This window comes from Sphingobium sp. B11D3D (assembly GCF_025961755.1).
GTDB lineage: Bacteria > Pseudomonadota > Alphaproteobacteria > Sphingomonadales > Sphingomonadaceae > Sphingobium.
Genome location: NZ_JAOQOG010000001.1, coordinates 452,501 through 510,171 on the forward strand (window position 1 = coordinate 452,501; position 57,671 = coordinate 510,171).

At 61.8% G+C, this 57,671-nt stretch carries 48 protein-coding genes and 1 tRNA gene (2 of these 49 running past the window's edge); 22 read left to right on the plus strand and 27 right to left on the minus strand.

Features of this window, described 5'->3' with window-relative positions:
- Positions 1 to 225: the end of a tetratricopeptide repeat protein gene (locus tag M2334_RS02235; protein WP_264577225.1), read on the plus strand. The gene continues 687 nt to the left of window position 1, outside the view; only the last 225 of its 912 coding nucleotides appear in the window; the start codon falls outside the window, past its left edge; its stop codon occupies positions 223 to 225.
- A 7-nt stretch (positions 226 to 232) separates the two neighbouring features.
- Positions 233 to 847 carry an LON peptidase substrate-binding domain-containing protein gene (locus tag M2334_RS02240; RefSeq protein ID WP_413714875.1) on the plus strand — a complete coding sequence of 205 codons (615 nt, stop codon included), beginning with the start codon at positions 233 to 235 and terminating at the stop codon, positions 845 to 847.
- A gap of 30 nt (positions 848 to 877) precedes the next feature.
- Here M2334_RS02240 and M2334_RS02245 read toward each other — a convergent pair whose 3' ends face one another.
- From M2334_RS02245 to ftsE, 10 genes are all read right to left on the minus strand, one after another.
- Positions 878 to 1,201, minus strand: coding sequence for a PspC domain-containing protein (locus M2334_RS02245; protein ID WP_264604680.1), 324 nt, complete (start codon positions 1,199 to 1,201; stop codon positions 878 to 880).
- A gap of 208 nt (positions 1,202 to 1,409) precedes the next feature.
- Entirely contained in the window at positions 1,410 to 3,233 is a 1,824-nt protein-coding gene (locus tag M2334_RS02250; protein WP_264604681.1) for a response regulator, read from the minus strand.
- Positions 3,223 to 4,089: a CheR family methyltransferase gene (locus M2334_RS02255; protein WP_264571847.1), complete on the minus strand. Its 867-nt coding sequence runs from the start codon at positions 4,087 to 4,089 to the stop codon at positions 3,223 to 3,225. The genes M2334_RS02250 and M2334_RS02255 overlap by 11 nt, the downstream gene beginning before the upstream one ends.
- A complete protein-coding gene (locus tag M2334_RS02260; protein ID WP_264604682.1) occupies positions 4,086 to 7,172 on the minus strand; it encodes a response regulator in 3,087 nt (1,028 codons plus the stop codon). Before M2334_RS02260 ends, M2334_RS02255 begins: the two co-directional genes overlap by 4 nt.
- Positions 7,173 to 7,391: 219 nt before the next feature.
- Positions 7,392 to 8,282, minus strand: a complete 891-nt coding sequence (gene yghU / locus M2334_RS02265; protein WP_264593690.1) for a glutathione-dependent disulfide-bond oxidoreductase — start codon at positions 8,280 to 8,282, stop codon at positions 7,392 to 7,394.
- Positions 8,283 to 8,423: 141 nt separating this feature from the next.
- The gene (locus M2334_RS02270; protein ID WP_264604683.1) at positions 8,424 to 9,227 is read right to left on the minus strand and encodes a DUF1134 domain-containing protein; all 804 of its coding nucleotides are present in this window, start codon (positions 9,225 to 9,227) and stop codon (positions 8,424 to 8,426) included.
- Positions 9,228 to 9,368: 141 nt separating this feature from the next.
- Positions 9,369 to 10,115: a lysophospholipid acyltransferase family protein gene (locus M2334_RS02275; RefSeq protein ID WP_264571851.1), complete on the minus strand. Its 747-nt coding sequence runs from the start codon at positions 10,113 to 10,115 to the stop codon at positions 9,369 to 9,371.
- A 17-nt stretch (positions 10,116 to 10,132) separates the two neighbouring features.
- Entirely contained in the window at positions 10,133 to 10,663 is a 531-nt protein-coding gene (locus M2334_RS02280) for a YdcF family protein (protein WP_264604684.1), read from the minus strand.
- Positions 10,660 to 11,574 (minus strand): cell division protein FtsX, encoded by a 915-nt coding sequence (locus M2334_RS02285; RefSeq protein WP_264604685.1) that lies wholly within the window; start codon positions 11,572 to 11,574, stop codon positions 10,660 to 10,662. Before M2334_RS02285 ends, M2334_RS02280 begins: the two co-directional genes overlap by 4 nt.
- A 3-nt stretch (positions 11,575 to 11,577) precedes the next feature.
- Positions 11,578 to 12,315: a cell division ATP-binding protein FtsE gene (gene ftsE / locus M2334_RS02290; RefSeq protein WP_264604686.1), complete on the minus strand. Its 738-nt coding sequence runs from the start codon at positions 12,313 to 12,315 to the stop codon at positions 11,578 to 11,580.
- 220 nt (positions 12,316 to 12,535) lie between these two features.
- On the opposite strand from ftsE, the gene M2334_RS02295 reads away from it, so the two are divergent.
- The gene (locus M2334_RS02295; RefSeq protein WP_264604687.1) at positions 12,536 to 13,351 is read left to right on the plus strand and encodes a zinc-ribbon domain-containing protein; all 816 of its coding nucleotides are present in this window, start codon (positions 12,536 to 12,538) and stop codon (positions 13,349 to 13,351) included.
- Here M2334_RS02295 and M2334_RS02300 read toward each other — a convergent pair.
- The gene (locus M2334_RS02300; protein WP_264604688.1) at positions 13,326 to 14,705 is read right to left on the minus strand and encodes an MATE family efflux transporter; all 1,380 of its coding nucleotides are present in this window, start codon (positions 14,703 to 14,705) and stop codon (positions 13,326 to 13,328) included. The genes M2334_RS02295 and M2334_RS02300 overlap by 26 nt on opposite strands.
- 419 nt (positions 14,706 to 15,124) lie before the next feature.
- Between M2334_RS02300 and M2334_RS02305 the strand changes: the two genes are divergently transcribed.
- Positions 15,125 to 15,211, plus strand: a tRNA-Leu gene (locus tag M2334_RS02305).
- A gap of 190 nt (positions 15,212 to 15,401) precedes the next feature.
- On the opposite strand, the gene M2334_RS02310 is transcribed toward M2334_RS02305, so the two are convergent.
- The 3 genes from M2334_RS02310 to M2334_RS02320 are packed head-to-tail and all read right to left on the minus strand — an operon-like array spanning position 15,402 to position 17,732.
- A complete protein-coding gene (locus M2334_RS02310; protein WP_264604689.1) occupies positions 15,402 to 17,072 on the minus strand; it encodes a recombinase family protein in 1,671 nt (556 codons plus the stop codon).
- Positions 17,065 to 17,490: a DUF2924 domain-containing protein gene (locus tag M2334_RS02315; protein WP_181558453.1), complete on the minus strand. Its 426-nt coding sequence runs from the start codon at positions 17,488 to 17,490 to the stop codon at positions 17,065 to 17,067. The genes M2334_RS02310 and M2334_RS02315 overlap by 8 nt, the downstream gene beginning before the upstream one ends.
- On the minus strand, positions 17,487 to 17,732 hold the full coding sequence (locus M2334_RS02320) for a DUF3489 domain-containing protein (protein WP_181558454.1): 246 nt from the start codon (positions 17,730 to 17,732) through the stop codon (positions 17,487 to 17,489). The genes M2334_RS02315 and M2334_RS02320 overlap by 4 nt, the downstream gene beginning before the upstream one ends.
- Positions 17,733 to 18,335: 603 nt before the next feature.
- On the opposite strand from M2334_RS02320, the gene M2334_RS02325 reads away from it, so the two are divergent.
- The 7 genes from M2334_RS02325 (at position 18,336) to M2334_RS02355 (ending at position 22,905) form a co-directional block, all read left to right on the plus strand.
- The gene (locus M2334_RS02325; protein WP_264604690.1) at positions 18,336 to 18,620 is read left to right on the plus strand and encodes a hypothetical protein; all 285 of its coding nucleotides are present in this window, start codon (positions 18,336 to 18,338) and stop codon (positions 18,618 to 18,620) included.
- A 467-nt stretch (positions 18,621 to 19,087) separates the two neighbouring features.
- Positions 19,088 to 19,603, plus strand: a complete 516-nt coding sequence (locus M2334_RS02330) for a hypothetical protein (protein WP_264593702.1) — start codon at positions 19,088 to 19,090, stop codon at positions 19,601 to 19,603.
- A 14-nt stretch (positions 19,604 to 19,617) separates the two neighbouring features.
- Positions 19,618 to 19,812 carry a helix-turn-helix transcriptional regulator gene (locus M2334_RS02335; RefSeq protein WP_264595346.1) on the plus strand — a complete coding sequence of 65 codons (195 nt, stop codon included), beginning with the start codon at positions 19,618 to 19,620 and terminating at the stop codon, positions 19,810 to 19,812.
- 506 nt (positions 19,813 to 20,318) lie between these two features.
- On the plus strand, positions 20,319 to 20,852 hold the full coding sequence (locus M2334_RS02340; RefSeq protein ID WP_264593703.1) for a PEPxxWA-CTERM sorting domain-containing protein: 534 nt from the start codon (positions 20,319 to 20,321) through the stop codon (positions 20,850 to 20,852).
- Between the two features lie 121 nt (positions 20,853 to 20,973).
- Positions 20,974 to 21,534: a sigma-70 family RNA polymerase sigma factor gene (locus tag M2334_RS02345; RefSeq protein WP_264593704.1), complete on the plus strand. Its 561-nt coding sequence runs from the start codon at positions 20,974 to 20,976 to the stop codon at positions 21,532 to 21,534.
- Complete coding sequence (locus M2334_RS02350) at positions 21,527 to 22,258, plus strand: anti-sigma factor domain-containing protein (RefSeq protein WP_264604691.1); 732 nt, start codon at positions 21,527 to 21,529, stop codon at positions 22,256 to 22,258. The genes M2334_RS02345 and M2334_RS02350 overlap by 8 nt, the downstream gene beginning before the upstream one ends.
- Before the next feature lie 86 nt (positions 22,259 to 22,344).
- Positions 22,345 to 22,905, plus strand: coding sequence for a fasciclin domain-containing protein (locus tag M2334_RS02355; RefSeq protein WP_264593706.1), 561 nt, complete (start codon positions 22,345 to 22,347; stop codon positions 22,903 to 22,905).
- Between the two features lie 396 nt (positions 22,906 to 23,301).
- Here M2334_RS02355 and M2334_RS02360 read toward each other — a convergent pair whose 3' ends face one another.
- Together M2334_RS02360 and M2334_RS02365 are read right to left on the minus strand one after the other, a co-directional pair.
- Positions 23,302 to 24,642, minus strand: coding sequence for a spinster family MFS transporter (locus M2334_RS02360; protein WP_264604692.1), 1,341 nt, complete (start codon positions 24,640 to 24,642; stop codon positions 23,302 to 23,304).
- A gap of 36 nt (positions 24,643 to 24,678) precedes the next feature.
- Entirely contained in the window at positions 24,679 to 25,191 is a 513-nt protein-coding gene (locus tag M2334_RS02365; protein WP_264584161.1) for a nuclear transport factor 2 family protein, read from the minus strand.
- A gap of 261 nt (positions 25,192 to 25,452) precedes the next feature.
- On the opposite strand from M2334_RS02365, the gene M2334_RS02370 reads away from it, so the two are divergent.
- The 5 genes from M2334_RS02370 (at position 25,453) to M2334_RS02390 (ending at position 31,603) form a co-directional block, all read left to right on the plus strand.
- On the plus strand, positions 25,453 to 27,765 hold the full coding sequence (locus M2334_RS02370; RefSeq protein WP_264604693.1) for a TonB-dependent receptor: 2,313 nt from the start codon (positions 25,453 to 25,455) through the stop codon (positions 27,763 to 27,765).
- A gap of 207 nt (positions 27,766 to 27,972) precedes the next feature.
- On the plus strand, positions 27,973 to 29,586 hold the full coding sequence (locus M2334_RS02375) for an FAD-binding oxidoreductase (RefSeq protein ID WP_264604694.1): 1,614 nt from the start codon (positions 27,973 to 27,975) through the stop codon (positions 29,584 to 29,586).
- Entirely contained in the window at positions 29,583 to 29,981 is a 399-nt protein-coding gene (locus tag M2334_RS02380; protein WP_264593711.1) for a c-type cytochrome, read from the plus strand. The genes M2334_RS02375 and M2334_RS02380 overlap by 4 nt, the downstream gene beginning before the upstream one ends.
- 89 nt (positions 29,982 to 30,070) lie before the next feature.
- The gene (locus tag M2334_RS02385) at positions 30,071 to 30,511 is read left to right on the plus strand and encodes a hypothetical protein (protein ID WP_264593712.1); all 441 of its coding nucleotides are present in this window, start codon (positions 30,071 to 30,073) and stop codon (positions 30,509 to 30,511) included.
- A gap of 60 nt (positions 30,512 to 30,571) precedes the next feature.
- Positions 30,572 to 31,603, plus strand: coding sequence for a LacI family DNA-binding transcriptional regulator (locus tag M2334_RS02390; RefSeq protein WP_264593713.1), 1,032 nt, complete (start codon positions 30,572 to 30,574; stop codon positions 31,601 to 31,603).
- 539 nt (positions 31,604 to 32,142) lie between these two features.
- Here the strand turns inward: M2334_RS02390 and M2334_RS02395 are convergent.
- From M2334_RS02395 to M2334_RS02430, 8 genes are all read right to left on the minus strand, one after another.
- Positions 32,143 to 33,093 carry a TauD/TfdA dioxygenase family protein gene (locus tag M2334_RS02395; RefSeq protein WP_264604695.1) on the minus strand — a complete coding sequence of 317 codons (951 nt, stop codon included), beginning with the start codon at positions 33,091 to 33,093 and terminating at the stop codon, positions 32,143 to 32,145.
- A gap of 40 nt (positions 33,094 to 33,133) precedes the next feature.
- Positions 33,134 to 34,012, minus strand: coding sequence for a TauD/TfdA dioxygenase family protein (locus M2334_RS02400; RefSeq protein ID WP_264593715.1), 879 nt, complete (start codon positions 34,010 to 34,012; stop codon positions 33,134 to 33,136).
- Between the two features lie 38 nt (positions 34,013 to 34,050).
- Positions 34,051 to 35,451, minus strand: a complete 1,401-nt coding sequence (locus M2334_RS02405) for an MFS transporter (RefSeq protein ID WP_264593716.1) — start codon at positions 35,449 to 35,451, stop codon at positions 34,051 to 34,053.
- A gap of 8 nt (positions 35,452 to 35,459) precedes the next feature.
- Entirely contained in the window at positions 35,460 to 37,889 is a 2,430-nt protein-coding gene (locus M2334_RS02410; RefSeq protein ID WP_264604696.1) for a TonB-dependent receptor, read from the minus strand.
- 1,047 nt (positions 37,890 to 38,936) lie between these two features.
- Positions 38,937 to 40,694 (minus strand): GGDEF domain-containing phosphodiesterase, encoded by a 1,758-nt coding sequence (locus tag M2334_RS02415; RefSeq protein WP_264604697.1) that lies wholly within the window; start codon positions 40,692 to 40,694, stop codon positions 38,937 to 38,939.
- A 223-nt stretch (positions 40,695 to 40,917) separates the two neighbouring features.
- A complete protein-coding gene (locus M2334_RS16685; RefSeq protein WP_181558473.1) occupies positions 40,918 to 41,238 on the minus strand; it encodes a histidine kinase dimerization/phospho-acceptor domain-containing protein in 321 nt (106 codons plus the stop codon).
- A 147-nt stretch (positions 41,239 to 41,385) separates the two neighbouring features.
- On the minus strand, positions 41,386 to 42,384 hold the full coding sequence (locus M2334_RS02425; RefSeq protein WP_264593720.1) for a GlxA family transcriptional regulator: 999 nt from the start codon (positions 42,382 to 42,384) through the stop codon (positions 41,386 to 41,388).
- 322 nt (positions 42,385 to 42,706) lie between these two features.
- Complete coding sequence (locus M2334_RS02430; protein ID WP_264593721.1) at positions 42,707 to 45,142, minus strand: TonB-dependent receptor plug domain-containing protein; 2,436 nt, start codon at positions 45,140 to 45,142, stop codon at positions 42,707 to 42,709.
- A gap of 144 nt (positions 45,143 to 45,286) precedes the next feature.
- Here M2334_RS02430 and M2334_RS02435 point away from each other — a divergent pair, with 144 nt between their 5' ends.
- Together M2334_RS02435 and M2334_RS02440 are read left to right on the plus strand one after the other, a co-directional pair.
- Positions 45,287 to 45,481, plus strand: coding sequence for an energy transducer TonB (locus M2334_RS02435; protein WP_264595347.1), 195 nt, complete (start codon positions 45,287 to 45,289; stop codon positions 45,479 to 45,481).
- A 371-nt stretch (positions 45,482 to 45,852) separates the two neighbouring features.
- A complete protein-coding gene (locus M2334_RS02440) occupies positions 45,853 to 47,904 on the plus strand; it encodes a TonB-dependent siderophore receptor (protein WP_413716455.1) in 2,052 nt (683 codons plus the stop codon).
- Between the two features lie 433 nt (positions 47,905 to 48,337).
- On the opposite strand, the gene M2334_RS02445 is transcribed toward M2334_RS02440, so the two are convergent.
- From M2334_RS02445 to M2334_RS02455, 3 genes are read right to left on the minus strand one after another with little or no spacing between them, the layout of a single operon-like run.
- Positions 48,338 to 48,634 carry a DUF3325 domain-containing protein gene (locus M2334_RS02445; protein ID WP_264604699.1) on the minus strand — a complete coding sequence of 99 codons (297 nt, stop codon included), beginning with the start codon at positions 48,632 to 48,634 and terminating at the stop codon, positions 48,338 to 48,340.
- A complete protein-coding gene (locus M2334_RS02450) occupies positions 48,627 to 50,315 on the minus strand; it encodes a PepSY-associated TM helix domain-containing protein (protein ID WP_264604700.1) in 1,689 nt (562 codons plus the stop codon). Before M2334_RS02450 ends, M2334_RS02445 begins: the two co-directional genes overlap by 8 nt.
- A gap of 17 nt (positions 50,316 to 50,332) precedes the next feature.
- The gene (locus tag M2334_RS02455) at positions 50,333 to 50,668 is read right to left on the minus strand and encodes a hypothetical protein (RefSeq protein WP_220128483.1); all 336 of its coding nucleotides are present in this window, start codon (positions 50,666 to 50,668) and stop codon (positions 50,333 to 50,335) included.
- Positions 50,669 to 51,047: 379 nt separating this feature from the next.
- Between M2334_RS02455 and M2334_RS02460 the strand changes: the two genes are divergently transcribed.
- From M2334_RS02460 to M2334_RS02475, 4 genes are all read left to right on the plus strand, one after another.
- Complete coding sequence (locus M2334_RS02460; RefSeq protein WP_264604701.1) at positions 51,048 to 53,177, plus strand: TonB-dependent siderophore receptor; 2,130 nt, start codon at positions 51,048 to 51,050, stop codon at positions 53,175 to 53,177.
- 21 nt (positions 53,178 to 53,198) lie between these two features.
- Positions 53,199 to 53,612: a hypothetical protein gene (locus M2334_RS02465; protein ID WP_264604702.1), complete on the plus strand. Its 414-nt coding sequence runs from the start codon at positions 53,199 to 53,201 to the stop codon at positions 53,610 to 53,612.
- Positions 53,609 to 53,848: a hypothetical protein gene (locus M2334_RS02470; RefSeq protein WP_264593727.1), complete on the plus strand. Its 240-nt coding sequence runs from the start codon at positions 53,609 to 53,611 to the stop codon at positions 53,846 to 53,848. The genes M2334_RS02465 and M2334_RS02470 overlap by 4 nt, the downstream gene beginning before the upstream one ends.
- A gap of 888 nt (positions 53,849 to 54,736) precedes the next feature.
- On the plus strand, positions 54,737 to 57,671 hold the 5' portion of the coding sequence (locus tag M2334_RS02475; RefSeq protein ID WP_264604703.1) for a TonB-dependent receptor domain-containing protein. It continues 14 nt past the right edge of the window; only the first 2,935 of its 2,949 coding nucleotides appear in the window; it begins with the start codon at positions 54,737 to 54,739; the stop codon falls past the right edge of the window.

A 57,671-nucleotide genomic window follows, 5' to 3' on the forward strand; every position in this document is an offset into this window, starting at 1 on the left:
AATCCGGACGATCATGACGCGCTGTTCGAGCTGTCGGCCGCTCATATGGCCAATGGCGACCGGGATGCCGCCGCCGAGGCGCTGCTGACCAGCATCGCGCGCGACCGCAGCTGGGAGGATGGCAAGGCGCGGACGCAGCTGCTCCAGCTCTTCGAGGTGGTCGGGCTGGAAGATCCCTGGGTTGCCGGCCAGCGCCGTCGCCTCTCGCAAATTCTCTTCGCCTGAAGCTGTGATGCAGCGCAGGCTGGCCATCTTCCCGCTGGGCGGGGCGCTGCTGTTCCCGCGCATGCACCTGCCGCTGCACATCTTCGAGCCGCGCTATCGGGCGATGGTCTCGGAGGCGATGGCCAAGGACCAGCGCATCGGGATGATCCAGCCGAGCGGACCGGGCGAGCCGGCCCCGCTCTTCTCCATCGGCTGCATGGGGCGGATCACCGAGATCGAGGCGCTGGATGACGGGCGCTTCAACATCATCTTGGCCGGCGAGGCGCGCTTTCGCGTGCAGCGGGAGCTGGATGTGCCGACCGCCTTCCGTCAGGTTGAAGTCGAGATGATCGAAGGCGTCGAGGATGAACCCGGCGTGCTGGCGCCCAGCGAGCGGGCCGCGCTGGAGGATGAGGCCCGGGCATTCGCGGCGTCGCTTGGCTATGAGGTCGAGTGGGATGCGGTCGAGACGCTGGACGACGAGATGCTGGTCAATGCCATCGCGCAGATCGCGCCCTTCGATCCGGCGGCCAAACAGGCCCTGCTCGAAGCCGATGCGCTGCGCGACCGCAACGACCTGATCATCCAGCTCATGCAGTTCGCGCGGCGGGGCGACGGGCAGGGCAGCCAGCGCCTGCACTGATCGTCAGGCAGGTGCGGGAGCCGAATAGGCTCAGGCGGCCAGCGGCAGGGGCTGTGGCGCTTGGGTGTCCTGATCGACGGTCTCTGCAGCCGGCTCGGTCTGCGCGGCGTCTGCGTCGACCGCCACAACATCAGCGACTGGGCGCGATGGCGCAGGGAACAGCCAGCGGCTGACGGCCACGACAAGCCCGAGGCCGAGATAGATGGCCACTGTCGCAGCGAGATTGAAGAAGACCCCACAGGCAAGCGCCGCCCGGACCCAGGTCGGGTTGATGCCGAGATCCTCGCCAATGGCCTGGCAGATTCCCAGCAGCGTATCGGGGCGTGCGAGCATCGAGGGGTGTGAGGCGGACATCGGTAGGCTCCTTGAAGGCGGGCCGATCCGTTCGACCCGCTGTCCTCTCCAAAGCATGTGTCGTGCCAATTTGTGGCTGGGGCTGCTTTTACGCCATTTCGCTGAACGTCAGCGGAACGGACATGGCAGAAAGGTGTGAAAATTTTCCCGACGTGTGGGAGATTTCACTAACCTTGCCCAGTCCCGAGGCATTCCTTTGATCGCGGCGCTAGACCGCGATATCCATGGCGGGGCTGGGCGCGAGCAGGGATCGTGCAGCCCGGAGCAATTCCTCCGCACTGAACGGCTTGGTCACGATCGGTTGGCGCGCGAGCAGGTCCGGCAATTGCGCCGCACCATAGCCGCTGACCATCAGGAACGGGATGGCGCGGGCCTGCAGCAGCGCTGCGATGTCCTCGACCGTCTCGCCCTGCAGATTGCCATCCAGCAGCACAAGGTCGAACTGGCCGGTCCGGGCCTGCTCCAGTGCCTGGTCATGCGTGGTGACCGGCCCGATGACCTGCGCGCCGCTCTCGCCCAGCACCGTCAGGATATCCAGCGCGACCAGAGGCTCGTCCTCCACGACCAGCACGGACTTGCCGTCCAGCGAGCCTTCGATGGTAACCTGGAGGACGGGCTGGGGCGCCGTCCGTGGGATCGCGGCGGGGGCGGACTTCCTCACGACGGCGCAGGGCAGGGTCAGGGTCCAGCGCAGCCCCTCCGGCTCGTAAGTGGCGGTGGAAGCCCCGCCCTCGCTGCGCAGGCTGCGCTCGATCAACATGCTGCCGAAACCGGTGCGCGATGGGGGCGAGACCGGCGGCCCGCCGCGCTCTACCCATTCCAGATGCAGTTGCCTATCCTCCAGCGTCCAGTTCAGCGCGACGTGGCCTTCTGCGGTGGATAGCGCGCCATATTTGAGGGCGTTGGTCACCAACTCGTGCAGGACCATGGAGAGATGCAGGGACGGCTCGGGTTCCAGGTCCACGTCCGGCCCGGTCGCGGAGAGGCGGTCGGGACCGACCACGCCCATATCGAACTGACCATGGATCAGCTCCCGCAGGCTCGCGGCCTTCCATGTCGCTTCGCTCAGCAGCGAATGCGCCTTGCTCAGCGCATGGATGCGGCCGATGAAGGTCGGCGCGAAATCGGCTGGATCGGCCGAGTGGCGGAGCGTCTGCGAGGCGATGGCCTGCACGGAGGCCATGGTGTTCTTCACCCGGTGGTTGAGCTCGCCCACCAGAAGCCGCTGGGTCTTTTCGGCCCGGCGCCGCTCGGTCACGTCAAGAATCTGCACTTCCACCGAGAGCAGCCGGCCGCCGGCGCCATGAACTGCGGAACAATAGCATTCCGTGTCGATGTCCGTCCCCTGGCGGCTGTGCAGCACGAGGCTCAGCATGTCGCGCTGTTTCACGCCGGCGCGGAAGTCCGCGAACAGGCTGTGCAGGGGGGCAGTGCCATCGGCATCGCTCCAGGCTGTCGTGGCGAGGTCGCCGCCCAGCATCTCCCGCTCGCTCCAGCCGAACATGCGCTCGGCGCCCTTCGACCAGCCGACGATCCGCTCGCTGTCATCGAACTCCACGATGGCAAGCGGGCTGTTGTCCCGGTGCGCCTGGAGCCGACCGAGAGCGCGGCTCAATTCATCGCCATGGCGCGCCAGGGCCTGCCGATGCCGGTGAAGCTCGACGAACACCTCCACCTTGCTGCGCAGCACGAGCGAATCGATCGGCTTGAGCAGATAGTCGACGGCGCCGGCTTCATAGCCGCGGAACCGCCGGGTCTCGTCGGTGGCCACGGCGGTGAGGAAAATGATCGGGATCCGGCGGGTCCGCTCGGTGCCGCGCATCAGCTCGGCCAGTTCGAACCCGTCCATCCCCGGCATCTGCACATCGAGCAGGGCAAGGGCGAACTCGTTCACCAGCAACAGCTCCAGCGCCTCGGCGCCCGAACCGGCGCGGGCCGTTTCCACGCCGTCATGAGCCAGCAGCGCTTCGAGCGCTTCGAGATTTTCCACCACGTCATCGACGATGAGGATGCGGACCGGATCAGGCGACATGGCCGGGCTCCTGTGACGGGACGAGGTTGCGGCGATAGATTTTTTCCTGAGGCACGAAGTCATCAAAGCAGCCGGACGTCCGCGAGAAGCGCAGCGTCTCACGCGAGCCTAGGCCGAGATAGCCGCCGCGCACCAGCGAATTGGCGAAGAGGTCGATCGCGCGATCCTGCAGATCGCGGTCGAAATAGATGAGCACGTTGCGGCTGGAAATCAGATGCGCCTCGGCAAACACCTGATCCGTCGCGAGGCTGTGCTCGGCGAACACCGCGCGCGACCGCAGCGACTTGTCGAACACCACGCCGCCATAGGCTGCGGTATAATAATCGGAGAGGGATGTGTGTCCGCCGGACAGCCGGTGGTTCTCGGTGAACTTCGCGATGCGGCTCTGCTCGTAGACGCCGCTCTGCGCGTTGTTGAGCGCGCCGGGGCTGATGTCCGTGCAGTAGAAGATCGTGCGCTCCTCCAGCCCTTCTTCCCGAAACAGGATGGCCATGGAGTAAAATTCCTCGCCATTGGCGCAGCCGGCGATCCAGACCTTGATCGAGGGGTAGGTCCGCAAATGCGGGATCACCTGCTCGCGCAGGGCCCGAAAATAATCGGGGTCGCGGAACATCTCGCTCACCTGGATGGTCAGGTAGCGCATCAGCTCGCCAAAGGCGGCGGGACTGCGCAGCACAATGTGCTGCATCTGGGAGAAGCTCTCGCAGCCAAGGTGCGGCTGGGCGCGCAGCAAGCGGCGGTGGAGCGAATTGCGCGAGTAGCCGCGGAAGTCATAATGATAATGCCGCCAGATCGCCTCGATCAGCAGATCGGCTTCCAGCACGTCCAGCGGGGCAAGCTCGGCTTCGGGGGTCATCGCGGCATCCACACGCGCACCAGCGACAATAGCTTGTCCACGTCGAGCGGCTTGGAGAGATAATCATTGGCGCCGGCTGCCAGACATTCCTGCTGGTCGCGGTCCATGGCCTTGGCGGTCAGGGCGATGATCGGCAGGTTGCGCCACTGGCTCTGCCCGCGGATGTGGCGGGTGGCGGTCAGGCCATCCATCTCCGGCATCATCACGTCCATCAGCACCAGATCGACCATCGGCGCCTCGCCCTTTGCGGACTGGTCCAGCGCGTCGAGCGCTTCCCGGCCGTTGCGGGCGATGCGGATGGTGGTGCCATGCGGCTCGAAAATGCTGGTCAGTGCATAGACATTGCGAATGTCGTCCTCGACCACGAGGATGGTTTTGCCGTCCAGCGCGACATCCCGGTTGAGCGAGCGGACGACCATCTCCTTCTGCGCCTCGGGCAGTTCGGAAACGACTTGGTGCAGGAATAAGGTCACCTCATCGAGCAGCCGCTCGGGTGACTTTGCGCCCTTGACGATGATCGACTTGGAGTAGCGGCGCAGGCGCAGCTCTTCCTCGGGGGAGATGTCGCGGCCCGTATAGACGATCACCGGCGGGAAGCCGATCGTCTCATCCTCGCTCAGCCGTTCGAGCAGATCGAGGCCCGGCGTATCGGGGAGATTGAGGTCCAGCACCATGCAGTCGAAGCTGGTCGTGCCCAGCTGGTCGAGGCATTCGGCCGCGCTGTGTGCGGCCACCGTCTCGACATCGCGCGAGCCCAAGAGCAGGCCGATGCTCTCGGCCTGGCGGGCATCGTCCTCCACCACCAGCACCCGGCGCACGCGCTGCGAAATGCGCGTCTCCAGCGCTTCGAGCATGTCGACCAGTTGCTCGCGCCGCACCGGCTTGAGCAGATAGCCCACGGCGCCATTGGCCAGCGCCGCCTGTGCATCCTCGCTCACCGAAACGATATGCACCGGGATGTGCCGCGTGCGCACGTCGCGCTTCAACCGGTCGAGCACGGAGAGGCCAGTGTGGTCGGGCAGGTTCATGTCGAGGATGATGGCGTGGGGCAGATATTGCCGGGCCAGCAAGACGCCTTCGTCCGCCGTTCCCGCGACGAGGCACTGGAAACCGAGTTCGTGCGAGAGGTCGGCGAGGATTTCCGCAAAACGCGCATCATCCTCAACCACCAGGATCAAGCGGGAATCGCCGGAAAGCACCTCGCGATCATCCGCCACCGGCGACTGGCGCGGCAAGGCTGGCATCGCCGGCCCACGCGCGGGTTCCGGCAGGGCAGGGCGGGATTGCGAGCGGCCCTGATCGAGCGCGGATGGCTCCAGCTCGAGCGGCAGCGTCAGCGTGAACACGCTGCCTTCGCCGGCGGCGCTCTCGACGCCGACCGAGCCGCCGAGCAGCCCGGCCAGTTCGCGAGAAATCGACAGGCCAAGGCCGGTGCCGCCATATTTGCGGCTGACCGTCCCGTCCGCCTGACGGAAGGCATCGAAAATGATGCCGAGCTTCTCTGCCGGGATGCCGATGCCGGTATCCCGCACGCTCAGCGCGACCCCGCCGCCCGGCGCGGCCGATGCCCGCAGCGTGATCTCACCGGCGGCGGTGAACTTGATCGCGTTGGAGAGGAAGTTCTTAAGCACCTGCTCGACGCGCTGGGCGTCGGTGCGGATGTCGGCTGGCAGGCCGGGGTCGATTTCTGTCCGCAGCGCAAGCCCCTTCGAGGTCGCGCCTGCGGAAAAGGTCGCGCTCAGGCGCTCGAACATGGTCGAGAGCTTGGCCGGGCGGATGTCCAGCTCCACCTTGCCCGCCTCGATCTTCGAGATGTCGAGAATGTCGTTGATCAGCGCCAGCAGATCATTGCCGGAGGATTCGATCGTGCGGGCGTGCTTGACCTGATCGGCCGAGAGATTGCCGGCGCGGTTCTCCCCGAGCAGCCGCGCCATGATGAGCAGCGAATTGAGCGGCGTGCGCAGCTCGTGAGACATGTTGGCGAGGAATTCGGACTTGTAGCGGCTGGCCTTCTCAAGCTCGGCGGTCTGCTCCTCAAGCGAGGCCTGGGCCTGTTCCAGCTCGTCGCGCTGGGCCTCAAGCTCATGGGCCTGATTTTCCAGCGAGGCGTTGCTCTCCTCCAGCTCGGCCTGCTGCGCTTCCAGCCGCGCCTGGGATTCCAGCAGCCGCTGGCTCTGCGCTTCCAGCTCCTCATTATTGGCTTGCAGCTCTTCGCCCTGCGCCTGCAGTTCCTCGGCCTGATGCTGGGTTTCCTCCAACAGCGCCTGAAGCTGCGACCGATAGGCTGCTGAGCGGATCGAGACGCCAAGCTGCGCGGCGATCCGCGTCATGAAAGCTTCGGCATCTTGCGTGGTCTTGCCGGTCAATCCCAGTTCGATCACGGCGTTGACTTCGCCATCGGCGCGCGCGGGCGCGACCAGAATCTGCTGCGGGACCGCCCGGCCGAACGCCGAGCCGTAATAGAGATAATTTTCCGGCACCTCGGTCAGCAGAAAGCTGCGCTTGTCGCGTACGGCCTGACCGAGCAACCCATCGTCTGGCGTGATCTCTTGCGGAATGGGGGCGTCCTGCGGAACGCCATAGACGGCACGGCGCTGAAAGCTCGCTTGCTCGCGCACGAACAGGGCAGCCGCTTGCGCGCCGAGATATTCGGCCAGGTAGCGCAAGGCCCGCTGGGAGACCTCTTCGATCGACAGGTCGCCAGCAACGGCATTTCCAAGCCCGACCTGCCCGGCCTGCAGCCAATCCTGCCGGGCGATTTCCAGCTTGCTGCGGATGAACATGACGCCAACGGCAGCCAGCAGCCAGTTCACGGAGGCGCCGATGACGCGGTTGACGATGGCGATGTTCGGATCGACCCCATCGCGCGCGAAGAAGAAGCCCATGATCGTCAACAGCGTCGCCAGCGACGCGGTGACGAGCGGCGCGAGGGGAGCAGACGCCAGGAAGGCGAGAACGGTAGGGAGGAGGTAGATGACCCAGACAGCGGTACCGAGGGGAAAGATCAGGTCTCCGGCGAACGGGATCGCCAGAAGAAAGGCGATGGCGGCATAGAGAAACACTTCGCGATTATTATGAAGCACTTAATGCCCGCCCTTTCAGATGCCAAAAGGGCAGATAGCTCAGACCCCCGAGGGGAACGCCAATCAGGCATTTTGGTTCCCGCACCGTTTAAATGCGTGAAGAAATTTCTCGGCGGGGCTGTTCGGCGCCTTGATAACCGGGGAATCCGGACAGGCAGGATGATGCGCATGGCCGGGCCTGGCTGACCCGGCCATGCGCGTTGTGCGTTTAAAGCCGCCTCATGCGGGCGCGCTTTCCGCCGCTGCGGCGATGGCGTCGTCGAGATCCTTGGCGCTGTGTCGCTCGGCAATGCCGCCGCCCGGGCGTCCTGCAGCATTGACGAGCAGGCCGCGGCTCACACCCTTGCGGGCATGGAGCTGCGTCACCCAGCGGTCGACATTGCGATACTCATGGACCGAGAGGAACTCCTGCGCATCATAGGCACTGCGCATCATCGATCCATACCAGGGCAGGATCGCGAAATCGGCGATGGTGATCTCGTCGCCGATGATGAATTCATTGTCGGCCAATTGCTTGTCGAGCACGTCGAGCTGACGCTTGGTTTCCATGGCGTAGCGGTCGATGGCATATTCGATCTTGATCGGCGCATAGGCATAGAAGTGCCCGAAGCCGCCGCCGACGAACGGCGCGGAGCCCATCTGCCACATCAGCCAGTTGAACGTCTCGGTGCGCTTGCGCAGGTCGGTCGGCAGGAAGGCGCCGAACTTCTCGGCCAGATAGACCAGCATCGATCCGCTCTCGAACAGGCGCAGCGGCGGGTTCTGACTGTAATCCATCATCGCCGGAATCTTGCTGTTCGGGTTGATCTTCACGAAATCGCTGCCGAACTGCTCGCCGGTGTAGATCTTGATCAGCCAGGCATCATATTCCGCGTCATAGCCCGCGGCCAGCAGCTCCTCCAGCATCACCGTGACCTTCTGGCCATTGGGTGTGCCCAGCGAATAGAGTTGGAGCGGATGTTCGCCGATGGGCAGGGTGATGTCCTGCCGCGCGCCCGCCGTCGGCGCATTGATGCTGGCGAACTGCCCGCCATTCTCCGTCTCGTTGCGCCACACCTTGGGCGGAACATATCCGGCGGGCAGATTGTTGGCGGGGTCGCTGTCGGCCATGGTCTTGTCTCCTGTGCGCGGTGTTATGCCGCCAATCTAGCGCCTGCGCGCGCACAGACCAGCGCTGCGTGGGATGAGTTTGTCTCTGCCCGCGCAAAGCGGCGCTTTACCCGATCGGTCGAGCGCCGCTCGCGTGGATGCTCAGAAGGGCAGCCAGTTGCGCTTTTCGCTGAACTTCATGTAGCCGGCGTTGACGCCCAACCGATAGCCGACGCCCAGCCGGATGGGGATGAGCACGATATCACCCCAGCGCATGTAGCTCGCGTTGAAACCGCCGACGAGATAGGCGGCGCCCTCGCCGGCCGGGAAGCGCTTGTAGAGCTCCTGGCTGTCATAGAGATTGTAGACGAGCACGAAGGTCTTCGCGGCATTGCCGCCGAGGTCGAAGCCGATGGACGGGCCTGTCCAGTAGACGTCGCGTTGGCCCTCGATCTTGTGGAACAGCGTACCCGATCCGTAGCGCAGGCCGATGCCAATGGCACCCGAGGCCTCGCGCCCGGCGATGTAGGCGATCGGCTCGCCCTGATCCTTGAGGATGTTCTCGATGATGCCGGCGAGCCCTTCGGCGCCCTTGCCGAAGACGCCCTCGGCCGCGCCGATCAGATCGTCCTTCTTGTAGGTGTTCGCGGCGGCGTTCTCCGGCACGCCGGCGGCCTCGGTCGCTGTGGTTGCGGTCTGAGCCGTGGTGCTCGCCGGGGGCGCGGGCGGCGGGCTGGTTGCCGGATCGTTATAGACCGGATTGGCTGGCGGGTAAGAAGGCGCAGGCTCGGATGGCAGCGGCGTCTGGTTCGCCGGTGCGCCGGGCGCGAGATCCGCGTCGATCTGCGTGTTGGGATCGACCGTGTTGATCTGGGCCGCGGCAGGCGCCGCTACCAGTGCCGCGCTGGCCACCAGCCCGATCGCCCAAGTGATGAGAGGCTGGATCGGTGCTCTCGTCCGGTTCATTCAAATGTCTCCCGCAATCGCAGATCGGCCAGCGGTCGTGCCGCAATATCGCTGGCACGATCAGACCCCCGCTCGAGCTTAGCTATCCGTTCGCCCGGATGAAACGACAATGAACGAACGGTGAGTCGAATCGATTTCGCGTCAAACCGAATCGATTTCCCGCTCGGCCGCTGGTCCATTGAGGCTGTTGATCGCCTCGAACACTTGGCGTTCCGCTTCTGCACGAGGCAGGCCGGGCGGAATGAGCGGCGCCAGTCGATAGGTGATGACGCCGGAGCGCTTCAGGAAACTGTTGCGGGGCGATAGCCGGCCCGTATCCAGCGCCACCGGCAGCACGGGCACGCCGAGCATGGAATACAGTCCGGCAAAGCCAGCCTTGAGCGGGGCACGCTCGCCATGCGGCACGCGCGTCCCTTCCGGGTAGAGCAGCACGGGGCGCCCTTCTGCGAACGCGGCGCGCGCTTCGGCACGGATGCCGCGCAGCGCGCTGGCACCGCCTGCCCGGTCGACGATCATCAGCCCATAAGCCCGCGCCACCGCGCCCCAGACCGGGATGTCCCCCAGCTCGCGCTTGGCGGCGATCACCGGGCGATGGAAGAGGATCACGGCGTCCAGCGTCTCGAACATCGATTCATGCTTGGAGACGATGAACACCGGTTCGTCAGGGAAGGCGCCCTCCACGACGATCTTCTGGCCCAGCACCCAGCGCGCCAGAAACCGGTGAATGCGCGACCACACCGCCGCGAGCGGCACGACCTTGCGCGCGCCGAACGGCATCACGCTCAGGCAGGCGAGCAGCAGGAAGACGGTCATGCCGTAGAACAGCACCGAAAACAGCGCCGAGCGCAGCGCCGTGACCAGCGTGCCGAGCGGGGACAGGGGCGGCATGGGCTGTCCGTTCCCGCTCAAATGCCGAGCAGACCGGCAATCCGCCGCAGGGCGAACTTGTGATATTCGCGGAACAGCACGGTCAGGCTGGGGTGAGACCGCACCGCGTCCGGCACGATGCGGACCGAAGGATCGATCTGGCGCGAGAGTTCATACTGCGCGCGACGCATGTGCCAGTCGGTGGTGATGATCCGCACGGAGGCGTAGCGGTTGCGGCGCAGCCATCGCGCGGTCTCGATGGCATTGGAGCGCGTGTCGATCGCCTCGCGGCCCAAGGTGATGCAGCAGCTCATCAGTGGCGGCGAAACCCTGTAGAGCGCGGCAAATTCGCCGCGCCGCACGTCCCGGTCGACGCCGGAGACCAGCAGATGACGGCTCTGGTCGCGGCGGAGGAGGGCCAGCCCGCGCTCGATGCGGCCTGCCGAACCGGTCAGCACGACGATGGCGTCGGTCTTCTCATCGTCGTGCGGCTGGGGCAGCAGCAGCGCGAACCAGGCAAAGCCGAACGCCCAGATCAGTAGGATGATCGAGAGAAACCGCCGGATCACAAGGAGCGCTCCAGTGCCCGCCGCAAGGTGAGGCGCGCCGACAGCGACGCGACGCCCACACCCGCCACCGGCAGCAGCGGGAAGATGATCCACGCGATGCCGGGCAGCGAGGCGCTGCTCATGAGATCGGACGCCACCGCCGCCATCGAGCGACCGACAAGGATGATGACGAGCGTCGCCGCCGCATAGCCCACCACGCCCCCGAACAGCGCATCAAGCATCATCCGCCGCTGGAATAGGCGCACCACCTGCGCATCGGTGGCGCCCAGCATGTGCATGATGTCGATGGTGCCGCGATGGGTGGCGTGCGCGCCTCGCGCGGCCAGCACGACCACGGCGCCGGTCGCAAAGGCCATCAGCGCGACGACGGCGAAGGCGACGAGGCCGATGGACCAGACAAGCTGGGCGAGGGGCGAGAGATAATCGCCATGCGGCTCGACGCGGGCATGGGCGTTGATCTCTTTCACTGCCTTGTCGAGCACAGCGAGGCGCTCGGTCCGCGCGCTCTCCGGGGTCAGCAGCTCGGCATCGATCAGCGCCGGCAGAGGCACGTCAGCCAGCTTGAGGTCGTTGCCGAGCCAGGGCGCGAGTTGCGCCGCCAGTTCACTCTCCGGCACGACATGCACGGTGCCGACATCCTCGGCCCGATCGAGCAGGCCCACGATGCGGCGCACCGCCTCGCCGCGCGCCTGCGGATCGGCCTCGGCCACCTGCACGGTCACGCGGCCGGAGACCTCATCCACCAGCGCCCGCGCGCCCTGATTGAGGGCGAGGCCGGCGGCGGTTGCCAGCACGGTCAGGAACATCATGATCGCGATCACCCACGGCATCGGCCCGGTCAGCCGGCCCTGCGGCAGCAGCGGGCCAGGGCGATAAGGGCGGCTCATGCCTTCGAGCGGATTGCGCGCCATGGCTCAGACTTGTCCCGGCTGGTGGGGCGCGGGGCGATGGGGTGAGGAGAGCGCGCTGACGCCGTCCTGCCCCTCGATCGGTGCCATGCGTCCGCCCTCCAGCCGCATGGTCCGCGCGCCGGAGACCTTGCCCAGCAGGGCAGTGTCGTGCGTGGCGACGACGATAGTGGTACCGAGCTTGTTCAGCGCCTCGAACAGGGTGATGAGCCGGGTCGCCATGTCCCGGTCCACATTGCCGGTCGGCTCGTCGGCCACCAGCAGTTCAGGCCGGCCGATCACGGCACGCGCGATGGCGACGCGCTGCTGCTCCCCGCCCGAGAGCGTGGCAGGCAAGGCATGGGCGCGGTCGGACAGGCCGACCCAGTGCAGCATTTCCTCCACCGGCGGACGGATCTGGTCTTCGTTCACGCCGGCGATGCGCAGCGGCAGCGCGACATTATCGAAGGCCGAGAGGTGCGAGACCAGCCGGAAATCCTGAAACACCACGCCGATGCGGCGGCGGAAACTCGGCAGACGGGCGCGGGGCAGGGTGACGATATCGGCATCGAAAAGCCGGATCGCGCCACGGCTGGGGCGCTGGGCGAGATAGAGCAGCTTGAGCAGCGAGGTCTTGCCCGCGCCGGACGCGCCGGTGAGGAAATAGAAGGCCCCTTCGTCGAGCGAAAAGCTGAGGTCGGACAGCGTCTCCGGGCCGGGCCCGTACCGCAGCCCGACATTCTCGAACTGGACTATTCTAGCCATCGCCGCGATTGCATGTCCCCATTAATGGCGCGCGGCCACGCCCGCCGATGATCTGCCGCGCCGTGCATGGCACAGGCCCCCATTGCGGGCAAGGTGGCGGATGGTGCGCCGGCCTCGCGCGCGTCCCGCGGGCCCTGTCGTCCGTCGCTGTGGGGATATCCCCCGGCCACGTTCAAACGCCCGCTTGCCCTCTGCGGGAAACCGGTGTTTATGGAGCGCGATGATCCTCGTCTGCCCTCAATGCGCCACACGCTATGTTGTGCCCGATAGCGCGATTGGTGCTGCGGGCCGTCAGGTCCGGTGCGCGTCTTGCCGCCACAGCTGGTTTCAGGAGGGCGCGCCAGTGGAGCGCCCCGAGCCGGCGATGGCCGATGCTACGGCGGACGCCGGCCTTGCGCCGCATGAGGCCCCTGCATCCGCACCCGTCGAGAGTGCCGAAGCGCAGGTTCCTGTGGCGCCGGTCGCGGTCGGCACTGAGGAAACCGCCGCCGCAGCGCCCCCGGCTGAACCGCGTCACGACCCGATCGATCCGCCGCCTGCTGCCGCGCCGGCGCAGGAGTTCGTCCATTATCCCGACGAGCCAGGCGAGGCGCCCACCCGTCCGCGTCGCAATCCCGCCAGGCTCTGGACGGCGGCGGCGCTCGCTTTCTTCGTCGCCGTGAGCCTTGCCGGTGGCGCGCTCGCCTATTTCGGCCCGCCCAATTGGGCCGTCGCGCTCGGCTTTGGCGGAGCGCCTGCGACCTCCGGCCTCAATTTCTACCTGCCCAAGCCGCCCGAGCGCCGCAACCTGCCAACCGGCGAGGAATATTTCGCGTTCAGCGCCCGCATCCTCAACGATAGCGACCAGGAACAGACCGTTCCGCCGGTGGTGGTCGAACTGCGGGACGATCAGGGCCGGCTGGTGTTCAGCTGGATGACCAAGGCGGACAAGTCCACGCTCAAGCCCAATGAGGAAGCGCGCGTGTCCGAGAGCCGGCTGGACATCCCCAAGAACGCGCGCAACCTTGAGCTCAGGTTCGCCGATAACGCAGGCTGACCTGCCAGAAGCGCGCTGCCTGCAGCACCATCGCCGCCGCCATGCCGAGCGCGGCGGCGAACGCCAGCCCGGCCGATCCCCAGCCCTGCGCATGGCCGTACCAGCCCATGACGCCCATCACGCCGAAGAAGGCGATGATGCCATTGACGCTGGCCACCACCTGATCCCCCAGTGAGCGCAGCGCGGCGACGAAGATCGCCTGGATGCCGTCGCACAGGATGAAGGGGGCCAGAATGAGCAGCATGATCAGCGCTTCCCGGGCCACGGCCGGTTGCGCGGTCAGCCCGGCGACAATCGGTCGGCCGAAGAGCAGATAGGCGAGCACCACCGCGCCCATGAACAAAATGGAAAGGCCGCATGCGATCATGGTCCGGCTGCGCGCCTCCCATGGCTCGCCCGCGCCCACCGCGTTGCCGACCCGCACGCCCGCAGCAGAACCGAGCCCGAGCGCCAGCGCAAAGCCGAGATTATGCAGCGAGAGCATCACCTGAAAACCGCCGGCCACGATCTCGCCCATCTGCGTGGAGAGGATCATGAGATAGGAGAAGCCGAGCACTTCCATGGCGGCGCCAATGCCGGGCATGGCGCCGAAGCGGACGATGGCGCCGATGCCGCTCAGCGCGCTGCGCCAGGCCGCGACATCGAGCCGGCGCAATCCGCGCTCGCGCGCGCTTGGCAGCGTCCACGCCATATAGGCCATGGCTAGGCCGCCGCCCAGCGAGGTCAGTGATGTCGCCAGCGCGGCGCCGAACGCGCCCATCGCCGGAAAACCGAGATGCCCGAGCGCCATGGCCCAGGTCAGCACGGCATTGACCGGCAGGGTGGCGAGGTTGACGATCAGCACCCGGCGCGGCGCGCTCACCCCTTCCAGAAAATAAGCGCAGCCGATCGAGAGCATCTGCCCGGGCAGGCCCAGCATCATCGCGGCGAGCACATGCGCGCCGGGATCGACCAGCGCATCGGCGACGCCGGTCAGCGCCAGCAGGGGCCGGGCGAACAGCGCGATGACGATCGCGCTGGGCACGCCGAGCAGCAGGCCGGTCAGCACCGCTTCCCGCCATAGCGCCCCGGTGCGGAGCAGGTCTCCGCCGCCATCGGCGCGGCTGGCGAAGACGATCACGCCGGACATGCCGGCCAGCAGCAGCATCAGGATGACGAACATCACCACCCGGCCGGCTGCCAATGCCCCGAGTTCGCTCGTGCCCGCATAGCCCACCACCGTCACATCGACGAGGTGCATGATCGTCCAGTTGAGATTGGTGAGGACGATCGGCCAGGCCAGCCACGCGATGCGGCGGGCCTCGCTCAGCAGGCCGGTGTGGCGGGGTGGCAGGATGGTGTCAGTGTCGGACATGAGGCTGCTTGGTCAGGAGAGGAGGGGAGAGAGTAAACGAGACCGGAAGAGGTTATGCATTCCGCGCACGCGTCGGACATACTGATTCGCGCGGCGCAGGCTGCGGAGTATCGAAGTGACGAAACGCATAGTCAGCACAGCCGCGTGGCATCGGATCGGTCCTTCCGGCGCAGCCATGGTCGGGCTTTTAGCGCCCGCGACACAAGGACTGCAAAAATCGTGATAAAAGCGCGTGCATTGGGCACGTCAGCGCCCTGCTGGATCGCCTGCAGGGCCGCGCAAGTCAAGCCAACAGCCCGATCCCGCGGCGCGTTTCACGCTATATCACGATGAAGTGCGAAGGATGGTTGCATGCCCCGAATCCCTTTGCTAAAGGCCGCCGCCTACCCGGGGGCCATCGGCTCCCACCTCCCTGATGTGCGGTCGTGGCGGAACTGGTAGACGCGCAACGTTGAGGTCGTTGTGGGCGAAAGCCCGTGGAAGTTCGAGTCTTCTCGACCGCACCATACAGTCCATGAAAAACCAGTAGAATCGGGCAGGCTAGCAGCCTGGCCCCATTTGTCGCGCAGTTCTGCGACTCTGAGTGCGATGATCACGCAAAGGTGCGGTCAGAGACGCGCAAACTCTGCATTTTCCGGGTGCAACAAATCAGGGCCGTCTCTGGCCCTGACTTTCTGACTGCAGTGGGGTGTGGGTTCAGGTGAACCCGAGCGCGCGGCGCTGATCAGCCCAGTCGAGTGGAAGATCGGTGCTGGTGAGCGAACGCACGGTGAAGTTGGCCGGCTGCCGACCTTCGAGAACAGCCGTGACGATATTAGGTGCTAGGCAGGAGAGGGCGACCAGCTTTCCGAGCCGCGTGCGACAGCGTCCCTGCTCGGACGCGATGGCAGCGATGGATCGATCCGGACTACCGAGGATGAGCTGGCGTGCCCAATGTGCTTCAGCCAGCAGCGTGACCAGCTTCTCGTCTCGATTGGCTTTGGTGGGGCGGAGCATTTCCGGGCCTGGAATAATGAGACGCAGCTGATGTCCTCGCCGCACCTTCAGCACCGGGAGGATCAGCTCTAATGCTTCTCGTTCGCTCGACTGATCGAGGCCGAGCAGCGCCGCGAAGCGGTTTTGATGGATCAACAGCTCGATGCGGTCTTCGCGCATCATGATCCGATCGATCGCGGCGAGGATCGGTAGCTTGTCGGCGTTGGATCCACTGGTGATCGCGCTCGCTTTAAGCGCTGCGGTCTTTAGCGCGCGATCAAGCACGTCCGCTGAGACCTCGCCAGCCAACGCCATGACCGCGTGACGGTCCATGAGATGCGTCGATAGCTGACCCAGGATCAACTTCTCAAGATCGTGGGCGCCGACCCGCCAGGCCGGTGTCCCGTCGATCAGGTCCGGCCGGGTAACATAATAGCGATAACGCTTGCCCGGCTTGGTCGCGTGGCTGCTGGTCATAGCGCGACCTTCACCATCGAATAGGAGGCCAATGAGCAGGCTCGGCTGGATCGCCCTGATTCGTCGCGAGCTGCCCGAAGCGTTGGCCTTCAGCTTCTCCTGAACGGCTTCCCAGAGCGAGGTCGGGACAATCGCCTCATGCTCACCATCGAACCATGCTCCCTTGTGCGAGAGCTCTCCTATATAAATGCGGTTGGAGAGCATGTGGAACAAGGTGCCACGGCGGAAGATGCAGCCGCCGCGATGAGGACCGCTAGTGCGGCGCTGGACCTTGGTGCGATATCCTTGCGCATTCAACTCTTCTGCAAGTTGGACAACCGAGCTCAGCTCGAGATAGCGTTGCATGATATGCCGGACTAACTCTGCCTCCCCCAGGTGAGGAACGAGCTTGCGATCATCGACCGCATATCCCATCGGTACTGGGCCACCCATCCAAAGCCCTTTGCGCTTCGACGCTGCGATCTTGTCACGAATGCGTTCGCCGGTGACCTCGCGCTCAAACTGCGCGAACGAGAGCAGCATGTTGAGCGTAAGCCGCCCCATGCTGGTCGTGGTGTTGAACGACTGGGTGATCGAGACAAAGCTGGCCTTTGCGGTATCGAGCACATCCACGATCTTGGCAAAGTCGGCAAGGCTGCGGGTCAAACGATCGATCTTGTACACCAGGATGATGTCGACCTTACCAGCCGCGATGTCGGCCAGCAGCCGCTTGAGGCCGGGGCGCTGCATATTGCCACCCGAGAACCCGCCATCGTCATACCGGTCCGGAACCAGCGTCCAGCCTTCGTGACGCTGACTCAGCGCATAGGCAGCGCATGCTTCATATTGCGCGTCGAGGCTGTTGAACTCCTGATCGAGCCCGTCCTCGGTCGACTTGCGGGTATAGACCGCGCAGCGCAGGCGCTTCTCAGCCACCCCGCTTCAATCCGAAGAAGCGTGGGCCGGACCAGTGTGCACCGGTCACCAATTTGGCGATCTCGCTGAGCGAGCGATAGGGGCGCTCCTGCCAGACGAATGCCTTCTCTTGGACCTCGACCACGATGGTCTGGCCGTTCCACTCACGGATCAAGCGTGTACCCGGCGCCAGCACAGGGGCAGGGGGCTTTGAACGGGTAGCAGCACCGGAAGAGGCCGCTGCTCTCGTCAGCTCCCGTGCAACCAACACTGGCAAACCACCCAGGCGTCGTTCCTGGGCGACCTGTGCCACCAGCCGCCTGAGCAGAGCGACTGGCACGTTAGGCGGGTCCATCTTGGACAGCTGTTGCCATCGTTCGCGCAGTTGAGCGGCGTCGAGCGAGGGCAGGGCAGCAAGCTCCTTGTCGAGCTTGCTCATTGCTCCTCGGGCTCCGAGCGACCGATGATTGTGTAACGAGTGATACCATCGACCGACGTGCGAGCGATTTCATATCGTTTCTTACGCAGGCCGGTCAGCGCAGCCCGGGTGGTGTTGGGCTGCCAGCTCGTCAGCTGGATCATCTCTTCGAGGCTGGCGCCTTGAGTGCGCTGCAGAATCGAAATGACCTGCGCTATCTTAGAGGCGAGCGGAATAAGCTTATCAGTATTAGCCTCGGTCATGGGTGGTCTCCTGGTTGTGAGCAGCGACGTGCTGCTCCCACCACCCAAGGCCCCGGGAATCACATCCTCCAGGGCTAGGCCGCAGGCTTTTCCGGCTCTGCGAATAGCAATGCTCGGTTCGTGGGCGAAGTCGACTGGAAAGTGCACGCCTGGCAAAGCTGGATATCGAGGGGGTTAAGGTCAGACAGTTTCGACACGCGTCTTCTACGTAGGAAAACCGGGAAGCGGCCGTTCATTTATAGCTCCGCGAACACGGCTGGCGATTTCCGTATTGGGGACGGTCTGGAAAGGCAGATGCAGGGCGCCAGTGGCCGCAAGCTGCCCTTCCTTCACGCGCGCTGCTGAACGTCGGCTAATGGGGACGGTCCGAACTGTCCGCTTTTAAACCTGTCCAGGCTGCAAGTCGACGTTCGTTCAGCCCGCCAATCCAATGTCCGTTTAATCGGACTTTGCTGCCGTTCGCGTGCGGCGTGTCGAACGGCGCCTCTTGTTAAGAAGCCAACGTTCAACGTTCGCCCGACCGGCATCTGGGAACGTCAGAAGCTGGCCGGTTGCGGACTGACAGCTTTGCGACACGCAACGCGGAGAGCAGTCGTTGGCGCGGTGTTAACACTGCCCCGATGTTCGCCGATAGGGCCGCAACCGAGAGCCGCCACTGTCCATGGTGGTGGCAATTCCGAGGATGCGCCTCACCTCATCACGAATCAGAGCGAACTCGTACTTTTCACCGAGAATGACGCAGATTCCGTTGTCGGGATCGACCAGCTTGAAAATATTGCCCAACGCGTCATCGGCCAGCTCATGGTGAACGACGATTGGCGAAGGGAAAAAATGCCCGACGCGACGTTGAAGCAAAAACTCGTCCAGATACTCGTCGTAATGCTCTAGCGCATTGCGGAGCTTGCGCTGACCAAGCGGGCTGGATTCATCGACGGCGAAAGCGCTTCGCAGATTTTCACCACGGGCGAGGCAGAGCGTTGAATGTCCTGAGCTGGGCGGCTGTAGACCGGCGTCAATTTCTTCCGGACTAGCGACGCCCCACCAACATACGCCGTTCCTGATAGAGCTCGCGGGCGACCGCTCCCAACGAAAGCAGCCGTCGCTGAGGCAAACTGGACGTTCGTCTGCCGGAAAGTTGAATCAACCGTCACGCCCATTGTTGCAACATAGATTTCGAGGTGGGTTTTCGGATGCCCATTCGGCAAGCCCAGCGTTCCGGGCTCCCGCGCAAGGTCTGTCTCGAGGGGCAGCGCTTGCGCGAGAGGTATACGGTGGTTTCTAAACAGCCTTCCGGCAACGTGACCGTAGTTCTTACCGCCTCAGTCAACATCACGGCTTGACGCCACTGATACAGTATGACAGGTTTCCTTGTCATTACGAAAAGGATGCTTGTCATGGCTGGAAACGCGCCGATGACCACTAACCGCATAAAAGTGTGGCTTGCTCTTGCCGCCCTCCCACTGGCCATCGCACCGATCGTTCTGTTGGCCACCGGGCTTTGGCTCAGAACGCACGACGCCAAAACTCTTGGTTTGATAGCCGTAGCTGGCCCCGGATACGCCTTGGCCTATGCCACATTCATAACGCATCATTGGCAGCGCAAGGCTGATGAGGTGGAGCGGGCGAGTATCGGTTTCTCCGTGAAGTGGGGCATGTGGGTTGGTACGGTCGCGTTCATACTGCTTTTGATGGTGCCCATCTTCCAGAACATGGCGGCTTCCTTCGTCTGGAACTTCATGAGCGTTCCGCGCCCGGCTGTTGGCGAAAAGATTGTCGTGCTCGCAATGACTTTGGGATTGTGTGGGGTCGTGTTGCTACAATCCATCGGAACATTGATTATGAGCGCGGTCTGGTGGTCGAGGAAGCGGTAATCCAGGGTCGTTTGATGAGGAATCGGATTCGCGTTCTCCGGGCAGAAAAGGGCTGGAGCCAGGCCGAGCTTGCAGAAAAGGTCGGCGTTTCCCGCAACTCGATAAATGCGATTGAAAACGGAAAATTCGATCCGTCGTTGCCGCTCGCCTTTCGTATCGGAGACGCCTTCGCGCTAAAAGTCGAAGATGTATTCCTGCGAGATGACTAGCCCCCAAAGGCCAGTCCGTCAGGTTCTGCTGTCCACCAAACGTCCAATTTCAAGATCGTTGAGCCAAGTAGCAGGGTGAGTGCCGGCGTGCTCTCGAAATCCTTTCAACAACAGCCCCCACCATTTAACTGTCAGAGATCCCGGCGATGCCACGCGGATCAGCCGGTGCACTCCACATGGAAGTGGCATCCTGGCCAGTTAAATATTGAGTTTTGACGAGAGCTGTCGCTCCTTGCAGTCTTCTGGAACGGCCGCAAAGTCCCAGTGCTGGTCGGGTCGTTGTACCCCAGCAGCCGGATGAACGAGCGGCGGCTTTCAACGAGAAGCTTCGGGCCGTCTAATGTCCCATTTTAGGGCGATTTGCGAAGCTCGGAAGCAGGTGCCAGGGGAACGAGCGTCATTAACACTTATTTTACCACGCCTGCGTCCACTTGAGCTCCCCGCCCGTATCTCGCGCGCGGGCACATTTCTGTCGCCTGCATGAAGAGAAATGTGGGAGACGATTAATGTTCAAAAAGGCAAGCGGGCTCATCGCGATTGCGGCGCTTTCATTTAGCCTGCCGGCTCACGCCGCGCAGTATATGTTCAACTTCACGACAAGCACTCCCCTATTCGGTGGTTCGGTGACCGGCAGCGGAGTTTTCACAACGTCTGACACCCCGATGATCGTCGGGGGGCAGACGGCCTACGCCGTCACCAGCATCACCGGCCAGGTGAACGGCTTCGACATCATCGCTCCGACCGGCAGCTACGGCAATTACTTCACAACCGGCCCAAGTTTTCTTGATGGCACCGGCGTCACATTCAGGACCACCGGCAGCAACAACCAGAATACGGTCACTTTCTTCAACCAGAGCAGCAACGGCATCTACCGGGTGAACACCTTCTCGCCTGGTAGCTCGTCTTTCGTGACCGCCAGTTCCAGCGCAGTGGCACCAGTCCCCGAACCGGTCAGCTGGGCACTGTTCATTGTCGGCTTTGCACTTGTAGGTACAGCATTACGCACGCGCCGGCCATATCTCGTGGCACTCACGGCCTGAACATGCCGCGGTTGGTCGGACGCTGCCTCACCGGTGCGTCCGGCCGGCTGCAATATGAATTCCCTATGCATAACCTGACAGGCCGCTATGCTCCCGCGCTCTGGGAAAACCGCCGAACGATATGACCGAGGCCGCCGATCGTAACCGCGAGAAGCTGGTGGCAGCACTGGCTCAAGTGGCGCGTGCCGATCCAGCTGCGCTGCGGCAGGTTTATGAAATGACCAGTGCGAAACTATTCGGCGTCTGCCTCCGTATCTGCCAGGATCGAGACATTGCTGCGGATATCGTGCAGGAAACCTACCTCAAGATATGGCAGCGCGCCGGACGTTTCGATCCGGCCAAGGCAAGCCCGATCACATGGCTGTGCGCCATTGCGCGCAATGGGGCGATAGACTGGTGTCGTGCGAATCGTCGGATGATCATCGTCATCGATGACGCCGGCACGATTGCCGATACGCGCGCCAGCGCCCCGCAACAGATCGAAGAGGCGCAGAGCCAGGCCCGCATCGTCCATTGTCTGGAGGAACTCGGCGGTAATCCAGCCGAAGCGATCCGCGCGGCCTTCTTCGGCGGTCTCACCTATGTGCAGCTCTCTCATCGCATGAATGTCCCACTCGGCACGATGAAGAGCTGGATCCGCCGCGGGCTCGCGCAGCTCAAGGAGTGCATCGGCGATGGCTGACGCAGCGCTCACTCCGGAAGAGCGCGACATGCTCGCCGCAGAACTGGCGCTCGGCATCCTCGACGGGGACGAACGCGCCATCGCGCTTCGACTGCAGGTGTCCGATCCGGCGTTCCGGTCCGATGTGCTCGCTTGGCAGGCGCGCTTCGAGCCGCTGCTCGACGACTATGAAGACACCGAAGCGCCAAATCTCTGGCACGCGATCGAGAAGCGGCTGCAGACCGGCGGAGCGGCAAGATCAAGCCAGCCCGAAGCAATCCGGCGCAAATTGGCGGCTTGGCGCTTCGGTACATTCTCAATGGGCGCCATCGCCGCTTGCCTAGCAATATTCCCGCTGGTCCGTCCTGCGCCACCCCCCGTACGGACCCAAACTCAGGTCGCCCGTGTTGGCCAGCCCGCCATCGCACAGCTGGGCACGGGTGAGGACGCGCACCAATTCGCCGTCAATTACGACACGAGCAGCGGCGAGCTCAGCATTCGAACGCTCAAGATGCCGTCAAGCCCGCTCTCGCCCGAGCTTTGGATTATCCCGACCGACAATGTACCACGCTCGCTCGGCCTCGTCTCAGCGACGGGTTCAAAGCGCATCATCGTCGCACCGCAGTTGCGTCCCTTGTTGAAAGACGGCGCCACACTCGCCATCACGCTCGAAAAGAGTGAGGGCGTCCCGCACAAGGCGCCAAGCTCTGCCCCTGTGGCCACCGGCTCGATCAACATAATCTGAGCCCGACTGCATCCGTGGCCGCCATCCTCTCGTAAATGTCCCGTCTCCACCATCGGGGACGGGAGTTTGAGAGAGGACATGTCTTCATGCGTAAATCCAGCACAGCCCTGCGGATCGCTAGCATCCTTGCCTTGACGTCGATAGGTACGCTTGCCGTCGCAGCAACCAATCCAATAGTCGGCGGGGCGGCAATGTATCCGACCAAGACCATCGTCGACAACGCGGTCAACTCGAAGGATCACACGACCCTCGTCGCCGCCGTCAAGGCCGCGGGCCTCGTTGACACACTCAACGGCAAAGGCCCGTTCACGGTGTTCGCACCCACGAATGCCGCCTTCGCCAAGCTCCCTGCCGGCACCGTCGACAATCTACTAAAGCCCGAGAACAAGGCGACACTGACCAAGGTGCTGACCTATCATGTTGTGCCAGGCAGGCATAACGCCAAGGAAATCGCGTCCATGGCGAAGAGGCACGGCGGAAAAGCGGTGTTTAAAACCGTCGAGGGGGAGAACATCACCCTCTCTCAGGACCCTAAGGGTGCCTGGTGGGTGACAGATACGAAAGGCGGCAAGGCCCGCATCACCATTGCAGACGTCAACCAGTCCAATGGCGTCATCCATGTCGTCGACAAAGTTCTGATGCCGTGAGGCCTATCAGCGCCGATTGGCCTTCTGGTGGCCCTTCTGTGGGCAGTCACCTTCCGCGAAGACCTACGCCAGCTGTTGCGTGATCATCGTGCGCATCTGATGCCCGAGCCGGATTTAGGGCGCGCTAAAAGCGATTGCTGGAGTGGTCGAAATGCCACCTCAACCACGCAGAATGCGGCGGGACTGGTGCCACATCTGTCCCGCAAACATCTGATGGCGGCGGACATACCCTGGCCTCGGTGCGGGCTCGGTAATTAACCGAGCCCGCATCAAAATTGTCCAGGCTCCAGCACATGAACGAATGTCGGCTTTCAGACAGACTAGAAGGGGAGCCGAATGACCTCTTTGGCGGCGCATGTCGCCGTCCTTCTTTGAACCTAGGCAGCACAACAAGCGTCAGATAACGTCGTTTTTGAGCGTGCGCGATGCTCTCCAGTAATGAAAGCCAGCCCAAATGGCGAAGGACGCACAGATGATCATCCCATAGCGGATGCCGACGGTTCCGGCCGCCGCGCAATCGATAGCGGCCTGCCCTACTGCGCCGTGGCATTCTGCCGCATAATTGCCAGCATAAGCCCGGGCGGCAAAGGTGTCGCTGAGAAATCCCACGAATAGGGGGCCAATCCCCATTCCGACCAGATTCTGGAAGAATATGATGATCGCCGACGCGGTCCCGCGCATACGCGGCTCCACCATGTTCTGGATCGCGCCGAAGGTGGGCGCGTAATAGGTGAAGGCGAGCGTCGCGCCGATCACCACCAGGGGCATGGCAGTCTGCCAGTTCGGCATCGACAGCCCGATCATGTAGAGCGGCGCTGCGCACAGAAGGCAGAGCGCGGGCAACCAGGCGTACCAGCGCTCGTCCCGCTTGCCTGCCCAGTCGGCTCCCATGCCACCCAGCAACGTGCCGGTGCCATTTGAAATGGCGGTGACGATGCCGAACAGCAGGCCGGCCTGCGTCATGCTCATCTCATAGGCTCGGCCGAAATACATCGGCAGGAACAACAGAATTCCGAAGTTCACAAAGCTGTTGAGACCGCAGGCCATACCGAGATGCAGGAATGTGCGCTTTGCCCCCAAAATACCCAGCATCGCCACAAAGCTGGGCATTTCCCGAGTCATGCTGGCAGGATCGTCAAAACGGCCACGGATGGGCTCTTTGACGGTGAGGATGAGGAGTGCGAGGAGCAGGCCGGGAGCACCGACGATCAGGAAGGTGTGCCGCCACCCCACGGTCTCGCCAAGCCAGCCCCCGCCGAAACCGCCGATGAGCGAACCGAACGAAGCCCCGAGCGCCACCACGGCAAGCGCAGTCGCCCGCTTGTTGCGGGGGAATTTGTCCGACACCATGGACACCGTGCAGGGACTGGCGGCCGCCTCACCGATGCCGACGCCCAGCCGTAGCAGCAGGAGTTGCCAGTAACTGGCCGCGTAAGCACTCAGCATCGTCATGAGCGACCAGATGGTCGTCGCGATGGCAAGCAGCGGTATCCGCCTGCCCTTGTCCGCCAGGCGAGCCACCGGGATACCTGCAGTCGTGTAAAGCAAAGCAAAGGCCAGACCTGTCAACAGGCCGAACTGCGCATCGCTGATGCCGAGGTCGGCTTTAATGGCCGGGCCGAGCGCGGCGACGATCACCCGGTCGATGAAACAAGACAGCGCAACCAGCAGAAGGATGAACATCATCCAGTATGGATAGGGCGAATGGTCTGTCGCCTGCGTTTCTTCATCGTCCATCTTGCCTCTCCCCTCCCAGTCCGTCTCTTTTCTCTGTCAGTCCTTCGTGCCCGGCATCCCCGGTCCACGCTCCACCAATGCAGTGCCGGCCCCAAGTGCGGTATCCGTCCACATCCGCACATCCAGGTCCGCGATCCTCCACCCATCGTCGGCAAACCGAAACAGGGCATGCCATGTGCCCATCCTCCAGGAGGCACCGCGAGGCCAGTATTGCCGGTGGAACTCATGCCGGAAGATCATGCAATACGCCGCCACGCGGATGTCATCCCCTTCCCTGCTGAGTTGGGGGGCATTGAACTGATGTTGATGACCATAGGTTTGGGTGGCGCGCTGACTGATGCTGCCACCGATGAAGGCCTCAATCCCCTCTCGGCCCGTAAACACGCCCGGGCTACCATCCCGCAGCGGATGGCGAAGCACGCCATCGCGCGTAAAACAATCCAGATAGGCAGGCAGATCGCCCGAGTCGATCGCCCATGAATAGCGCGCCATGCGGTCTGAAATCATGAGCCGGTCGCGAATGGAAATACCATCAAACTGGCCGCTCATGCCGCAGTGACCCCATGGTAGGACCACTGAGATATTTTCATTTTTGTCGGCATTCGCCCTCCAGCGTCGCTATGTGATCACCATTGTATTTTGACGATTTTCGTCTCCAGAGCTCTTTCAAGCAGAATCAACGCAATATGTAAAGTTTGCATTATATATTGCATTTGTCGGCATCCGAGATGTATCAGCGCGCATCAGGCCGGAGTGAATCCGGCGCCTCCTCGCCGGAGGAGGCCATCATCAACAGGGAGAGGAGACGACATGATCTTTCGTGAAATGCTGAAGAGAAGCGCGCTGAGCGGGGCATCGCTGCTCGCTTTAGGTGCGCTTGCGACCGCAGCCCATGCGCAGGACGAAGACGCGCAGGACATCGTCGTGACCGCGCAGTTCCGATCAACCAATCTGCAGGACACGCCGATCGCGATCACCGCGATGACGGGCGAACAGCTCAGCGAGCGCAGCTTCGGCAACATCGCCGATGTCGGAAAAGCCGCACCCAGCGTCACTTTGCGCCTTGGGAGTTCGGGCTACGGCAAGTCCACGCAGGCTTATATTCGCGGCATTGGCCAGTCCGATTTCAACTTTGCGCTGGAGCCTGCCGTGGGCTTCTATGTCGATGACGTGTATCATGCGTCGCTGTTCGGAACCTCCTTCGACCTGCTGGACCTAGAGCGGGTCGAGATCCTGCGCGGCCCGCAAGGGACTCTGTTCGGCAAGAACTCCATCGGCGGCGCTGTTCGCCTGATTTCCCAGAAGCCGCAGGACTCGTTCGGCGCCTCCGTCGAAGGCACCTATGGCAGCTATGATCGCATCGATCTGCGGGGCATGTTGAACGTGCCGCTTGTCGCGGACAAGCTGGCCTTGCGCGTCTCCTTCGCGTCAAAGGAACGGAACGGCTATGTGGACCGGGTGGATTTTGCCTGCGCCTATCCGGCCCTGGCCGGCAATCTCAAGCCGACAGTTTCTACTCACGGCAATAGTTGCAAGCTCGGGACTTTGGGCGGCGAAAGCGTGCGCGCAGGACGCGCCGCATTGCGCTGGACGCCTTCGCCCGACATCGAGGTCAATGTCGCTGCAGAAATCATCCGCGATAATTCGGAGGGTGCGGCTGACTCGCTCATTTATGTCAACACGGCAGCGGCGGCGCTGGTCAATCATAACAATAATCGCCTGATCCCGACGTTCGGCATCCCCTTTGATCAGCGGTTCATTGTCGACCCCTATGTCACCTTCGCGAGCTACGACAGCAAGTTCCTCGGGCGCGCCGTGCCGGCCGTGAACACCGTTCACTCGGAAAGTTACTCGGGCGATATCAGCTGGACACTTGCCGAGGGCGTGCAATTCAAATCGACGACGGCCTACCAGACGTTCAGCGGCCGCTTCACCCAGAACGCCAACAATGCGCCACTGCCGGTCGCTCTGACCGACAATCTGGCGGGGTTTGATCAGTTTACCCAGGAATTCCGCCTGGTGGGCACCTCGTTCAATGACATGCTGGATTGGGCGACGGGCGTCTTCTATTTCGAGGGCGACAGTTCCTTGGGCGGTGGCGCCTATCTTGCGGCCTCCAACATCGCCTTTGACCAGAATGACAGCACCCACGCCACCAACCGCTCGGCTTTCGCGCATGGCACCCTACATCTCACTGAGCAGTTCTCCGTGACAGCGGGCCTGCGGTACACCAAGGAATCAAAGACCTATCGCTTTGACCGGGTCAATGTGCCGTCGGGCACGTCCTTCTTTGCAGGCGGCCCCTTCACATCTCCCAAGTCGGAGATGGAACGCGTCGACTACAAGCTCGGGATGGATTACCAGCTGACCGGCAATGTCATGGTCTACGGGCAGTTTTCGACCGGTTTCAAGGGAGGCGGCATCAATCCTCGCCCGTTCACACCCGCCACGGCAGTGCCGTTTGGGCCTGAAACGCTGAATGCTTACGAGATCGGCCTCAAGAGTGACCTGTTCGATCGACTGGTTCGGCTCAACCTGGCCGCCTATCACAGCGACTATTCCAACCTGCAGTTGAGCGCGAATGGGTATGATATCAATGGCGTCCCCAGCATCGTCGTTGCCAATGCTGGCAGCGCGCGCATTAACGGCTTGGAAGCTGAGCTGGAGATCCGGCCGGCGCGGGGGCTGCAAATCGATATGTCCGGCAGCTACACGGACTTCAAGATCAAGAATCTCGGTGCCGCGGCAGGCGTTTCAGGCGGCCCGTCCCTTGCCAGCAAAGCGCCCGGTTCGCCGGAATGGAAGTACAATGCGGGCATCCAGTACCGCGCCGATCTGGGCAATGGCGGCACGCTGACGCCGCGTTTCGACGTCTACTACCAGTCCAAGGTTTTCAACGAGTGGACCAACAATCCCCGTGCGGTGCAGGAAGGCTATGCAGTGGCCAACGCCCGCCTTGGCTATAATGCCCCGGATGACGAATGGTACGCGGCCGTCTCGGTCACGAACCTGTTCGATCAGTTCTATTATGTGAACAAGTTCATCCAATCGGGAAGCTACATCTTTACCGGCCAACCCAGTCGCCCGCGTGAATGGGCAGTGACGGTGGGCCGCCGCTTCTGAACGCTTCCTTCGCTCAAGGGGATGTCGCCCAAGCGGCATCCCCTCCTTTTCGAAGCCGCTTCGAACGATCGGCCCAGCCAAGGGAAGGAGAACCGTAAGGCACATGCCGTCTGAAGCTTTCTGCAGAACGCCTAGCGCGGACATCGACTGAATGAAATTATTTCATATTAGTCCTGATATGATCGTCATCATGATGTAATTCTTGCATTGAATTTCAGCCCGGGCTATTCTCTCATCAAGGAGAGAATGATGTCCATCAAAGCCCCCCCAAATCTTGGCAATGCCGCTTTTTCCAAGGCCTTGCGCGCGTTCGAGGCAGTCGTGGGATCGCAGTGGGTCCTTTCCAGCGATGAGGACCGCGCAACCTATATAGACCCCTATGCGCTCGGCGATGGGCTGAACCATGAAGCTTCCGCCGCCGTTGCGCCAGCCAGCGCGGAAGAAGTGCGCGCCCTTGTCCGGCTCGCCAATGAACATCGCGTCCCGCTGTGGCCCACCGCCCGTGGGAAAAATCTGGGCTATGGCTGGGCAGCGCCGGCCATGCCGGGATCGGTCGTTCTGGACCTCGGCCGCATGAACCGCATCCTGGATGTGGATGTGAAATATGGCCACTGCCTTCTCGAGCCGGGCGTAGGCTTCTACGATCTCTACAACTACCTCCGGCAGAACAATATTCCGCTCTGGATGTCGACGCCAGGCAATGCCTGGGGCAGCGTGATGGGCAACGCCCTGGAGCGAGGCTTGGGCTACACCCCCTATGGCGATCACGCGGCGAAAATCTGCGGTATGGAGGTAGTTACGCCCACAGGCGATCTGCTCCGGACCGGTATGGGCGCGATGGCCGGGAGTAAAACCTGGCAGGCCTATCAGCACGGCTTCGGCCCCTCCTGGGATCAGGCCTTCGTTCAGTCGAACTTCGGGGTGGTCACCAAGATGGGCCTGTGGCTGATGCCCGAACCGGAAATGACCTTGCGAGCGAAAGTCGAGCTACCTCAGGCCGACGACATCGAATGGGCCATTCGCGAACTCCACCAACTACGCGTAAACAACGTCGTCGACCACAATTTCGTGTTCGGCAATTATCTTCACGACGCGGCCGTGCTGTCCCAGCGCAGCGAGTGGTACGACGGCAAGGGCGCCCTCACCGATGCCATCGCCGAGAAGATGATGAAACATTATGACATCGGATGGTGGCGCTTCAATCTCGGCGTCTATGGCCACGAAGGCATTGTCCGCGCCAAGGAGCAACTGATCCGCAAAGCTCTTGAGCCCCATCTCGGTAAGGCCATCGAGTTCGAGGTATGGCGGCGGGGCGATCCTCTCGACAAGGCGGCCGCGCGGGCGCCGAGCGCGACGTCTCTCCAGATCGTCAATTGGTGGGGTGGCCGCGGCGGCCATATGGGCTTCTCCCCGGTCATGCCGCCCGATGGCGCCCTGGCCCGCAAGACCTTCCGCGCGATGAAAGCGCGCTTCGAGGAACATGGTCTGGACTATTACACCTCCTTCACCATGGGCCATCGCCACATCAACAATGTGAACATCCTGCTTTATGACCGTGACGACGCCGACATGGTGGCTCGGGCCAACAGGCTGTTCCACGTGCTGATCGCCGACGCCAAAGCGGCCGGCTTCGGCGAATACCGCACCCATCTCGATTTCATGGATCCGGTCGCGAAGAGCTTCGATTTCAACGGCGGCGCCTTGGCGCGGTTCAACGAGACCGTGAAGAATGCGATCGATCCCAATGGCATCATTGCACCCGGTAAAAACGGCATTTGGCCAACAGCCTACAAAGCCCACGGTCAGGGAGAGGAAGCGTGAATGCCATCCACTGGAGTGCCGTTGCGGCGCTGATTATTGCGAGCACGGCTGCTGCCTTTGCATCGTCTGATGCGGCCGCGCCTGTGTCGGCATCAACCACGGCATCGGCTACGGCTTCGACCGTGAAAGACGGGAGAGCGCTGTTCCTCCAGCATTGTGGCTACTGTCATTTGCCTGGAGGCACGGGCACCATCCAGCTCGAACGGCGCTGGGGCAAGGAGCGCGCGCTTCTTGCTGAACGGACCGATCTTCCGGCGGACTATGTGAAGGCGGTCGCACGCCACGGCTTGTTCAGCATGCCACCGATCACACGAGTGGAAGTGACGGACGATGAGCTTGAGAAGCTCGCGGCATTTCTGGCCATGCCCAATAAGGACAAGGCGCAGGCGCGATGATAAGGCGAGACCTTCTGAAGCTCGGCGGCCTGGCCACCGCTAGCCTTATCCTCCCGCCGCCTCTTCGGGCTGCGCAGGTCAGAGCGCAGATGCGACATGTGATCGTGGACCCCCGTTTCGCTGCCACGAGCGCTTTTGCTGCGGCGGCAATCGGTGCCAAGGCTCAGATTTTGCACAGCCACGGCGATCTTGCGACGCTCTGGTATGGAGCGTTGCGCGAGACATGGTCTGGTAGCCTGATGGGTTTGACAGGCTATGCCGATATGGTCGTCGCCCGTGGCATCGCGGCAGAGATGCGCGGCACGCTGCGATTGTGCATGTCGCATCAAACAGTGGATGAGCGTGCTGCACATCGCGTATCCATCGGTCCGGCCGCGCAAGCGGATGTGCTGGAGGCTGCAGGCAAGCAATGGCCCCATGCGCTCTGGACGATGATGAGCAACCGTGCCGACGCTCCAATTGACAGCCGCCTGCCGGAGCGAGACAGAGAAAAGCGCAAGGGAGTCCTGTGGTCCTGGGCCATTGCCTAAGCGGCGCGGATCGCTCAAGCTCCTCGCCTATCAGAGCCGGTTCAAGGAGTGACGGAATAAATGGTAACGGTGTCGAGTGAAGGAACGGTCCGCCGCCGTGCGGGCGCAACCCTCGCCGACGTTGCCAAGGCAGCGCAGGTCTCGACGGCCACCGTCTCAAGGGCGTTGAATACCCCCGATCTTCTCACCAAGGAAACGCTCGGGCGTGTTCATGCCGCCATTGCGGAAACGGGCTATATCCCGTCGCTGACGACCGGGACGGTGATCACCAACCGCAGCCGGCTCATCGCGATCATGGCGCCGCCGACCCCGCTCGAACTGTTCGACACGACGGTGCGGGCTGCGGTCGCGGCGCTCGATGATGGCGGCTATCAGACGTTGCTCGGGATTTACGAGAGAGATGCGACCCGAGAGAAGATCGTGACCCAAATTCTGAGCCGCCGCCCTGGCGGTCTCATTCTCATCGGCCTCCCCATTTCGCCAGACGTGCGCGCTTTGCTGGTCGAATCCAACCTGCCGATCGTCGAGACGTGGGAAACCCCGATCAGTCCCATCGATATGGTGGCGGGAATTTCTCACCATGATATCGGCATCGCAGTGGGCAACTTCCTGATGCGCAAGGGCTATCAGCGCCCGATGATCTTCTCAACGGACAGCAGCAGAGGGCACATCCGTCGCTATGGAATTTCGAGGGTGTTGATGGAAGCAGGGCGGCCGGAGCCTCGCAGTATCGACCACAGCCTGCCCGGCACCATCGGCGAAGGCCGGCGCAGCTTCGGCCGTATATGGGAGGCGGGCGAGAGACCGGATGTGATTGTCTGCTCTTCTGATTGGCTGGCGCAAGGCGTGCTGATCGAGGCAGCCGTCCGCGGCGTCCGCGTTCCCGATGATCTTGCCGTGATGGGTTTTGGCGATTTCGATTTCGCCCAGGAGTTGGAGCCATCCTTGACGTCCGTCCGGATCGACGGCGCCAAGATGGGGCGTCAGGCAGCGGCCCTCATGCTCAAGGCCTTGTCCAAGAACCAGCGTGATCGCACCAAAGCAGCGCGCGTGGACATCGGTTTTACCCTTGTGGAGCGGCGCAGTACTTAAGCGCGCTCTTGTCCAGTCGATGGGGGTGACCCACTTTCTCACCAACAAAGGTACTGGTGTTGCACAACTTCGACTGCTCCCCTGTGTCGCTACACCCTCATGAACAAAAACCAGCTCCAAGGAGCCGTTCAAGCGCCGCGAATGGCCGCTAAGGCGGCGGCACCTGCCAGTCCGCTGGCCGGCTATGCATTGGTCGCTTCCGACCAATGCCGGTCGTTCAGATTGAAAAGCGCTAATGTCTGCTCCAGACGATAGCAGTCATTGAGTTACTTTGGCCCATCCGACGGGACCCGCCCTCAAACCCGACGTGCAATCGTTCGAACCGGTTCCCGAAACCTGCCTTTCATTCATCTAATGACAGGACATTCGTTGACGGTAATCATCCATCTCAACCAGAGCGTGAGATGCGAAATGCCCCGCAATTCCTCTTCGTCAAAGCGGCCGATTGGCACTGCTGATCGAGGACTTGTACAATCGATTATCCAACGTCACCCGCGCCACAGTTTCTCCCTCAGCCGTGACGCGGGTAACGGTGCTGCTCAGGCCGCTTCGTATTCCACCGCCTTTTCCTGCCGGACGATGCGACTGGTGCGGCCATCGATGCTCACCGGTGCCTCGCCATGGATGGTGGCGCGGCGCAGGGTGCGGCGCTGCAGTCCGAAGTCGGCGACGGCGCGGTGCTGGGTCGCCTGATTGTCCCAGAAGGCGACGTCACCGGGTTGCCAGCGCCACCGCACGAGGTTCTCCGGCCGGGTGATATGGTCTTGGAGAATGCTGAACAGCCGCTGGGAATCCGCCTGATTGAGACCGACGAAGTTCTTGACGAAATGTCCGAGCAGCAGGCTGCGCTGACCGGAGACGGGGTGGACGCGGACCACCGGATGCTCGGTTTCGTACACCGTGGAAGCGAACACGTTGCGGTGCCGCTTGATCTGCTCACGCGCTGACGCGTTGTCCTTCGGCGCATTGCCCAGGATCGCGGCATAATCGTACAAATTGGTATGGACGGCCCAGAGATTGTTGACGAGCTGGCGCAGGGATTCCGGCAACGCCTCATAGGCGGTCTCGCCATTGGCCCAGAGCGTATCGCCGCCCGCCTCCGGGATGGTGATGCCACGCAGGATCGAGCCCTTCGGATAGGCATCGACGAAGGTGACGTCAGTATGCCAGCTCGAGGCGGCGTATCCCTCGCGGCTGTCCAACTCCAGCAGGTAGCGCGATCCTTCTGCGACCGGCACGGTGGGATGCGCAACCGGATCGCCGAAGAGTGCCGTGAAATTCTCATGCTCAGCGTCATCGAGATGATGCTGGCCACGGAAGAAGATGACCTTGTGGCGAACCAGCGCGTCTTGGATCGCCTGTACGGTCGCAGCGTCGAGATCGCCGGAGAGCACGACGCCCCGGATTTCGGCGCCGATCGTGCCTGTTACCGGCTTGATGTCGAGCGGGCTATTGAGGTCTGCGGCATTGGCATAGGTCGTGATGGACATGATGAGGCTCCTTCTTGCCTTGGGGGTGCTGGGGGGAATTTCAGTTGGGCGATTGGGGGCCGCGCGGGCGCTCGCCGACGATGGTCACGCGCTCCATCTCGCGATTGCCGCGATAGTCGGGCACCGCGTAGTGCTGGGTCGCGCGATTATCCCAGAAAGCGATCGAGCCGGGCTGCCAGCTCCAACGCACCTGGAATTCCGGCCGCTTCACCTGGTCGAAGAGTCGGGCGAGCAGCGCTTCACTCTCGCCTGGTGCAAGTCCGACGATCTCGCGGGTGAAAACGGAATTGACGTAGAGCAGCTTCTCGCCAGTTTCGGGATGGATGCGCACCACCGGATGCTCGACCGGCGGATATTGCGCTTGCAAGGCGGCCCGCTTTTCAGCGGACTCGATGAACTGCAGGAAGACGCGCGTGTCGTGGATGGCGCTCAGCCCGTCGATCCGGGCTTTGGTCTCCTCGTCGAGCGTTTCATAGGCTGCGACTGCGTTGGCAAAGACGGTATCGCCACCCAGACCCGGCGAGACGCGCTGGATGAGGATGGATGCCGCAGACGGTTCAGCGCGGAAGGTGGTGTCCGCGTGCCAGTTGCTGTCCGTGGTGCTGCGATACTTGCCGGCGAACTCCTTGGAGCGCAGAGGCAGAATTTCCGGATGATCGGGGTGCGCGAAGACCGGGTGGGTCTCCAGATCACCAAACGCTGCGCCCAGGGCGATATGCTGTTCATGCGTCAGATGCTGATCGCGGAAGAACAGCACCTTGTACTGCAGCAGGGCGGCGTGGAGCGCGGCATGCAAAGGCCGGGTCAGGGGTTGGGAGAGATCGATCCCGCTGATCTGCGCGCCCAGACTGGGCTGAAGCGGCGTGATTTCGAACAGGTCGGTATCGGAAGCAATGAGGGTCTCTTCGAGGACGGTCATGACGTGCATCTCCTTTCAGGGATTTCATTCAGTGCGGGTCATTCGGCTGGGGCGAGAGCGAGGGGCTGGTCGTCCAGTTGGCGGCGGATTTCGGAATGGGCGGCTTCGTCGAGCGGGAAGCGGGCGAGGAGCAGTGCGGAAAAGGCGTGGCCCAGCGCAGGACCAAGCGCGAAGACATAGGCAAGGCCAAGCAGCGCTTGCGGGCTGTTGCTGCCCCGGGGATCGAAGCCCAGCCAGGCGACGAGCGGCAGGGCCACACCGATAGCGATGGCCGAGGCGCCTTTGCCCGCGAGGCTGAACACCGAATAATAAAGCCCGGTGCGCTCCTCACCGGTTTCGAAGCGGTGCTTGTCGGCGATATCGGCGACGATGGCGCGCAGCATGAGGTTGCCGGAGCCTTGCGCGAGCCCCTGCACCAAGGTCAGCGCCAGCAGCAGACCGAAGGTGTCCGGCGTGACCAGCAGCAGGCTGAGATTGACCGCGACCTGCACCAGCTCGCCCAAGACCGCCGTTCGGTGCTTGCCGAGCTTGAGGCCGATGCGCAGCCAGATGGGACCCGCGAAGATGCCGAAGATGAACTGGAAGAGGAACAGCGCCGCTGCCCAGTCCGGCCGGCCCATATAGAAGCTGACGTAGAAGACGATGAGCGCGGCGCGAATGCTCTGAGCGAGCGTCACGGCGAAGTCCGAGGCGAGCACGCGCAGAAGCAGGGTATTGGCGAACACCGCGCGCAATGTGTGCTTGATCGACAGCGTCTCCGCTGGCCCGGCCGGAGCCGGAACTTCCGGGAAAGCCGTAAGCGACAGAAAGACGCCGGGGATGACGGTGGCAAGCACCAGCGCGCCCATCAGGGACATTTGCAGGTGCCCGTCGCCCGGCCGCAGTTGATCGGCGAGCGCGGGCAGCAGCAGCGTGACGAATAACGCCGCCGAACCCACGACCGTCTGGTAGGTCGCGATGCGGGTCCGCTCGTGATAATGCCCGGAGATCTCGCCGGACCAGGCCAGGAAGGGAATCTGGATCGCCGTCCAGCCTAGGTAAAAAGCGAACAGGACGCCGCCAAGATAGAGCGGCGTGACTTTCGCGACCGGAAAGAACAGGAAGATGGAGGACAGGGTGAACAGCACGGCCCCTGCCGCCATCCATGGCTTACGCCGCCCGAAGCGGCTGCGGGTACGGTCGCTCAGGGAGCCGATCAGCGGATCGGAAATGGCATCCCACAAGCGGCCGATCAGAAAGATGAAGCCGATCATGCCGAGCGACAGGCCAAAGTCCCGTGCAAAAATAGCGGGGAGGTAGACGCCGATGGGCATGGTCGCGGCGGCGATCGGCACGGCAACCGCCGAGAATCGGATGAGCCGAAAGGCGCTGGAGCGCTCGTCGCCCTTGCTCTGCGGCGGCGACAATGAGGACGAGGGGATTGCAGTGAGTGCGGTCATGGCGTGCCTCACAATTTTGCGCGGAGTGTGATGCCGTAGGTGCGTGGGTCGCCGATCAGCCCCGTCACCAGGCCGGTGTTCCCGGCCGACAGCGTCTGGAAATAATTCTCGTCGAGCAGGTTCTTGCCCCAGATCGAGAGGTCGTAGCGGCCGTCGTCGAACCGCAAGCCGATCCGCCCGTTGAGCAGGCCGTAGCCGTCCACGATCGCCAGCCGCGAGTTGGAGGCGGAGGTGTTGAAGCTCGACCGGTGCGACCAGTCGGCGTGGCCGTAAATCTCGCCCGTGCTGCCCAATGCGGGAACCGGTGTCGAGACATCTGCGCCCAAAGTGTAGGTGAACCTCGGCACGCCAGGGAGCTGCTGGCCGGTGAGGTCTTGTACGGCAGAAATGTTCAGGCGTTCGACGGCCTGCGGCGCGTTCCTGTAATCGCGATAGCTGGTGTCGGCATAAGCCAGCGACGCATTGAGGCTGAAGTGCTGCGAGGGAGCGTAAACCGCGTCCAGCTCGAAGCCGCGTGAGCGTACCTTGGGAATGTTCGCGATATACTGCCGGTAGGTGACCGTGTTCGCCACCTGCTCGGTGATCGCCGTCTGATAATTGGCGGTGTCGATCCAGTAGAGGGCGCCGTTGAAGGTCAACGCGCGATCGAACAGCTGCGACTTGAAGCCGACCTCATAGGCGTCGACTCGCTCCGGCGCGACCTCTGGCGCGATACCCGCCGGCAAGGCAGTCAGATTGAGCCCGCCTGACTTGTTGCCGCGCGAATAGGTGCCATAAATGATCGCGTCGCGCGTCGGTTGCCAGCGAAGGGTAACGAGGCCGGAAAGGCTGTCATCCGAGAAAGCGGTCGCGAAGGTCTGCACCGGGTTGAACTGGGCGCGGATGGCGTTCGCTGTCGCCTGCTGTGCGGGCGTGAGGCCGGAGAGATCATTGCCCGCCACCCAATATTGGCGGAACGCGCCTTCCTTCTTCTCGTGGGTGTAGCGCAGGCCGGCGGTAAGCGTCAGCGCATCGCTGATCGACCAGTCCGCCTGCCCGAACAGGGCGAGGCTCCTCGTCTGCGGCGTAGAGGTGGAGTTCGCCTCGAACCCGTCAAGCGCTGCGTTGCCGACCACGGGATCGACTGCCGGCAAGTTCCAGGCCGCCGCCGCCGAGCCGTAGCGGCTTGCGCCATAACCGCGAATGATCTGCCAGAAATAATAGCCGCCGATCACATAATCGATTGGGCCATCATCCTTGGACGCAAGGCGGATTTCCTGACTGAACTGGCGTTGGCGGTTAGCCTGCTGCGCCTTGGTGACGACAGGCAGCGCAGTGGAATCGCCATCATTGGCCGGGTTCCAGTCCCACCAGCGATAGGCAGTGATGGAAGTGAGCGCGGCGCCGCCCAGATCCCAGTCGACCTGACCGGACACCCCATAGCCATCCATGTTGGACTGGTAATGACTGTCGGACTCGCCCCGTCGCGCGAACGGATCGATGGCCGGCAGTGACCGGTTGAACCGCGCCAGGCGCGCCGCGAAATTGTTCGGGATCGTCGCGCCATTGTCGTAGGTGCCGACATAGTTGGCAAAGACGTTAAGGGCGTAATTCTGCTTCTGGCTGGCATAGTCGCCGATCAGCCGGACCGAGAGATCGTCTGTCGGCTTGACGAGGAGTTGGCCGCGTAAACTCGCATTCTCATAGTCCTGCGCTTCCTCTCCGGTGGTGGTGTTGAAGAGGAGGCCATCGCGCTTGGTGTAGGCACCGCTCAGGCGCACAGCGAGACGATCGGTGACGATCGGGCCGGATACCGAGCCGCGAACTTGCCGATAGCCATAATTGCCGATGCTCACCTCGCCGGAAGCGTCCGGCTCGAAACTTGGCTTGCGGGTGCTGATGTTGATGACGCCCGAGGTCGTGTTCTTGCCGAACAACGTGCCCTGCGGGCCGCGCAGCACCTCGATCTGCTCGAGATCGACCAGATCGAACTGCGAAAGGCCGACGCGGCCATAGTAGACATTGTCGATATAGAAGCCGACGCCGTTCTCCAGCCCATCATTGGTCAATGCGACATTGCTGCCGAGGCCGCGAATGTTGATGTTGGTATTGCGCGGGTTGAAACTGAATACCTGCAGCGCCGGCACTTGTTGCTGGATCTGGCCGAGGGTGAAGTCGCCGCGACGATCAAGCGTCGCCGCGTCGATCACACTGATGGCGATCGGCACGTCCTGCACGGCTTCCTCCCGGCGGCGGGAGGCCGTGACGATGATCGGCGAGCCTGCGTCCTCCTCCGCTGCGGTCGGCTCGGTCTGCCATGGCTCTTCGGCCGCATGGGCGCTGATCGGCACTGCGAGCGACAGGGCTGCAGCTGTTGCACGCAGCATCGTCCGGAGCGCGCCGGTAGGCGAGAAGCGCTCGCCTGTATATAGCCCGATAATATACTGATTAAGTGTCATTATTATGGTTGTCCCTGAGCGTGACTGTATTTGGTCGACCGTCGGTTTTCGCCGTCACGGTCTTCGGGGCGGACAGAGCGCAGGCTTCCCCCCGGCAGCTGAGACCAGATGGCCAGCGCCGATTGCTGAAGAGACAGGGGGTAGCGCGCCAGGTCCGCCAAATCGGAACTGGTGAGCCTAATCATGATGATCCTCGCAGAGCGAAAGGCGCAGCCACCGGATGGTGGGCGCGACATCATCACGCGCCGGTCCCGAGTGCTTCCGGACGGCATAGGCCGTTTCGGGCGCTGGCTCGCGATAACCGGCACGCGACTGCGTGCGGGCTAGGTCAACAGAGCTGGTGGGTCATGCGCATCGGATCACCTCATCGTTAGAGAGGGGAACACGACGCCTGGCGCGGTCGCCTGAGCATCGTGCGCTTTAGCGGTTGGTCACGCGGAGCAAGCTGCATCCCTATCAAAAGCCGCGGGTCAGACACTCGTGATGATGCGGGAGGGGCCTGACCAGCCATCCCGCTCGAGGTATTTCAACCTAATCGATAGAATATGATTTCGTCAAGGCAAGTTTTGCTTTTGCCACGGCAAAGTTTGGGTGCGGGCGAAGGGCCGGCTCCAATCCCTAAGATAAGTGCGGGGGGCTCAGCCATTAGGAAGATTGCCGTCTACGCCCTCAAAAACGACATTCGGTGGGCCAAAGCTGCTCGTCGAAACCCGTCCTGCTTTCATCCACCTGTCGGGGTCCGCGACCGACAATACCTGGGTCCGATGCCAACCAAACTCCGTCGTTCAGAGCGAGCGAAGCTAGCGTCTGATCCGAACAATAGCAGCCACTCGATCCTCTTCAGCCCATCCGGCGGAACGCGCCAACAAAGCGGTCGTTGGAAGCAAGGTTTCGGTGACCCAATAGCTGCCGCTCATTCAGGTGAGCATTACTCACCAAATGTGAAACGGTCAGGTGGCAAAGAAGCCATCGTCATATTTGTTCACAAATGGGCTGCGTCTTGTTCGCCTGCGAGGTGCACGATGGCATTGGGGGCGCACATTCGCTTTAACTCTTAGACAGACGGTCCTCGCGCATTACAATTCCTTGATTGAGTAGGATTTCGAAGCGCTGTTCGTCGAGCGGCGGCGCGAAGAGGTAGCCTTGTCCCACCGAACAGCCCAGTGTCCGCATCATCACTCGATCGGCCTCAGTCTCAATGCCTTCCGCGACGACGCGCGCGTCGAGCGCCACTCCGAGCTTCACGATGCTTTCAACGATGACGTGCTTGACATGGTTGTGCGCCACTTCCCGCACGAAACTACGATCAATCTTTATCTCGCTGAGTGGAAACCGTTCGAGATAGCGTAGGTTGGAATAGCCCGTGCCGAAATCGTCGATCGAAATGCCGACCCCCACGCGCCGCATATGTTCGAAGGATCGGCGTATATCGTCCGACTCAGGGGCCATCAGCTCTTCGGTAAGCTCCAGCGTCAGCCATTCGGCCTTGCACCCGGTTTCGTTGAGCACCTGTTCGACAAAGGCGACGACGTCCCTTCGCGTGAACTCCATCACCGACATGTTGAAAGCGAACCGGAGCGGTATCCGACGGTTTTGATTGACCCGCGCTGCATACGTCGCGAGCGTACGCAGGCCCCACGCTCCGATCTCCATCATGGCGCCGGTCTCTTCAGCAACGGCGATGAACCGGCCGGGTAGCTGGAGGCCGAATGCGCCGTGGTCCCAACGGAGCAGAGCTTCAGCGCTGATCAGGTCACCGGATTGCAGATCGACCTGGGGCTGATAATGAAACAGCAGCTCGTCATTGGAAACGGCGGATTGCAGTTCGTTCGCGAGCCGAATGCGATTACGCGCGTCTCGGTCATCTGCTTCCTCAAACGGATGGGGGCCGTGGTCGGGCGTCGCTTTGGATCGTTGCATCGCCGCACCTGCATGCCGGACCAGTAGAAGAGGATCGGTTCCGGCGAGCCCGACAGCGAAGCCAGCGGCAAACTGCACTGTAAGCGATGCGCCAGGCAGGACAAATCGGGGTCTCAGCAAGTCGAGGACCTCATTGACGATCTTGCCCGCACGGCTGGCATCATCGAGCGCGAAGGCCAGGATGAAGTTATTGCTGCCGACGCGAGCGATAGCCAGGGCTGGCACAACAGCCAGACGCGCTGTCGCCGAACGAAGCAGCGCATCACCGACATCGTAACCGAAACCGTTGTTGACGTCACGGAACCGCAGGACGTCGAGCTTGATGACCAGCAAGGCGGAGTTCGCCGACATTTCGATCTGTGCCAGCCGGTCGAGCAACCCATAACGATCCAGCAGTCCGGTAAGCCGATCGACACCCGGTGCGTGCGTGACATCCCGGATCAGGCCCACGAAATGCGTGAGGCGCCCTAGGTAGTCCCGAAACGGCTCCAGACGCAAAGCATTGCGAAACATCGTTCCGTCCCGCTTGTAGTTGCGCAGTGTCACCGAGCAGGCGCGCGCCTCCGCAAGCGCAGCCCGTATTTCCGTAAGTTCCGGCTGCAACCGATCGCTTCCCTGGAGATAGCGGCAGTTCTTGCCGATGACTTCGTCAACAGAATAGCCAGTAATTTTTTCGAATGCTGGGTTTACCAGGACTATGGGCTGCCCCCGGAGGCGCATGTCCGCGACGAGCAGGCCATCGCTGACATGATCGAGCGCAAGTTTGGAAAAGAGCTCTGTTACACACTGGCCTCTGCGCCCACCGAGGAGGCGAGGCCATCGCAGCAACGGGGAACCAGTTCTACCGGGCTCCACGATCGTGCCGTCGGCCGCATCGGGAGTCATCTCGCAAACAGGCTTTCGAGTTTCATCGCGATGAGCGCGTAAAGATCAGATCTCATCCCATGCCTCCGTGCTAGAGGATGATGCCGTGGTGCCGACGTTTCAATTTCAGCGGCGCGGCGTTTCGAGACAAATCGACGCCAGTTTCGTCGGGGTACGGCAAACGTCTCGTGGCCTGGTCGAGCGGGTCACCAAGCTGCGATATCCGGTAAAGATATTTTTGGATTTACGTGTCGCTCTGAGGTGCGGGCGAAGACGCGTCGTCAGCAAGCGGAGGCATCTGACATGCAGCCTGAAGGCTACTTTCTATGAGGCGAAGATGCGCCAGGACCGTATTTTGCAGCTCGCTGCATGCCGACACGATTGCAGAGGCATATTCCTGCTGGGTTGCCCCAAGGTTTCCATCGAGCTTGAGAAGCTCAGCAAATCCCGTGATGTGGGTGAGCGGTGTCCTGAGATCATGCGACAAAGTGTGGAAGTAAGTATCGAAAAGAGAGTCCTTGCGGAGCGGAACATTTTGCCATTGCTCAACAGCGTTTTGTATCATTTGCTGAAATCTCCACGCTGGGGTGGCGAGACTGCCGCGCTTTATGTCTTTTCACTTATCGTGAGCCTGCGGGAACGAGTTGCCATCGCCTCTTGGCACCACGATGTCGTCCCGCAGCGCTGTTTTCAACTTCGCTGATGCGACCATTCAGGACAGAATAGCGGCTCTTTCGACGTTGATCGGCTCTCCGCCTCCGCTGCTGTGAAAGCGCATGCGATACTCCAGGGGCGTGACGCCCATCCTGCGCAGGAATGCCCGTCTGAGCGTAGTCGTCGAGCCGAACCCGGCAGTGTAGGCAATCGCTTTTATCGGAGCGGAACTTTCTTCCAGCAGTCGTCGCGCAATATCGATCCGGGTCAATTCGACATATGCGATTGGGTTCATGCCGAGTTCGGCGCGGAACAGCCTGGAGAGATGGCGCGAGCTTACGCCAGCAATCTTTGCAAGGGTTTCAAGGGTCAGCTTCGCGCGGGGATGTTCGAGGATGTGAAGTCTTATCTTGTCGATCGGGCTGTTGGAAACAGTTTGTGCGGTCAACAGTGCGCTGAATTGCGACTGACCGCCGGGTCGCTTCAAGAAGACGACCAGCCGCCGTGCCACCCAAAGCGCCAGTGCCCGCCCGTGATCCTCCTCGATCAACGAAAATGCGAGGTCTATCGCTGCGCTTACCCCTGCGGAGCTGAACACTGGTCCGTCGCGCACGAAGATGAGGTCGGGTTCCACCAGAATGTCCGGAAAGTCGGCGGCAAGGCGTGCAGCATACTCCCAGTGGGTTGTCGCACGACGACCCGCCAGCAATCCGGCATGAGCCAGCAGGAAGGCCCCGGTGCACGTCGATCCGTGACGCCGGGACTGCCGTGACTGCTCCCGCAACCAATCATTGACTGCTTCGCTTTGGGGCGACGGGACGCCATATGGCCCTGCTACAATCAAGGTGTCGCACGGCTCTGTCTCGTCGTGGATGCTGGCGTCAGGCAGATAAACGATGCCGGAGGCGCTTTCCTCCGGCATGCCCCGTTCTGTCACCAGCTTGACGCGATAGCGATTACTGGACCCCATTTTGCAGTTCGCTTCAAACAGCGCGTCTCGTACACCGGCTATTTCCAGCAGATGTACGTTGCTTGGGGCAAAGATTGTGACGAGCATGGCCTGAAGCGCTCCGCGGCGACGCAAGATCACCGATCAGAAACACGATACGCCTCGGGTGCTCAATTACCTACAACAATGGGGTCTGTCAGAGCAAATGCAGCTGCGGATGTCCGAGCGGCGCAGCTCGACATAGCATGTCAGCTTCTGCTGCCGTTACCCATGGCAGAGCATAGCTCTTTTAATCCCTTGAACTCAGCCAGCGCGCACAGATACGACCGACTTCGCCGACAGAGCGGTCGTTCGATCATGCAAAACGCCTCCCTGAAAGCTGCCTTCCATTCATCGCCCCGCTCCCGCAGCAGCGATCGACCGACATGGCTCAAAGCTGTCCGAATCGCTTTGTGAGCACCAGGCCGATCGTGCGCGGATTGGGGGGATTATTATATGGGTCGTAGCCGAGCACAGAGTCTGCGATATTTGGGGGGCGGTTATTGAACAGGTTGGCGATGACAAGCTGCACCTCGCTCTGGTCGAGCGTAGGTGTGGATGTAAGGCGCCCGAGGTCGAAACCGAAGAATAGAGACGCCGTGGTATAGGCCGCGACCTTGCGCGGGGGCCGGCCGGGGCGATTATCGGTGAACCCGTCGACATAGTTGACGACCGAGCCGACCGACACGCCGTCGCGTCCCCAGATGAAGGTCCCGTTCAGTCGGAGGTCGGCCGGCTGCGCATAGCCGTCCAGCCGCGAGACTGCGCTGCCGGTACCGGCGCCCAGCGTGAGATTGAGGATATATTGGCCGGTCAGGTGCACGGAGGCATCGCCACCCAGCAGCGGCGTGCGATAGCGGAGATCGAGATCGATGCCGTCGGTTTTCTCGACCGCGAAGTTCTGCGGGCGAATATCCGCCACGGCTTGCACCTGCGAAATCAGGCCTTGGGGAATCTGGTTCGCGCTGCTGTAGATTTCCGTTCCGCCACCACCGATGAACGGGATATCTGCCGTGAACCACCGGAACACTGCAGGATTGTTGATGATGCTCTCGATCTGGGCGAGGCTGGGATTGCGGATGTTGAACCCTTGAAGCTCGGGAAGCGACACGCTGTCGTCCTGCGATGGCGTCACGACCCGCCCCGCGATTTTGATGCGATAATAGCCCGCCCTGATCGTCAGGTTGGGAATGAAGGTGGGGGTCAGATCGAGGCCGAGCGTGAACGTGTCGGCCTTCTGCGTTTTCAGGTCGGGATTGGCGCCTGCGCGAAACATGACGATCGCATTGCCGGTCGGTAGCGCCGGATTCTGCTCTCCTGCGCCCAGGAAGGCGTAGGGGTAGTTCCAGAACGAGACCTGCTCGGCGATGCCGATTGTATTCCGAAAGCGCGGGACGAGGAAGGAGCGGGCATAGGTGCCGCGCAGCGCGACGGAACGATCGATCTGCCAGCGGAGCCCGAATTTGGGCGCCAATGCGTCGTCAAAGCCGAAATCCTCATAGCGCGCCGCCGCCGAAAGCGTCAGGGAGCGGATAAGCGCAATGCCCTGCTCGGCGCCCACGATCGGCACGTTCACTTCGCCATAAGCGGATTTTGCCGTGCGCTCGCCGCCGTTGAGATTGAAGAAGATCTTGGCGTCGGTTCGCAGCGTTTCCTTGCGATACTGAACGCCGCCGGCGACGAGGACCGGTCCCGCCGGAAGCGTCGCCAGGGCCGTCTGGCCGGTCAGCTCGGCGACGAAGAGCGTGTTGGTATCGCTATAATGCGTGCTCGCCGCGGCGAAAGGCGGCAAGCCGCTGAATACGTTACTGCTGGTCTTGTTGCGCCCATAATCGATATTGAGGTCGATCGAAGTTGCGCTGTCGCCCTGCCAATGGGCATTGCCATTCACGGCATATCCGGTGGTGTGGGTCTTGAAGAAACGGTTATATCTGGGAAAGTCCGGATAGTTTCTAATCGCCTCGCGATCACGCTGGAAGCGAGAGGCATCGACCGACAAGGTCAGGTCGCCGACCTCCTGCCGAACGCCGCCGTAAAAGCCGCTCACCTGCTCGTCGGGCAACTGGCTTTGCTGAAGGCGCGTCCCGCTCGCCACGATCGGCTCTTCGAGGAAAGCCGAGCGCTGCTGATACATCGCCATGCCATATACGCTGCCCGTGCTCCAGCTATGCCCGGCGAGCGCGTTCGCTTCCCAGTTCTTGGCGCCGGTGTCGGTCATGGTCGCCCCGCGCACGCGCAATTCAAGACCGCCCTTGGGCTTTCGCGTGACGATGTTGACCACGCCCGCCACCGCATCCGCGCCATAGGTGGCTGAGGCGCCGTCAGAGATGACGTCGATGCGCTCTATCAATCCCGCTGGGATGACCGAAACGGTTGGCGCCTCGACCATGCCCACTGACGCCATTCGCCTCCCGTTCAGGAGCGTGAGCGTCGCATCGGAGGCAAGGCCGCGCAACGCGAAGCTGGCAAAGCCGTCATACTGATTATAGGTCGTGCCCGTGCTGAGAGTGGATCCCACACCTGCGGCCGTGCTGCCGAAATCGCTCAGGTCCGCGGTGAAGTTCTGGGGAATGGTAAGCATATATTCCGACACCGATCCGGCACCGGCTTGGACAATGTCCGCCTGCCCATAAGTGAATACCGGGCTGGCGACATATTCTCTTGGAAGGCCGCGAATGAGCGAGCCGGTGACGACGATATCGCTCGCCGCCGCCGTCGCCTGATCTTTGGCCCCCTCGGTCTGGTCGGGCGTGTCGATGGACTGCGCCCAGGCTGGCGCGCTGACGACGATACCGGCAGCCACAGCCGCAGTTTCCAGAAATCTCATTGTTCCCCCAATTCCGTTTGATGTTCGGCCGTTGCTGCTGGCGCCCACCCATCCGCAGGGCGGCTCTTGGGCTATGATATGTTATCATGTATCATAATTCGCAACTGAATTGGAATGCAGTGCGTGCCTGGGGTGCATTTTATCATGGATAGAGAGGGTCGGGTGCTGGCTGCTCGCCTTGGACGTTCCAGCGGCATTACTGACCTCGACCGTAAGGTCGTCGCGCTGCCTCGCCGTGCTCAGCCACCAGCCCACAAGGCAGGGGAGACTATTGAATTTGTGGTCCCGGTCGAGTTCTTCCTGTCTCCCGGACTATCAACAGCCCCCGGCGCGCGGTAGAAATAAGGAAGAGCGAAGGCTCGCTGGCTGCGTACTTCTCGCGGCATCAAGAGATGCCGGAACTCACGCCGTGCCGCAGTCCGTCTCGACATCCGCTGCTTCGGCAGCCCGCATCGCCTGCTGGTGCGGTCAAACGAGGGACTTCAATGCCGACCCTCTTGATCCAAGCAGGGTCAAGGTGTGCCTCATGGGACCCGTAGCAGGTACAGTGTCGAACGGCATTCATCACGAGTTGCTGTAAAAACAGACGATATTTCCATCCATCACCCCTCGCTCCCGGATCAAAAACGCTATTGATAGGCAGTCGCATAAACTCTAGGGGCTTGCACGCAAGAAGCGCAGCGACAGTGAAGGGGCGTACAATGGCGAAGATGATTATGATGGTGGGACTGGCGGGCCTTTGCGCGAGCCAGGCGGCATGGGCCGACGAAGTCGCGCCAGCGGACGAGAATGGCGATGCGATTATCGTGACCGCCGCTAGAACCGGTACAAAGACCGATACAGCGCTCATCGAGCTGCCTCAGCCGATCAAGGTCATCACATCTGAGCAATATCTCGCGCAGGGCGCAATCAGCATTTCCGACACGGTAAAATATGCCGCAGGTGTCCTTGCCAATCCTTATGGCCGCGATACGCGCGTAGACGGCTTCAACGTGCGCGGGCTGGATGCGCTCCAGTTCCGCGACGGCATGCGCGACATCTTTTCTTATTATGCCAGCATCACCGCGGACCCGTACAACTTCTCCCGCGTGGAAATCGTCCGCGGCCCGGCGTCGGTGCTGTTTGGCCAGGGATCGATCGGCGGCCTGGTCAACCTCGTATCCAAGACGCCGGAGTTCCGGACGGGTGGCGAACTGAGCTTGGTATATGGTAGCTACGACCGCAAGGAGGCGCTGGGCGATGTCAACATCGCGCTGGCCGACAATCTGGCGATCCGCGCCGTGGGCCGCGTCCGCGATGCCGACACCTATGTCGATCATGTTCCCGACGATCGCGTGATGTTCGCGCCTTCGATCCGCTGGCAGCCTACCCCTGACACGGATATCGTGCTGACAGGCCTCTATCAGGAGGACGATACCGGATCGACCTCCCAGTTTCTGCCGATCGTCGGCACGTTTCTGCCCAATGCTGCCAATCCCTCTGGCAAGCTGGATCGATATACATTTGTCGGTAAGGCCGGGTGGGACCGCTACGCCGGACGCTCCTTGCAAGGCGGCGGCTTCATCACGCACAACTTCTCTGACAAGATCACGCTGAGCCTGAAGGCCCGCTATATCGATAGCAATCTTGAATATAAGACCCACTACGCCGACAGCTATAGCAATCCGACCGATCCCTTCTCGGTCTACGGCACCGACGGGCGGACTATTGGTCTTTATGCCGATGCCAGCGACGCGCGGATGAATGTCTTCTCCACCGACAATAACCTGCAATTCAACTTCAACACAGGCGCGAATATCGAGCATAAGCTGCTCGTTGGCATTGATTATAGCTGGAACGAGGTCGCCAAGCGCTATGCTGCCGGTGTGGAGGTCGTGGATCTCTACGACATCGACTATGATGCGCTCCTGACTTACGAGCCGTCCGGCCCGTTCACCGCGCAGTCGCAGAAGCAACTGGGCATCTATGTCCAGGATCAGATCCGCTTCTTTGATCGCGTCTCGGTTGTGCTGGGCGCTCGCCGTGACCGCGTCACGAACTCTGCGGGTCAGGAGGACAAGGCCACCACCTTCCGCGCTGGCATCATCGGCGAGATCGGCGCCGGCATCTCACCCTTCTTCAGCTATACGGAAAGCTTCCTGCCTGTCGCGGGCTCCATCGACAATGGCGACGGCACCTTTGGCGCACCTTATCGCCCGCAGACCGGCACGCAATTTGAGGCTGGCGTGAAGTGGCAGCCGGCTCCCAGCACGCTGGTCACGGCCACGGTCTTCAAAATCAAGGAGCGCAACCGCGTCCTTTATCTCGCAGCAGGCGGCACGGCCCAGTCGGGTGAACTCAACACAGAGGGGTTCGAGATCGAGGCCAGCCACACCATGCCCGGTAATTTCGAGCTGTTGGCCAATTATGGCTATTCCAAGCTCGAGTCCGAAACCAATACCGACCTCGACTATATGCCCCGTCACACCGCGTCGCTGTGGTCCACCAAGACCTTCGGGCTGGCTGGTGAGGCGCAACTGCGCTTGGGCGCCGGCGTCGTGCATAGCGGCAAGAGTGTTTCAACCAGCGCGATCTGGTCGATCGTCACGCCGTCCCGCACCACTGTGGACGCGCTGGCGGAAATCAGCAAAGACAACTGGCGCATTTCCCTCAACGCCACCAACCTTCTCAACGAAAAATATTTCGCGTCCTGTTTGGCGCGCGGCGACTGTTTTGTCGGTGCCCCGCGTAACGTCATGGCAACCTTAGGTGTGCGTTTCTGATAAGCAGGCACTGCAACGGGAGCGGGTCGCTGTGGGAGATATCTGGGAAGGTTTTGATCATGTGTGACGATGCGTCGCGCTGATCTCATCCTTCCCGGCCATCTCACCAATGGAGACCGCCCGCGAAGCATCTCGTCTCACAAGCTGAGACTGAAAAGCGTGCGGGCCGTCGCTGCTGGGCTACAGCAAGCGATATTCACGTTTTGAAAATCAGCGACGGCTGAGCGTTGATATCTCGTCAGCTAAGCGACGAGCACAGACTAACCGCGCACAGTTTCGCCAATGGCGATCTTCCAAACCCACCCATTCCGCAGCGCTGCGCAGCTACCACGTTAGCAGGGCTAACCGAACGGGTTGATGGCGGTGCTTTGAACGCCCGGCCGGCGCCATCCAATGCCCCGAGGACGACCGGGCTCGAACCCGGCCCCATATCTCATCGACGCTGAGATTGCGCTTTGAGCGTAAGGAAGGCCGCCACGGTGGCGGCGGCCACGCCGAGCAGCATCGGCCAGACCAGAAACGCCATCGAGATAGGGTCGGCCATTGCGCAAAACGCAAAGGAAATGCCGAGCAGCAGCACACCAGAAGCTTGGCAAAATGCGCGCGCGCCGGCTGACTGCGGGCGTTCGCGGAACAATTGTCGCCAGTGCGTGTCGTTCGCGGCCGCAAAGCCAGCCATGCCGATGATGGCAGCGAGCAGCGCGAGAGTGAGCAGAACGGCGTCAGACATGGGCTGGCTTCCCGATCGCCGATGGCATCCGCGCAAGCCGTTCAGCACGGGCGCTCAGGCGAACTGCCGTGTAGGCAGCGACACCTGCTGTCGCGAGAAGAACGAGGTCGACGCCTGCCACTGGCCAATATCCATTTGCGATCGTCGCGATAAGATGATCGCCGGTCGTCGCCCAGTTGGCAATGGCTGCACCCACAGCCAGCAGAGCCACCAGCCAGCATTGTTCGGCCCATGCTGGCGAGACGCCGATATGGGCCGACGCGCGGGACCGCAGAGCGGCATGGCCCAGCGTCGCGAGCCACGTCAGCCAGAAAATGCCCTCCTGCCAGGCGTCATGCCCCGGCAGGCTTGTGGGGAGCAATCGGTTCGCCACCATCATCGTGCCGGTCGCGATCAGCATGCCGGTCACGCTGGCGACGGCGAAGGCCTCCGCGATGCGCGCACCGGGAGCGCCGGTGGCCGCATGCTTCTTCTTGCGCTTCTCGACGAAGAACAAAAAGCCGGTCGCAATGCAGGCACAGCCTGCCAGACCGCCCGCGAATAACAGCCAGCGCAGCGGCCAGTGGCGGAACTGCTGGAAGTGCAGCCCGTAGAGGAATCCTTCCATCGTGCGGATGCCGCTCGCTGGCGGATCTTCGTAAAGCAGCGCCCCGGTGCTTCCCTTGAAGTGAAGGGTCTCGCTCGTCGCAACACGATCCACATTGTCACGCGCGATCGAGACATAAGCATCGGCATCGCCATAATGGACGATCACCACCGATCCGACTTCGCCGGGCACACCCTTGGCCGTCCAGCGCGCCTTTGCAGCGTCCATCATCGCATCGACGGATGCGAGTTCACCGGGCCGGCCTGACGGGTCGACGGGCAGTCCGGTCCCGGACGCTTCCACCAGTTCCTGAGCCTTCGCCAGCGGGCGCATGAGGCTCGTGGGAGATGGCAGATACATATAGGCAAAGATGAGCAGGCCCGACAGCGTGATGACGAAGAGGAATGGCAACGCCAGAACGCCCGTCATGTTGTGAAGATCGAGCATCGAGCGCAGCCGCGCCTTTTCCGGGCGGAAGGTGAACAACTCGCGGAAGATCTTGCGATGCATCACCACGCCGGAGACGAGCAACGCCATCATGACCATGCCCGCCAGACCGACAATCCAGTAGCCGATCTCCATCCAGTCAAGGTGGAGCATATAATGCATGGGGAAAAAGAAGCCGGTGCCAAGATTGAGCCGATCCTGAACATCGGCAGGCAGACGTTCGCCTGTCTGTGGATCGACGGCCGCAAAGCCATACACATGGACATGATCCAGGTTGGCGTCGCGCGGCTTGTTGGGCACATCAAAGGCCACGTACATCCGCAAAATGGGGTCACGGTGATTGGTATAAACACCGACATCGCCGACCTTCATCGCATCGGCCGGCGGCAAGGCGCCGATGACCTCTGCGGCCGTGTGCTCGATGCTCTCGGCATCGGGCTTCACCGATGCGATGACGGGCAGCACGGACCGATCAAACGAGGGAAAGGGCGCTGCCTGTGCGCGCGTCTCCGGCACGCTCCACCGGTCGATCTCGCGGTCGAACACGGAAAGCGACCCAAAGAAGAACACGGCCATCAGTACGAAGCCAACCACAAGGCCGAGCCAGGTGTGCAGATAGGCCATCGATAGCCGGAATGTCTCACGCATCGATTGTTCCTTCCCGCTCAGACTGTCAGACGCGAAAGCGCCCAGGCGGCCGATCCCATTGCTGCACCGCCGCCTGCAAGAACGGCCCAGGCCGTTGCTGCGGTGCGCGGCACGAAACCCCACAGCATCGCGCCCAGATAGACTAAGGCTCCAAGCATCCATGCGAGCACCTGTGCCTCCGAAAACGGGAGGCCCAGGCCAAAGCCAATGAACGTCGCCAGCGCAGTGAATCCATAAGCAAACAGATAGCCACCAAGGATTGCGGCTGCGAAACGGTTAGCCGTTCTAACCGCTTGGGCCCATGAGACCGAAGCCTTTGCTCCACCATTTCTCGCCATGACGTTAGCACTCACGATCTAAGAATCCTGCTGTTTTGAGCCTCTCCGTCGGAGTAGCCGCGATCCCGCCTGCATCCTATCGCTTAATCGATAATGAGTTGCAATAGTTTGCAATTAGCAGGAACCGTTGGAATTGAGACTGGATGGGAGGTGATACTCCATGGCGGGGGCGCAGCATGCGCTGCACGTTGTCACTGACCGGGTTTTGTCCCGCCAGGGCGGTCATGTTCTGCCAGCAAGTAGGGGATCGTATAAGACGGCCGGTCGCAGGCCTGGTTGTACAGACATCCAATCCCGAAGGAGAGGAGAGAACCATCAGTATCACGCTTCGACATAATGATATTGACTCGCAATATACATAATATTACGGCGCCTGCATCTGTAGGGGGTTCTAATGCCAAAGTTTATTGCGCCAATTTTCTCTCTGTCGCTGGTGCTGGTTTCTGTAATCGCGCCGCGCGCGCATGCCGCCGAGGCTGCGGCGCCGGATGAAGAAGCGGCGGAGGACGCGAGAAGAACGATATTCGTTACCGGTCATCGCTCTGACGAAGACCAGACTCGATCGGCCAGCAATGGCGCCTTGGGCGCGAAAACGCTGCTCGACACGCCTTATTCCATAACCCTTGTCGATCAGTCGGATATCGCCCGCCGTCAGGTCACGAGCATCGGGCAAGTCTTCCAGAACGATCCGTCGGTTTATTCCTCTGCGCCATCGGGAGCGGTCAACTGGTGGGGGACGCAAATCAGAGGATTAGGCGTTCGTAACTATTATATCGATGATGTTCCCCTCCTGCTCTACTGGGGCGGGGACTTTCCGCTGGAACCGATCGAAAGCGTCTCCGCGCTCAAGGGCCTCACCGGCTTCATGTACGGCATCGGCGCGCCAGGTGGCGTCATCGCCTATCGCACCAAGCGCCCTACGGCCGAAGCGATGCTGACCACGGAAGTCGGCTACCGCACCAATAGTGTCTTTTACGCAAAAGCCGATGCGGGTGGGCGGCTTACACAAGACGGCCGCCTTGGCTATCGCGTCAATCTGGCCGGAGAAAAGGGCACGGCCTACAATAAGGCAGGGGTCAATCGCTTTGTCGCATCTCTGGCGCTCGATTATGCGTTCAGCCCCGATCTCAAATGGTACGCCAGCGCCACCTATGAAGACAGCAATCTAGAGCACGAGCCATTCCAGTTTTACTGGGACGAGTATGTCGGGAACAAGCTCCCCCGGCCTACCTACGATTATGATAACTTGAATGTCGCCAACAGCTTCTACAAGGCGCGGACACTTGCGACGGCTACGGGTCTTGATTGGTCTTTCGCTCCCGGCTGGTCTGCGCGACTGACCTATGGATATACGAGCAAGCGGCATCATTCGAACAAGATGTTCGTGTACATGCAGAACGCGGACGGTGACTATAACGGCTACGCCTATAACTTCGCCGAGCTGGACAGGAATCACTTTGCCCAGTTTCTCGCGCAGGGCGATATTACGACAGGATCGATCCGCCACGAGATCGTCGCTGGGGCATCCTATCTCGCGACCGACAGCCTGTTCGGGTTCAACGACCGAAATTATTACTGGGGCAATGACTTCAACGGATCGGTCTACCAGGATCAGCCGTTTCTGGTAACGCGCGCTTTGTACTTTGATACCGAGGGTTGGCCTACGAAGGACCGTCAGCGCGGTCTGTTTCTCAGTGACACTGTGCATTTCGGCGAGCAGGTGCAGGCTGTAATCGGCGCGCGCTATACCCGGTACAAGCTGCTTGATGTGGATGGAAATCCGTCAGTGGATTCATCCTATCGCACGTCTGCAGTGACCCCCACTTTCGCGCTCATCTATAAGCCAGCACCTTATGTGTCGATCTACGGCAGCTACGCCGAGGCGATGGAGCCGGGCAGTCGTGTCGGCGGCGAATACGCCAACGCCGGCGAGGTGCTGAAACCAACCCGCAGCCGCCAATATGAGCTCGGCGCGAAATATGAGCATGAAGGTCTGAGCATGTCGCTCGCAGGCTTCCGCATCGAACGGGCTGCCACCATCGACCAGATCCTTGACGGTGCTCGCCGCCTGACACAGGGCGGCCTGACGCTCTACAAGGGCATTGAAGCTGTCGCGAACTATCGGTTCATGCCAAACCTTAAGCTGGGTCTCGGCGTTCTTCGGCTCGATCCGTCCATCCGCGATGTATCGGCGGGAAATGAAACGCTGCTGGGCAATGCACCCGGCGGCGCGTCCAAATGGCAGGTAACTGGCAACGCGCAATATGATGTCCCCGGGGTTCCAGGCCTCAGCTTGCACGGCAATGTGCGGTACATTGGCAAGGCTCCGACAAACGACGCTAACAGTCTCGTCATTCCGTCTTACACTGTGGCCAATGCTGGGTTTCAGTATGAGACGCTGGTCGGTCGCCGCAAGGTGACGTTCCTGGGCAACGTCAACAACCTGTTCAATGAAAAATACTGGACCCAGACCAACATCGGCGAAGGCATCAATGGTGCGTTTGGCGTGCGGATTGGTTGGTGATGTTGACGATCGATCGCCAACATGACCGCATCCGACCATCCGAAGCGGATCCCTAAAATCGGCCGTCTATTACTTGGGCTGCTGGGGCTTACGACCTTTAGAGCCGCCTACCCACAGATAGCGCTGGAGATCATTGGCTCAGTGGCCCTCATTAATATGGGAAACAGGGAGGCGGATTTAGCGCTCCCCGTTGTTGTCAATGGCGGCTCACTGCCGAACGCGTTGTATGCCTCGAGGCTCTGCGCCTGCTACACGGCATTCTACTGCCATCGCGACCTACTGCGCGAATGCGCGACGACATCGCCGTGGCTGCTCGGACTCGACGAGGCAGCCCCCGACGACTGGCAGCCGCAGAAGCGGCTTGAAGTTGCAACCGGTCCCCAATCCGTTTTGCCGAGATGCGGTCTCAGTTCGAAGCTGCGCGAGCCGGGATGAAGGCCGTCGCTTTACAGCGCGAGGCCCAAGCGCTCAGTGCAGCGAACAGCAATTCCGAGCACAAGGCGTATAACGACCAGATGGCAGCGGTGAAGCTTGCCCAGGTCGAAGTGATATTGGGCACGAAGACAGGCAACGCAGCGCAGATCAAGGCGGCCATTGGTAATATGACGAGGCGTTGCAGGTTTTTGCCGATGACCAATATAAAATCATGCATGGGCCCACTCTCCAATTGAAAGGGATCGCCCAGCAGCGCACCTTGGTATCAATCCCCAAAGCCTGCCGGCCGACGCGAGCGACAAATTTGGGAAGGTCGCGTCGCGTTGCTCGATATCATTTACTATGAAGGCGATTGACGCTGGCCAACGCAAATCCGCGTCATCAAGGTTGGCGCTCACTTACGTTTCCCTGCTCCGCCAAAATTATTCCCTGCTCACCGCAGTAGGGAATTTGGTCTCGCGCACTTGGCATTCCGGGCGTCTCACGACTGCAGGATCCGCTTGATGAGCAGATTCTCCTTAATTTCCCTGCAAAATACCCTGCTGGCAGGGAAACAGGCTCCCAGACGCGTTCGCTCAGGACTGCGCTACGCACCATTCCCAGTCAAAGATGAGCATTTAGGCCTTCTTTGAGGCGGCGGCGGAAATCGCTGCCGTTTCGATGGCAGCGTGTGCGCCATGCCCGATGACGTGGGATTCGCTACTCTCGCCGACGATCACTTCATTGATCAATATGCGCACATGGCTTCATCGAAGCGGTGAATTATTGCCGCAGACGGGCCGCTTTGAGCGCTCGACCATGTGGGACGTCACGAGGTTGCCACGGTGGAGCTGGCACTCCAGGAGAGTGCGGGTTCTGACAAGGCCGCGATAGGTGGCGCTCCCGACGCGGTTACCTGCTTTGATCCGAACGGCTCAGTTGCTTGCCTAAAAAGGCATACTGACCCAATTGCCGATAGTTGGTTTGCCAAGGCCCAATCTCCATTCTAGGATTTACCGGAAAAGTTACCGGTAATCTAATCGGGCGATGGGGAGAGATAGACGGTGAGGCAGAACATATCGCGGAATCACTTGTTGGCATCTGTTGGGGCGGTCGCCCTAGGATGCATTTGCTCAGCAGCGCCTGTGCATGCGCAAGACGGGGAGGGGGCAGGGTCCCCTGAAGCGCGGGCCGCCGCGGAGCAGGAGTCGATCGTCGTCACCGGATCACGCATCCGTACCAGCGGTTTCAACTCCCCTCAGCCGCTTACCGTGATTGGCGCCGAGCAGATCAGGAACCTCGTGCAGACCAATTCGCAGGATGTTCTCAACAGCATCCCTCAGATCACCAGTGCCATTTCGGACACCAACCCGGGCAATGCGTCTGGCGCGGAGGTGGGGTCCGCGACGGCGAACCTCCGTGGCCTGAACCCTTTTTACGGAACACGCACGCTCACGCTGGTGAACACCCGCCGCTTCGTGCCGACCGGGGACGGCGGGGCCGTTGACCTCAACCTCATTCCCAGCGCCCTGATTGCGCGGGTGGAGACCGTGACGGGTGGGGCCTCGGCCGCCTATGGCTCGGATGCTGTCGCGGGGGTCGTGAACATCATCCTGGACAATAAGATGACGGGCCTTCGCGCACAGGTTGATTCCGGCCTCACCTTTCGTGGCGACGGGCGCAAGATCCATGGGTCGCTGGCCTATGGCACCTCTTTCGCGGGGGATCGCGGTCACATCATCCTCGGGGTCGAATATCAGGATCAGGACGAGATCGAGAGCTGTTTCAATGCCCGTCGCTGGTGTCAGGCCGGCTGGGATATCTTCGAGAACGCCAATAATATCCTGCCCAATGGCCAACCGTCGGGATACAATGTTCCGGGCTCGCCGGGCTTCGGGCTGCCCAACTATGTTTTGGGCCGGGATTCCGCGCTGGCATTCAACACACCTTATGGCGTCGTGCGCAATCGCGCGCCCGCCCCGCTCGCGGCACGCAACTATCGGTTCACGGCTGATGGCAGGGGAATCGTGCCCTTCGATCAGGGCGAGTTCGTCAACAACAGCACCATCGGCCAGGTCCAAGGCAGCGATGGCATTTCGAACTATGACGATGCCAGCCTTCAGGCCGGGCTGGAGCGCATTGTCGCTTATACGGCCGCGGAATTTGCGCTCAGCGATAGCCTGACGCTTTCCGGAGAGTTCAACTATGGCAAGCGGATCGCCCGGGCCGCCACGCTGACGGCAGGTCCGCGATCCACCTTCTTCGTGAAAGCCACCAACCCTTATGTTCCGCCCGAGCTTGCCGCTCTGCTGGGCGGTGCCTCATTCAGTTTCGGCAAGGATCTTGACGGTCAGATCCCGTCCTACAGCCGCGCGGAGGTGGAAGTGTACCGGGGCGTGATTGCCCTCTCGGGCGATCTCGGCGGCAGCTGGAAATGGGATGCCTATTACCAATATGGGCACAATGAGCGTAATCAGATGCGCAATCGCTCGCGCGTCAATACGCCCTTCACCTTCGCTCTCGATGCCGTTCGCGCGCCGGCGGGCAATGTGTTGGGGGTCGCTCCTGGCACGATCGTATGCGCCGAGTTGTTGAAGCCGAACCCCAACCCCATTGCGGTCGGTTGCTCTCCGGCAAACTTCTTCGGCCTCGACAATCTGACGCAAGCCGCGATCGATTATGTCTATCGGCCGGTGTTCGAGGACTTCGTCTATGATCAGCACGTCCTGGCCGCGAGCATCACCGGCGATCTGTTTGGCGGCATCGGCGCGGGGCCGATCGGCTTTGCGGCGGGCGGCGAGTACCGGACGGAAAGCGGCAATGTCACCCATGGCGACATTCCCAACTATCTTGATTACGCCTTCACCTTCGGCCTGGATTACGGCGGAAGCATCAAGGTGCTTGAAGGCTTTACGGAACTCAACGCGCCTTTGCTGGCCGGGCTGCCAGGAGCCGAGCGGCTCGATCTGAACGGCGCAATCCGGTACACGCGCAACAGCGCCAAGAACCGCATCACCGACGAAGCGAAATCGACGACCGCCACCAGCTGGAAGCTCAGCGCCATTTACGAGCCAGTGAGGGGCGTGCGGTTTCGTGGATCGCGGTCCCGCGATATCCGCGCTGCGGGCTTCCGGGAGCTGTTCCTGCAGCAGGTGCCGACCGATCCTGGCACCTCGCAGGGCACCGTCCGCAATCCCAATGGTCCTGGCGGCAACGCCAATGATGCCACGCCGATCCTGAGCGGCGGCAGCTTCCAGCTAGGCGCCGAAAAGGCCGATACGACGACGGCCGGGATCGTGCTGCAACCTGCCTTCGTCCCGGGCCTCCGGTTTTCGGCGGACTGGTTCGAGATCAAGCTCAAGGATGCGGTCACCACGCTGTCGGGCCAGTCGATTGTCGACCTGTGCGATCAGTTCGACACCTTCTGCGACCGCATAACATTCAATGGCGGCAATCTGGCCGACATCAGCTTCATCGATGCCCGTCAGGTCAATCTGGGCCTGATCACGTATCGCGGTCTTGATTTCGAGCTGGAGTACAATCTTCCGCTGTCCGACGTAGCAAGCAATTGGGACGGCGCGCTGACCCTGCGGGTACTTGCGGCGCATCAATATGATCTCAAGGTCCAACCAGATCCCAATGTCCGTGCCCTCGATTATGCCGGCATGACGGGGCCTCTTGTGGGCCGGGCGGACTTCAATCCGGCGCCGGCGTGGCGGTGGAATGCATCGGTTACTTACAATCAGGGTGGCTTCACGAGTGTGTTGCAGGTGCGGCGGATCGGCTCCGGCATTGGCGACGTGACCAAGGTCGGTCCTGAGGATGAGGGTTATGATCCTTCTCTCCCCAACAGCATCAGCGTCAACCGTTTCGACGGTGCGACCTATGTGGATCTGGCGATGACCTATCGCATCCCCTTCGGCTCGGGCGATCAGAACTTCGAGATTTTCGGAAAGATCGAGAATCTGTTCGATAAATCGCCGCCGATTGCGGTTGCTACCGGCGGGAGCGGCGGCTCGCCTTACCCCACGAACCCTGTGTTCTTCGACACGCTGGGCGCTCGCTTCCAGACCGGTGTGC

Excerpts from the sequence above, each read along its gene's own strand:
- M2334_RS02240 (WP_413714875.1), top strand. The coding sequence starts at position 233 with ATGCAGCGCAGGCTGGCCATCTTCCCGCTGGGCGGGGCGCTGCTGTTC.
- M2334_RS02245 (WP_264604680.1), bottom strand. The coding sequence starts at position 1,201 with ATGTCCGCCTCACACCCCTCGATGCTCGCACGCCCCGATACGCTGCTG.
- M2334_RS02250 (WP_264604681.1), bottom strand. The coding sequence starts at position 3,233 with ATGTCGCCTGATCCGGTCCGCATCCTCATCGTCGATGACGTGGTGGAA.
- M2334_RS02255 (WP_264571847.1), bottom strand. The coding sequence starts at position 4,089 with ATGACCCCCGAAGCCGAGCTTGCCCCGCTGGACGTGCTGGAAGCCGAT.
- yghU (WP_264593690.1), bottom strand. The coding sequence starts at position 8,282 with ATGGCCGACAGCGACCCCGCCAACAATCTGCCCGCCGGATATGTTCCG.
- M2334_RS02270 (WP_264604683.1), bottom strand. The coding sequence starts at position 9,227 with ATGAACCGGACGAGAGCACCGATCCAGCCTCTCATCACTTGGGCGATC.
- M2334_RS02275 (WP_264571851.1), bottom strand. The coding sequence starts at position 10,115 with ATGCCGCCCCTGTCCCCGCTCGGCACGCTGGTCACGGCGCTGCGCTCG.
- M2334_RS02285 (WP_264604685.1), bottom strand. The coding sequence starts at position 11,574 with ATGGCGCGCAATCCGCTCGAAGGCATGAGCCGCCCTTATCGCCCTGGC.
- ftsE (WP_264604686.1), bottom strand. The coding sequence starts at position 12,315 with ATGGCTAGAATAGTCCAGTTCGAGAATGTCGGGCTGCGGTACGGGCCC.
- M2334_RS02295 (WP_264604687.1), top strand. The coding sequence starts at position 12,536 with ATGATCCTCGTCTGCCCTCAATGCGCCACACGCTATGTTGTGCCCGAT.
- M2334_RS02300 (WP_264604688.1), bottom strand. The coding sequence starts at position 14,705 with ATGTCCGACACTGACACCATCCTGCCACCCCGCCACACCGGCCTGCTG.
- M2334_RS02315 (WP_181558453.1), bottom strand. The coding sequence starts at position 17,490 with ATGAGCAAGCTCGACAAGGAGCTTGCTGCCCTGCCCTCGCTCGACGCC.
- M2334_RS02320 (WP_181558454.1), bottom strand. The coding sequence starts at position 17,732 with ATGACCGAGGCTAATACTGATAAGCTTATTCCGCTCGCCTCTAAGATA.
- M2334_RS02330 (WP_264593702.1), top strand. The coding sequence starts at position 19,088 with ATGACAGGTTTCCTTGTCATTACGAAAAGGATGCTTGTCATGGCTGGA.
- M2334_RS02335 (WP_264595346.1), top strand. The coding sequence starts at position 19,618 with ATGAGGAATCGGATTCGCGTTCTCCGGGCAGAAAAGGGCTGGAGCCAG.
- M2334_RS02340 (WP_264593703.1), top strand. The coding sequence starts at position 20,319 with ATGTTCAAAAAGGCAAGCGGGCTCATCGCGATTGCGGCGCTTTCATTT.
- M2334_RS02345 (WP_264593704.1), top strand. The coding sequence starts at position 20,974 with ATGACCGAGGCCGCCGATCGTAACCGCGAGAAGCTGGTGGCAGCACTG.
- M2334_RS02350 (WP_264604691.1), top strand. The coding sequence starts at position 21,527 with ATGGCTGACGCAGCGCTCACTCCGGAAGAGCGCGACATGCTCGCCGCA.
- M2334_RS02355 (WP_264593706.1), top strand. The coding sequence starts at position 22,345 with ATGCGTAAATCCAGCACAGCCCTGCGGATCGCTAGCATCCTTGCCTTG.
- M2334_RS02360 (WP_264604692.1), bottom strand. The coding sequence starts at position 24,642 with ATGGACGATGAAGAAACGCAGGCGACAGACCATTCGCCCTATCCATAC.
- M2334_RS02365 (WP_264584161.1), bottom strand. The coding sequence starts at position 25,191 with ATGAGCGGCCAGTTTGATGGTATTTCCATTCGCGACCGGCTCATGATT.
- M2334_RS02370 (WP_264604693.1), top strand. The coding sequence starts at position 25,453 with ATGATCTTTCGTGAAATGCTGAAGAGAAGCGCGCTGAGCGGGGCATCG.
- M2334_RS02385 (WP_264593712.1), top strand. The coding sequence starts at position 30,071 with ATGCGACATGTGATCGTGGACCCCCGTTTCGCTGCCACGAGCGCTTTT.
- M2334_RS02390 (WP_264593713.1), top strand. The coding sequence starts at position 30,572 with ATGGTAACGGTGTCGAGTGAAGGAACGGTCCGCCGCCGTGCGGGCGCA.
- M2334_RS02395 (WP_264604695.1), bottom strand. The coding sequence starts at position 33,093 with ATGTCCATCACGACCTATGCCAATGCCGCAGACCTCAATAGCCCGCTC.
- M2334_RS02400 (WP_264593715.1), bottom strand. The coding sequence starts at position 34,012 with ATGACCGTCCTCGAAGAGACCCTCATTGCTTCCGATACCGACCTGTTC.
- M2334_RS02405 (WP_264593716.1), bottom strand. The coding sequence starts at position 35,451 with ATGACCGCACTCACTGCAATCCCCTCGTCCTCATTGTCGCCGCCGCAG.
- M2334_RS02410 (WP_264604696.1), bottom strand. The coding sequence starts at position 37,889 with ATGACACTTAATCAGTATATTATCGGGCTATATACAGGCGAGCGCTTC.
- M2334_RS02415 (WP_264604697.1), bottom strand. The coding sequence starts at position 40,694 with ATGACTCCCGATGCGGCCGACGGCACGATCGTGGAGCCCGGTAGAACT.
- M2334_RS16685 (WP_181558473.1), bottom strand. The coding sequence starts at position 41,238 with ATGATACAAAACGCTGTTGAGCAATGGCAAAATGTTCCGCTCCGCAAG.
- M2334_RS02425 (WP_264593720.1), bottom strand. The coding sequence starts at position 42,384 with ATGCTCGTCACAATCTTTGCCCCAAGCAACGTACATCTGCTGGAAATA.
- M2334_RS02430 (WP_264593721.1), bottom strand. The coding sequence starts at position 45,142 with ATGAGATTTCTGGAAACTGCGGCTGTGGCTGCCGGTATCGTCGTCAGC.
- M2334_RS02435 (WP_264595347.1), top strand. The coding sequence starts at position 45,287 with ATGGATAGAGAGGGTCGGGTGCTGGCTGCTCGCCTTGGACGTTCCAGC.
- M2334_RS02440 (WP_413716455.1), top strand. The coding sequence starts at position 45,853 with ATGATTATGATGGTGGGACTGGCGGGCCTTTGCGCGAGCCAGGCGGCA.
- M2334_RS02445 (WP_264604699.1), bottom strand. The coding sequence starts at position 48,634 with ATGTCTGACGCCGTTCTGCTCACTCTCGCGCTGCTCGCTGCCATCATC.
- M2334_RS02450 (WP_264604700.1), bottom strand. The coding sequence starts at position 50,315 with ATGCGTGAGACATTCCGGCTATCGATGGCCTATCTGCACACCTGGCTC.
- M2334_RS02460 (WP_264604701.1), top strand. The coding sequence starts at position 51,048 with ATGCCAAAGTTTATTGCGCCAATTTTCTCTCTGTCGCTGGTGCTGGTT.
- M2334_RS02465 (WP_264604702.1), top strand. The coding sequence starts at position 53,199 with ATGACCGCATCCGACCATCCGAAGCGGATCCCTAAAATCGGCCGTCTA.
- M2334_RS02470 (WP_264593727.1), top strand. The coding sequence starts at position 53,609 with ATGAAGGCCGTCGCTTTACAGCGCGAGGCCCAAGCGCTCAGTGCAGCG.